General features: G+C 63.6%; 41 protein-coding genes and 1 pseudogene (1 of these 42 running past the window's edge). 22 read left to right on the top strand and 20 right to left on the bottom strand.

Annotated elements, in window-relative coordinates; all coding sequences use genetic code 11:
• Together CQ041_RS21775 and CQ041_RS21780 are read left to right on the top strand one after the other, a co-directional pair.
• Positions 1 to 5,169 (top strand): non-ribosomal peptide synthetase (locus tag CQ041_RS21775; protein WP_146116876.1); only part of this gene is annotated, 5,169 nt, incomplete at its 5' end.
• Complete coding sequence (locus CQ041_RS21780; RefSeq protein ID WP_105523733.1) at positions 5,169 to 9,278, top strand: amino acid adenylation domain-containing protein; 4,110 nt, start codon at positions 5,169 to 5,171, stop codon at positions 9,276 to 9,278. The genes CQ041_RS21775 and CQ041_RS21780, both read left to right, overlap by 1 nt.
• A gap of 19 nt (positions 9,279 to 9,297) precedes the next feature.
• Here the strand turns inward: CQ041_RS21780 and CQ041_RS21785 are convergent, their stop codons facing one another.
• The gene (locus CQ041_RS21785; protein ID WP_256586862.1) at positions 9,298 to 11,727 is read right to left on the bottom strand and encodes a TonB-dependent siderophore receptor; all 2,430 of its coding nucleotides are present in this window, start codon (positions 11,725 to 11,727) and stop codon (positions 9,298 to 9,300) included.
• 112 nt (positions 11,728 to 11,839) lie between these two features.
• Entirely contained in the window at positions 11,840 to 13,492 is a 1,653-nt protein-coding gene (locus tag CQ041_RS21790) for a cyclic peptide export ABC transporter (RefSeq protein ID WP_105523731.1), read from the bottom strand.
• A gap of 201 nt (positions 13,493 to 13,693) precedes the next feature.
• Here CQ041_RS21790 and CQ041_RS21795 point away from each other — a divergent pair, with 201 nt between their 5' ends.
• Positions 13,694 to 14,524, top strand: a complete 831-nt coding sequence (locus tag CQ041_RS21795; protein ID WP_105523730.1) for a N(5)-hydroxyornithine transformylase PvdF — start codon at positions 13,694 to 13,696, stop codon at positions 14,522 to 14,524.
• Positions 14,525 to 14,610: 86 nt separating this feature from the next.
• On the opposite strand, the gene CQ041_RS21800 is transcribed toward CQ041_RS21795, so the two are convergent.
• The 3 genes from CQ041_RS21800 to pvdM are packed head-to-tail and all read right to left on the bottom strand — an operon-like array spanning position 14,611 to position 18,157.
• Entirely contained in the window at positions 14,611 to 15,483 is an 873-nt protein-coding gene (locus tag CQ041_RS21800; protein ID WP_105523729.1) for a formylglycine-generating enzyme family protein, read from the bottom strand.
• Between the two features lie 33 nt (positions 15,484 to 15,516).
• Positions 15,517 to 16,788, bottom strand: a complete 1,272-nt coding sequence (locus tag CQ041_RS21805) for an aminotransferase class V-fold PLP-dependent enzyme (protein ID WP_105523728.1) — start codon at positions 16,786 to 16,788, stop codon at positions 15,517 to 15,519.
• 19 nt (positions 16,789 to 16,807) lie between these two features.
• The gene (gene pvdM, locus CQ041_RS21810) at positions 16,808 to 18,157 is read right to left on the bottom strand and encodes a pyoverdine-tailoring dipeptidase-like protein PvdM (protein ID WP_105523727.1); all 1,350 of its coding nucleotides are present in this window, start codon (positions 18,155 to 18,157) and stop codon (positions 16,808 to 16,810) included.
• 142 nt (positions 18,158 to 18,299) lie between these two features.
• Between pvdM and CQ041_RS21815 the strand changes: the two genes are divergently transcribed.
• The 5 genes from CQ041_RS21815 to CQ041_RS21835 all read left to right on the top strand — a co-directional run bounded on the left by CQ041_RS21815 (position 18,300) and on the right by CQ041_RS21835 (position 24,193).
• The gene (locus CQ041_RS21815) at positions 18,300 to 19,928 is read left to right on the top strand and encodes a PvdJ/PvdD/PvdP-like protein (protein ID WP_105523726.1); all 1,629 of its coding nucleotides are present in this window, start codon (positions 18,300 to 18,302) and stop codon (positions 19,926 to 19,928) included.
• 111 nt (positions 19,929 to 20,039) lie between these two features.
• Entirely contained in the window at positions 20,040 to 20,630 is a 591-nt protein-coding gene (locus tag CQ041_RS21820) for an antibiotic biosynthesis monooxygenase (protein ID WP_105523725.1), read from the top strand.
• Positions 20,627 to 22,465, top strand: a complete 1,839-nt coding sequence (locus CQ041_RS21825; protein WP_105523724.1) for an amidohydrolase — start codon at positions 20,627 to 20,629, stop codon at positions 22,463 to 22,465. The genes CQ041_RS21820 and CQ041_RS21825 overlap by 4 nt, the downstream gene beginning before the upstream one ends.
• Before the next feature lie 30 nt (positions 22,466 to 22,495).
• Positions 22,496 to 23,113, top strand: coding sequence for an isochorismate family cysteine hydrolase YcaC (gene ycaC / locus CQ041_RS21830; protein WP_105523723.1), 618 nt, complete (start codon positions 22,496 to 22,498; stop codon positions 23,111 to 23,113).
• Positions 23,114 to 23,311: 198 nt separating this feature from the next.
• Complete coding sequence (locus CQ041_RS21835) at positions 23,312 to 24,193, top strand: LysR family transcriptional regulator (RefSeq protein ID WP_105523722.1); 882 nt, start codon at positions 23,312 to 23,314, stop codon at positions 24,191 to 24,193.
• Here the strand turns inward: CQ041_RS21835 and CQ041_RS21840 are convergent.
• Complete coding sequence (locus CQ041_RS21840) at positions 24,180 to 25,217, bottom strand: AraC family transcriptional regulator (RefSeq protein ID WP_105523721.1); 1,038 nt, start codon at positions 25,215 to 25,217, stop codon at positions 24,180 to 24,182. The two genes, CQ041_RS21835 and CQ041_RS21840, sit on opposite strands and share 14 nt — an antisense overlap.
• A 1-nt stretch (position 25,218) precedes the next feature.
• Positions 25,219 to 26,133: a diguanylate cyclase domain-containing protein gene (locus CQ041_RS21845; protein WP_105523720.1), complete on the bottom strand. Its 915-nt coding sequence runs from the start codon at positions 26,131 to 26,133 to the stop codon at positions 25,219 to 25,221.
• A gap of 381 nt (positions 26,134 to 26,514) precedes the next feature.
• Between CQ041_RS21845 and CQ041_RS21850 the strand changes: the two genes are divergently transcribed.
• Genes CQ041_RS21850 through CQ041_RS21870 form a run of 5 tightly spaced genes read left to right on the top strand, consistent with a single transcriptional unit; the run spans position 26,515 to position 32,908 of the window.
• Complete coding sequence (locus CQ041_RS21850; RefSeq protein ID WP_105523719.1) at positions 26,515 to 29,028, top strand: TonB-dependent receptor; 2,514 nt, start codon at positions 26,515 to 26,517, stop codon at positions 29,026 to 29,028.
• Positions 29,029 to 29,084: 56 nt separating this feature from the next.
• Positions 29,085 to 30,947, top strand: a complete 1,863-nt coding sequence (locus CQ041_RS21855; protein WP_105523718.1) for a phytase — start codon at positions 29,085 to 29,087, stop codon at positions 30,945 to 30,947.
• Positions 30,948 to 30,994: 47 nt separating this feature from the next.
• A complete protein-coding gene (gene tolQ / locus CQ041_RS21860; RefSeq protein WP_105523717.1) occupies positions 30,995 to 31,687 on the top strand; it encodes a protein TolQ in 693 nt (230 codons plus the stop codon).
• A gap of 13 nt (positions 31,688 to 31,700) precedes the next feature.
• On the top strand, positions 31,701 to 32,147 hold the full coding sequence (tolR, locus tag CQ041_RS21865; RefSeq protein ID WP_105523716.1) for a protein TolR: 447 nt from the start codon (positions 31,701 to 31,703) through the stop codon (positions 32,145 to 32,147).
• The gene (locus CQ041_RS21870; protein ID WP_105523715.1) at positions 32,144 to 32,908 is read left to right on the top strand and encodes an energy transducer TonB; all 765 of its coding nucleotides are present in this window, start codon (positions 32,144 to 32,146) and stop codon (positions 32,906 to 32,908) included. The genes tolR and CQ041_RS21870 overlap by 4 nt, the downstream gene beginning before the upstream one ends.
• 66 nt (positions 32,909 to 32,974) lie before the next feature.
• On the opposite strand, the gene CQ041_RS21875 is transcribed toward CQ041_RS21870, so the two are convergent.
• The 7 genes from CQ041_RS21875 to CQ041_RS21905 all read right to left on the bottom strand — a co-directional run bounded on the left by CQ041_RS21875 (position 32,975) and on the right by CQ041_RS21905 (position 40,547).
• Complete coding sequence (locus tag CQ041_RS21875) at positions 32,975 to 33,919, bottom strand: D-isomer specific 2-hydroxyacid dehydrogenase family protein (RefSeq protein ID WP_105523714.1); 945 nt, start codon at positions 33,917 to 33,919, stop codon at positions 32,975 to 32,977.
• Positions 33,916 to 35,085: an acyl-CoA dehydrogenase family protein gene (locus CQ041_RS21880; protein ID WP_105523713.1), complete on the bottom strand. Its 1,170-nt coding sequence runs from the start codon at positions 35,083 to 35,085 to the stop codon at positions 33,916 to 33,918. The genes CQ041_RS21875 and CQ041_RS21880 overlap by 4 nt, the downstream gene beginning before the upstream one ends.
• Before the next feature lie 31 nt (positions 35,086 to 35,116).
• On the bottom strand, positions 35,117 to 35,800 hold the full coding sequence (locus CQ041_RS21885; protein ID WP_105523712.1) for a peroxiredoxin-like family protein: 684 nt from the start codon (positions 35,798 to 35,800) through the stop codon (positions 35,117 to 35,119).
• Positions 35,797 to 37,143 (bottom strand): LLM class flavin-dependent oxidoreductase, encoded by a 1,347-nt coding sequence (locus tag CQ041_RS21890; protein WP_105523711.1) that lies wholly within the window; start codon positions 37,141 to 37,143, stop codon positions 35,797 to 35,799. The genes CQ041_RS21885 and CQ041_RS21890 overlap by 4 nt, the downstream gene beginning before the upstream one ends.
• A gap of 12 nt (positions 37,144 to 37,155) precedes the next feature.
• The gene (locus CQ041_RS21895; protein ID WP_105523710.1) at positions 37,156 to 38,130 is read right to left on the bottom strand and encodes an ABC transporter substrate-binding protein; all 975 of its coding nucleotides are present in this window, start codon (positions 38,128 to 38,130) and stop codon (positions 37,156 to 37,158) included.
• Between the two features lie 225 nt (positions 38,131 to 38,355).
• Positions 38,356 to 39,939, bottom strand: coding sequence for a rhodanese homology domain-containing protein (locus CQ041_RS21900; protein WP_105523709.1), 1,584 nt, complete (start codon positions 39,937 to 39,939; stop codon positions 38,356 to 38,358).
• Complete coding sequence (locus CQ041_RS21905; RefSeq protein ID WP_105523708.1) at positions 39,936 to 40,547, bottom strand: cysteine dioxygenase; 612 nt, start codon at positions 40,545 to 40,547, stop codon at positions 39,936 to 39,938. Before CQ041_RS21905 ends, CQ041_RS21900 begins: the two co-directional genes overlap by 4 nt.
• A gap of 213 nt (positions 40,548 to 40,760) precedes the next feature.
• Here CQ041_RS21905 and CQ041_RS21910 point away from each other — a divergent pair, with 213 nt between their 5' ends.
• Both CQ041_RS21910 and CQ041_RS21915 read left to right on the top strand, forming a co-directional pair.
• Positions 40,761 to 41,666 carry a LysR family transcriptional regulator gene (locus CQ041_RS21910; RefSeq protein ID WP_105523707.1) on the top strand — a complete coding sequence of 302 codons (906 nt, stop codon included), beginning with the start codon at positions 40,761 to 40,763 and terminating at the stop codon, positions 41,664 to 41,666.
• Between the two features lie 107 nt (positions 41,667 to 41,773).
• Positions 41,774 to 42,568 carry a class II aldolase/adducin family protein gene (locus tag CQ041_RS21915; RefSeq protein WP_105523706.1) on the top strand — a complete coding sequence of 265 codons (795 nt, stop codon included), beginning with the start codon at positions 41,774 to 41,776 and terminating at the stop codon, positions 42,566 to 42,568.
• Positions 42,569 to 43,075: 507 nt separating this feature from the next.
• Here the strand turns inward: CQ041_RS21915 and CQ041_RS21920 are convergent.
• On the bottom strand, positions 43,076 to 44,158 hold the full coding sequence (locus tag CQ041_RS21920) for an LLM class flavin-dependent oxidoreductase (RefSeq protein WP_105523705.1): 1,083 nt from the start codon (positions 44,156 to 44,158) through the stop codon (positions 43,076 to 43,078).
• Between the two features lie 355 nt (positions 44,159 to 44,513).
• Here CQ041_RS21920 and CQ041_RS26930 point away from each other — a divergent pair.
• Positions 44,514 to 44,615, top strand: a pseudogene (locus CQ041_RS26930) (ABC transporter permease); the annotation flags it as partial.
• A 271-nt stretch (positions 44,616 to 44,886) separates the two neighbouring features.
• Positions 44,887 to 46,236, top strand: a complete 1,350-nt coding sequence (locus CQ041_RS21930) for a Fic family protein (RefSeq protein ID WP_105523704.1) — start codon at positions 44,887 to 44,889, stop codon at positions 46,234 to 46,236.
• A gap of 62 nt (positions 46,237 to 46,298) precedes the next feature.
• Here the strand turns inward: CQ041_RS21930 and CQ041_RS21935 are convergent, their stop codons facing one another.
• Both CQ041_RS21935 and CQ041_RS21940 read right to left on the bottom strand, forming a co-directional pair.
• Entirely contained in the window at positions 46,299 to 46,646 is a 348-nt protein-coding gene (locus tag CQ041_RS21935) for a hypothetical protein (protein ID WP_105523703.1), read from the bottom strand.
• Positions 46,647 to 46,791: 145 nt separating this feature from the next.
• A complete protein-coding gene (locus tag CQ041_RS21940) occupies positions 46,792 to 47,514 on the bottom strand; it encodes a pirin family protein (protein ID WP_105523702.1) in 723 nt (240 codons plus the stop codon).
• A 190-nt stretch (positions 47,515 to 47,704) separates the two neighbouring features.
• On the opposite strand from CQ041_RS21940, the gene CQ041_RS21945 reads away from it, so the two are divergent.
• Both CQ041_RS21945 and CQ041_RS21950 read left to right on the top strand, forming a co-directional pair.
• Entirely contained in the window at positions 47,705 to 48,655 is a 951-nt protein-coding gene (locus CQ041_RS21945; RefSeq protein ID WP_105523701.1) for a GlxA family transcriptional regulator, read from the top strand.
• 149 nt (positions 48,656 to 48,804) lie between these two features.
• Complete coding sequence (locus tag CQ041_RS21950; RefSeq protein ID WP_105523786.1) at positions 48,805 to 50,274, top strand: winged helix-turn-helix domain-containing protein; 1,470 nt, start codon at positions 48,805 to 48,807, stop codon at positions 50,272 to 50,274.
• Here the strand turns inward: CQ041_RS21950 and CQ041_RS21955 are convergent.
• Positions 50,221 to 52,992 (bottom strand): winged helix-turn-helix domain-containing protein, encoded by a 2,772-nt coding sequence (locus CQ041_RS21955; RefSeq protein ID WP_105523785.1) that lies wholly within the window; start codon positions 52,990 to 52,992, stop codon positions 50,221 to 50,223. The genes CQ041_RS21950 and CQ041_RS21955 overlap by 54 nt on opposite strands.
• 57 nt (positions 52,993 to 53,049) lie before the next feature.
• Positions 53,050 to 53,448, bottom strand: a complete 399-nt coding sequence (locus tag CQ041_RS21960) for a helix-turn-helix domain-containing protein (RefSeq protein WP_105523700.1) — start codon at positions 53,446 to 53,448, stop codon at positions 53,050 to 53,052.
• A 204-nt stretch (positions 53,449 to 53,652) separates the two neighbouring features.
• Here CQ041_RS21960 and CQ041_RS21965 point away from each other — a divergent pair, with 204 nt between their 5' ends.
• Both CQ041_RS21965 and CQ041_RS21970 read left to right on the top strand, forming a co-directional pair.
• Positions 53,653 to 54,561 carry a LysR family transcriptional regulator gene (locus CQ041_RS21965; RefSeq protein ID WP_105523699.1) on the top strand — a complete coding sequence of 303 codons (909 nt, stop codon included), beginning with the start codon at positions 53,653 to 53,655 and terminating at the stop codon, positions 54,559 to 54,561.
• Positions 54,562 to 54,666: 105 nt separating this feature from the next.
• Positions 54,667 to 55,104, top strand: coding sequence for a carboxymuconolactone decarboxylase family protein (locus CQ041_RS21970; RefSeq protein WP_105523698.1), 438 nt, complete (start codon positions 54,667 to 54,669; stop codon positions 55,102 to 55,104).
• Between the two features lie 20 nt (positions 55,105 to 55,124).
• Here CQ041_RS21970 and CQ041_RS21975 read toward each other — a convergent pair whose 3' ends face one another.
• Positions 55,125 to 57,275 carry a TonB-dependent siderophore receptor gene (locus CQ041_RS21975; RefSeq protein WP_105523697.1) on the bottom strand — a complete coding sequence of 717 codons (2,151 nt, stop codon included), beginning with the start codon at positions 57,273 to 57,275 and terminating at the stop codon, positions 55,125 to 55,127.
• Between the two features lie 274 nt (positions 57,276 to 57,549).
• Here CQ041_RS21975 and CQ041_RS21980 point away from each other — a divergent pair, with 274 nt between their 5' ends.
• Positions 57,550 to 57,671: the 5' end (the start) of an SRPBCC family protein gene (locus tag CQ041_RS21980; protein WP_105523696.1), read on the top strand. The gene runs 289 nt beyond the window's last position; 122 of the gene's 411 nt are visible here — the first part of the coding sequence; it begins with the start codon at positions 57,550 to 57,552; its stop codon lies beyond the right edge, outside the window.

Below are 57,671 nucleotides of genomic sequence, written 5' to 3' on the forward strand. Positions count from 1 at the left end.
GTGGACTACCTCGGCCGTGTCGACCACCAGGTGAAAATCCGTGGTTTCCGTATCGAACTGGGCGAGATCGAAGCGCGTCTGCGTGAGCAGGACAACGTCGGTGAAACCGTCGTCGTGGCTCAGGAAGGCCCAAGTGGCAAGCAACTGGTGGCCTATGTGGTGCCAGCAGCGGCCCAGGTCAACGAGGCCGGGCTACGTGATGCCCTGCGCATTGCGCTCAAGGCACGCCTGCCGGACTACATGGTGCCGGCGCACTTCATGTTCCTCGCGCAGATGCCGCTGACCCCCAACGGCAAGCTCGACCGCCGCAACCTGCCGCAGCCGGATATCAGCCAACTGCAACAGGCCTATGTGGCGCCGCAAAATGCGCTGGAACAGCAGATCGCCGCGATCTGGGCCGATGTGCTGCGCCTGCCGCGCGTGGGCTTGAACGACAACTTCTTCGAGCTGGGTGGCGACTCCATCATCTCGATCCAGGTGGTCAGCCGCGCACGCCAGGCCGGTGTTCGCTTCACCCCCAAAGACCTGTTCCAGCATCAGACCGTGCAGAGCCTGGCCGCCGTCGCCACACTCGGCGGGCAGGGGCTGGTCATCGATCAGGGCTTGGTCAGCGGTGAGGCGTTGTTGCTGCCGATCCATCAATACTTTTTCCAGGAAGATATCGCCGAGCGCCACCACTGGAACCAATCCGTGGTGCTGCGCCCCGGCGTGCGCCTGGATGGCCCGCTGTTGAACACCGCGCTGTTGGCGCTGATCGAGCATCACGACGCACTGCGCCTGCGCTTCAGCCAGGCGTCGGGCAACTGGCAGGCCCGCTATCACGGGGTTGAAGCCATCGACAGCCTGCTCTGGCAAGCCAATGTGGACAGTGTCGACGCCCTCGAACCTCTCGGCCAGCAAGCCCAGCGCAGCCTCGACCTGGGCGCCGGACCCTTGCTGCGCGCGGTGCTGGTGGCGCTGCCGGACGGGACCCAGCGGCTGCTGTTGGTGATCCATCACCTGGTGGTGGACGGCGTGTCGTGGCGGATCCTGCTGGAAGATCTGCAAACCGCCTACACCCAACTGCAGAACGGCCAGGCGATCAAACTGCCGGCCAAGACCAGCTCGACCCACGCGTGGGCCAAGCGCTTGCAGGCCCATGCGCAAAGCCCGGCGCTGCAAGAGGAACTGCGCTTCTGGCAGGCCCAATTGCACGGTGCCGACGCCGACCTGCCGTGTGATAACCCGCACGGGGCGCTGCACAATGCATTGGCCATTTCAGTCAACACCCACCTCGACCCGTCTTTCACCCGTCGGCTGTTGCAGGAGGCACCGGCGGCGTATCGCACCCAGGTCAACGACCTGCTGCTGACCGCCTTGTCCCGCGTCATCACGCGCTGGACGGGCGGCGATTCACTGCTGGTCAAGCTGGAAGGGCATGGGCGTGAAGACCTGTTCGATGACATGGACCTGACCCGCACCGTCGGCTGGTTCACCAGCATGTACCCGCTGGCGCTGCGGCCGGCGGCGAGCCTGGCGGACTCGATCAAGGGCATCAAGGAGCAACTGCGCGCCGTGCCGGACAAAGGCATTGGCTTTGGTGCACTGCGTTACCTGGGGGACGAACAGGCGCAGCGCGTGTTGAGCGGGCTGGCGCAACCGCGCATCACCTTCAACTACCTGGGCCAGTTCGACGGCACCTTTGCCGATGATGCCGAACAGGCGTTCTTTACCCCGACGGGGGAGGAGGCCGGGGCCGAACAGAGCGAGCATGCGCTGTTGGGCAACTGGCTGGAAATCAACGGCCAGGTCTTCGGCGGTGAGCTGACCCTGAGCTGGAGCTTCAGCCGTGAGATGTTCAGCGAAGCGACCGTGCAACGCCTGGCCGATGCCTATGCGCTGGAGCTTGAGCAGTTGATCGAACATTGCTGCCGGTCGGCCCACCAGGGCGTGACGCCGTCGGACTTCCCGCTGGCGGCGCTCACCCAGGCGCAGTTGGACCAGTTTGCGCTGGCAGCCGTTGATGATGTCTACCCATTGGTGCCGTTGCAGCAGGGCATGTTGTTCCATGCCCTGTATGAGCCGCAGGCGGGGGATTACGTGAACCAGATGCGCGTCGACGTCGAAGGCCTGGACGTCCCGCGTTTCCGCGATGCCTGGCAGGCTGCGCTGGACAACCATGACATTCTGCGCACCGGCTTCATCCTGCATGGCAGCCTGGAGCACCCGCTGCAAGTGGTGCATCGCCACGCCCAGTTTCCGTTCATCGAGGTCGAGTGCACAGAAACCGACGGGCAGCCACAGCGCCTGGACCGTCTGGCCGAGACTCAACGCCTGCAGGGTTTCGACCTGGAGCGGCCGCCGCTGATCCGAATCGCCCTGGCCCATACCGGCCCGCAACGCTGCCACCTGATCTACACCAGCCACCATATCCTCATGGACGGCTGGAGCAGTTCCCAATTGCTCGGCGAGGTGCTGGAGCGTTACGCCGGCCACGCGCCGCAGCCGCAGGTCTCGCGTTATCGCGACTTTATCGCCTGGCTGCAAGGCCAGGACAAGACCCTGCGCGAAGCCTTCTGGAAGCCGCAACTGGCCCTGCTGGACGAGCCGACACGCCTGTTCCAGGCGCTGCCTCGCAACCCGGACCGCACGGCGTCGGGCCTGGGCGAGTACGCGCTGGACCTGGATGCTGCACACATGGCGCGCCTCAAGGCCTTTGCCCAGGGTCAGAAAATCACCCTCAACACCCTGGTGCAATCGGCCTGGCTGCTGCTGTTGCAACGCTATACCGGGCAGACCACGGTGGCGTTCGGCGCCACGGTCTCGGGGCGTCCGGCAGACTTGCGCGGTGTGGAACAGCAGGTCGGGTTGTTCATCAACACCTTGCCCGTGGTCGCCACGCCGCGTCCGGAAATGCTCGCGGCGCAGTGGTTGCAGCAGATCCAGCAGCAGAACGTGGCCTTGCGCGAACACGAACACACGCCCTTGTTCGAGCTGCAACGCTGGGCCGGGCTGGGCGGTGAAGCGCTGTTCGACAGCATCCTGGTGTTCGAAAACTACCCGGTGTCCGAGGTGCTGGAGCAGGGCGCCCCGCTGGGCGTGCGCTTTGGCAATGTGAACAGCCGCGAGCAGACCCACTACCCGTTGTCGATTGCCGTCGGCGTCGGCGAGACGCTGAGCCTGCACTACACCTATGACCTGGCCGAGGTGGACGCCCCGACCATCGTGCGCCTCAACCAGCACCTGTTGCACCTGCTGTTGGCGCTGGTGGCGAAGCCTCAGGCGCCGCTGGCGCAATTGACGTTGTTGAGCGAGCCCGAGCACCAGGCGCTGCTGGCCCAAGGCAACGGCGTGGTCAATTCCTTCCCGTTCAGCCCTGTGCAGCAACAGTTCGAGCAGCAGGTGCGACGCACCCCGCAGGCCACCGCCGTGGTCTTCGGCGATCAACGGTTGAGCTTCGACGCGCTGAACCGTCGGGCCAACCGCCTGGCACATGGGTTGATCGCCCAGGGCGTTGGCCCGGACGCCTTGGTGGCCATCGCGATGGAGCGTTCGTTCGACATGCTCGCGGGGCTGCTGGCGATCCTCAAGGCCGGTGGCGCCTACGTGCCGCTGGACGCGGACTACCCGCAGGAACGCCTGGCCTACATGCTCAAGGACAATGGCGTGAAATGGCTGCTGACCCAGTCGCCACAACAGCTGCCGCTGCCCGACGGCGTGCAGTGCCTGAGCCTGCAAGGAGACCCGGCCTGGCTGGCGGCGGGCGACGACAGTGATCCACAGGTGGCCGTGGACGGCGAGAACCTGATGTACGTGATCTACACCTCCGGCACCACCGGCAACCCCAAGGGCGTGGGGGTCACCCACGCGGCGTTGGTCCAGCGCCTGGCGTGGATGCAGGACACCTACCGCTTGCAGGCCGACGACGTGCTGCTGCAAAAGGCCCCGGTGAGTTTCGACGTGTCGGTGTGGGAATGCTTCTGGCCGTTGATCAGCGGCAGCCAACTGGTGATTGCGGCGCCGGGCGAACACCGGGACCCGATGCGCCTGCTGGAGTTGATCCAGGCACATCGCGTGACCACGCTGCACTTCATCCCCTCGTTGCTGCAATTGTTCATGGACACCCCCGGCGTGGCCCAGTGCACCGCTGTGCGGCGCCTGTTCTCCGGTGGCGAAGCGCTGAGCGCCGAGCTGCGCGACCAGATCCTGCGGACCCTGCCCGGCGTGGTGTTGCACAACCGCTACGGGCCGACTGAAACCACGATCAACGCGACGTGGTGGCCGTGCTCCCTGGAGGACGGGGCGCGCTCGCCGATTGGCCAGCCATTGGACAATGGCGTGTGCCGAGTGCTGGACGCCGCGCTCAACCCGGTGCCGGCGGGCGTTGCCGGCGAGTTGTATGTGGGCGGCGAGGGGCTGGCGCGCGGTTATCTCGGGCGCCCAGGCTTGTCGGCCGAGCGCTTCGTCGCTGACCCGTTGGGCGCTGCGGGTGCGCGTCTGTACCGCACCGGCGACCGCGTGCGCTGGTCGGCTGATGGCGCCCTGGAGTACCTGGGCCGCCTGGACCAACAGATCAAGATTCGTGGCTTTCGCGTGGAGCTGGAAGAGATCGGTGCGTTGCTGCTGCAACACGCCGATGTCGCCCAGGCCGAGGTGATCCTGCGCGCCGGCAGTGGCGGCGGCCAGTTGATCGGTTACTACGTTGCCCATCCAACGGCACCGGAGCCCGCCGAGCACGGCCAGGCACTGCGCGATGCGCTGCACGCCCAGTTGCCCGACTACATGGTGCCCAAGCACTTTGTGCGCCTGGTCCGGATGCCGCTGAGCCCCAGCGGCAAACTGGATCGCAAGGCGTTGCCGGAGCCTGAGCAGCAGGTCGCCCAAGGCGAATACCTCGCCCCGCAGAGCGCGCTGGAACAGCAGCTGGCGGCCATCTGGCAGGACGTGCTGGAGGTCGGGCAAGTGGGCTTGAACGACAACTTCTTCGAACGTGGCGGGCATTCGCTGCTGGTGATCAACGTGATGTCGCGCATTCAATTGGAGCTGGGCGTGAAGATCAGCGTGCATGAGCTGTTCCAGCATGCGCAGCTCAAGCAACTGGCGGACCATCTGCACGCGCAGGGCAGTGGCGTCAGCACGGAAAAACTGTCGTTCCTGGATTCGCTCCTCGACGAAATGGAGGAGGTGTAATGGATAGCCAGATGGCCCGCAAAATCATGCAGCGCTTTATCGCGCTGCCGCTTGAACAGCGCAAAGTCTATCTGCAACGGATGCTGCAGGAGGGCGTGTCGCCGGCCAACCTGCCCATTCCCGAGGTGCGGCTTGAGGCCAAGGCCCTGCCGTTGTCCTATGCCCAGGAGCGCCAGTGGTTTCTCTGGCAGTTGGACCCGCAGAGCGCGGCCTACCACATCCCCAGCGCCCTGCGGCTCAAGGGCAGCCTGGACATCGCCGCGTTGCAGCGGAGCTTCGAACACCTGGTCGCTCGGCATGAGAGCCTGCGGACGCGGTTTATTCGTGTCGGCGAGGGCATGCAACAGGAGGTGTTGCCCGCGTACCCGCTGGAATTGATGCCCGAGCCCATTGAAGAAAGCCAGCTGAAGGCGCGGGTCGAGCAGGAGATAGCCCGGCCCTTCGACCTGGAACGCGGCCCGCTGCTGCGCATTCGCCTGTTGCGCCTGGCCGAGCACGACCACGTGCTGGTGCTGGTGCAGCACCACATCATCTCGGACGGCGGCTCGATGCAGGTCATGGTCGAGGAAGTGGTGCAGGGCTATACCGCCCTCAGCCGTGGCCATCAGATCGACCTGCCGGCCTTGCCGATCCAGTACGCGGACTACGCCCTGTGGCAACGCAGCTGGATGGAAGCCGGTGAAAAGGAGCGTCAACTGCACTATTGGCGCGAGTTGCTCGGCGGTAGCCAGCCGGTGCTGGAGCTGCCCCTGGACCGGCCGCGCCCGGCCGTTCAGCGTTTTCGCGGCGCCTCCCTGGACCTGACGCTCGACGGTGCGATGGCGGCCCGGATAAAAGCGCTGGCCCAGCGCGAAGGCGCCACCTCATTCATGCTGCTGCTGGCATCGTTCCAGGCGCTGTTGTATCGCTACAGCGGGCAGCAGGACATCCGTGTCGGCGTACCGACCGCCAATCGCAACCGCGTGGAAACCCAGCGCCTGATCGGCTTCTTCGTCAACACCCAGGTGCTCAAGGCGGATCTGGACGAGGGCACCACTGGGCTGACGCTATTGCGCCAGGCGCGCCAGCGGGTCCTCGAGGCCCAGGCCCATCAGGATTTGCCGTTCGAACAACTGGTGGAAGCGCTGCGCCCGGAGCGCAGCTTGAGCTACAGCCCATTGTTCCAGGTGATGTTCAACCACCAGAACCGGGGCACCGGCAACGCGAGTGAAGCGCAAACATCCAGCCTGGTGCTGGAGGGCCTGGACTGGGAGAGCCGCACCGCGCAGTTTGATCTCAGCTTGAACGTTTCCGAGGAGGCCTCGGGTATCCAGGCGTCATTCGGCTACGCCACCGACCTGTTCGACGCCGCCACCGTCGAGCGCATGGGCCGTCACTGGCAGCGCCTGTTGAGCGGCATGCTGGCGACGCCCGAGGCGTTGATCGACTCGCTGGCGATACTGGACGCCGATGAGCGCGCGCAGCTCGTCGACGATTGGAACGCCACCGCCACCGATTACCCCCTTGAGCAGCCCGTGCACCGTGCTTTTGAAGCCCACGCCGCGCGCAGCCCGGAGCAGCCGGCGCTGGTGTTTGGCACCACGCAACTGAGCTACGCGGCCCTGAACGCCTGCGCCAACCGCCTGGCGCATGCCTTGATCGAGCGCGGCGTGGGCCCGGACAGTTTGGTCGGCGTGGCCATGGAGCGTTCCGTGGAAATGGTTGTCGCGCTCATGGCGGTTCTCAAGGCCGGCGGTGCGTATGTGCCCGTCGACCCGGAATACCCCGCCGAGCGCCAGGCCTACATGCTGGAGGACAGCGGGGTCGGCCTGGTGTTGAGCCAGTCGCACCTGCGCCTGCCGGCCGCCGACAGCCTGCTGCGCATCGACCTGGACCGCGACGACGCCTGGCTGCAGGGCTACAGCGCCGCCAACCCCGACGTCGAACTCAGCGCTGCGAACCTGGCCTATGTGATCTACACCTCCGGTTCCACCGGCAAACCCAAGGGCGCCGGCAACAGCCACGCGGCGCTGGCCAACCGCCTGTGCTGGATGCAACAGGCCTATGCCCTCGACGGCAGCGACACGGTGCTGCAGAAAACCCCGTTCAGTTTCGATGTCTCGGTGTGGGAATTTTTCTGGCCGTTGCTCAGTGGTGCACGGCTGGTGATGGCCGCGCCTGGCGATCACCGTGACCCGGCGAAACTGGTGGAGCTGATCACCCGTGAAGCCGTCACGACGCTGCATTTTGTGCCGTCGATGTTGCAAGCCTTCCTGCAACACAGCCAGGTGAGTCGCTGCGCCAGTCTGCAGCGCATCGTCTGCAGCGGCGAGGCGCTGCCTGTGGACGCGCAGCAACAGGTGTTCGCGAAACTGCCCCAGGCCAACCTCTACAACCTTTACGGCCCCACGGAAGCGGCCATCGACGTGACCCACTGGACCTGCGTCGACGAAGGCAAGGACGCCGTGCCGATCGGCAAACCCATCGCCAACCTCGGCTGCCACATCCTCGACGGCACCCTGGAACCGGTACCGGTAGGCGTATTGGGCGAGCTGTACCTGACCGGCCAAGGGCTGGCGCGGGGTTATCATCGGCGCCCGCTGCTGACGGCCGAACGTTTTGTCGCCAGCCCGTTCGCGCGCGGCGAGCGCATGTACCGGACCGGCGACCTCGCGCGGTATCGGCCGGATGGGGTGATCGAGTACGCCGGGCGCATCGACCATCAGGTCAAGCTGCGTGGCCTGCGCATCGAATTGGGTGAGATCGAGGCGCGCTTGCTGGAGCACCCTGATGTGCGCGAAGCGGCCGTATTGGCCGTGGATGGCACGCACTTGGTCGGCTATGTGGTGCTCGACGACGCGCCGGCGCACTGGCGTGAGAGCCTCGGCGCCCATCTGGCGGCGCAGCTGCCGGCCTTTATGGTGCCGGCCCAGTGGGTGGTGCTGGAGCGCATGCCGCTGAGTCCCAACGGCAAGCTGGAGCGCAAGGCGCTGCCGCGTCCCGACGCCGTCACCCTACAACGCGCGTATGCGCCGCCGCACTCGCCGCTGGAGCGCCAGGTCGCCCAGGTCTGGCAGGACGTGCTCGGTGTCGAATGCGTGGGCCTTGACGATAACTTCTTCGAATTGGGTGGGCATTCGTTGCTGCTGTTGCTGGTCAAGGAACGCCTGGCGACCCAGTGCGGCTTGACGCTCACGGTCAACCAACTGATGACGCGTCCCACCGTCAGGGCGCTGGCCGCCGATGCGCCGCAAGCACCGTCGCTGATCGTCGACCTCAATGGCCATCCGGACGGCCCTGCGTTGTTCCTGTTCCACCCCAGTTTCGGCTCGGCGCATTGCTACAAGGCGCTGGCCATGGCGCTGCGTCAGGACATGCCGGTACGCGGCGTGATCTGCCGCGCGCTGGTCGACCCGCTGGGCGAAGTACCGGCCTGGGAGCGCATGGTCGAAGACTACGGGCAGCAGATCCTCGCCGCTCAGCCGCAGGGGCCGTACTACCTCGGGGGCTGGTCGCTGGGTGGCAACCTGGCGTTGCAGGTGGCCGGTTATCTGGAAGCGCGAGGCGCCGAGGTGGCGTTCGTCGGCTGTATCGACGCGCCGCCGCCGCTGCACGTCACGGCGTTTTGGGCGCGGGAAAAACCGCAGGTTGCCACCGTTGCCGAGAGTCTTGTGGAGCGCCGGGTGGAGCTGCTGACGGTGATGTTTCCCGATGCTGCACAGGCGATTGCACAGGCCTGGGAGGATATCGAGCACTCAGGCACGGCGGCCGATCAACACTGGCCGGCGTTGTGCGAATGGGCAGAGTCGGCCCTCGGCGAGACATTCGCGAGCCTGCGCACCGAGTTGCAGCAGGGCGGCGAGCTGGAGGTGTCGTGGGCGTTGAAACTGACCCTGGACGAACGCTTGAAGGACGCGGCCTACGTGCCCATCGTGGCGCCGGTCAGTTGCTGGTGGGCGGCCCTCAGCAAGACCGAAGCGGATCGCCAGGTGATCCGCACTGCGCTGGAAGCGGGCGTTGGCCATGGGGTTGCGGCCTCGGTGGTGGTGGAGACCAGCCATGACCGGATCGTCGACAACCCTGACTTCGTGGCGTCGTTCGTCGAAGCCCTCAAGGGGGCCCGGCACTAGTGCCGATAGGCGCCTGGGATCAGAAGTCCCAGCGCGTCGTCAGCATCAGGTTGCGCGGGTCGCCGTAGTAGCCGGTGTTGAAGAAGCCGATGTTGGTCAGGTAGGCCTTGTCGAACAGGTTATTGATGTTCAGGGTCGTGGAGAGGTGGTCGGTGAACTGGTATTTGGCCATTGCATCGAACAGCCAGTAGGCGGGCTGATGGATGACTTCGGAGCGTGACAGGCCGGCGTTGTACACCTGGCGCCAGGTGTTGCCTTGCCAGCGCGCGCCGCCGCCGAGGGTCAGGCGGTCCAGGGATCCGGCGAGCCGGTACGAGGTAAAAAAACTCAGTTGGTCCTGGGGCTCCAGGGTCGAGGCTTTTTCACCGTGTTCGTCGCGAATGACTTTGTGGGTATAACCAGCCTGGGCTTGCCAGCCGGGGGCCAGCTCTCCGGACAGCTCGGCTTCCACGCCTTTGGTCTTGGCCTTGATGCCCCGTGAGGCCTCGGTGATCGCCAGGTTGGTAGGGTTGGCGTTGTATTCGGCATCGGCCTCCGCGCGGTTGCTCTCATGCACCTCGAAATAGGCCAGGCTGGTGTTCAGCCCGCCATTGAAGAATTCGCCCTTGATTCCCAGCTCGTAGTTCTTGCCTTCGTCCGGTTCCAGCACCTGGTTGTCGCGGTCGCGGGCGGTCTGCGGGTAAAAGATGGCCGTGTAGTTGGCGTAGGCGGTGAAGCTGTCGTCGAGGTCGTAGGTGACCCCAAGGTAAGGCACCAGCTTCCCGGTTTCGGTGGAGTGGCTGTCACCGGTCAGCCAATAATTGGCCACGCGACTGCCGACGAACACATTCAGGTCATCCGTGAGGTTGAAGCGCGCCGTCGCGTAGCCGGCGGTTTGCCGGGTGGTTTCATCGAACCGGCTGGTGACCGCGCCCCAGTTGGGTTCCGGGAAGTTGCCGTCGAAGTGCCAGAAGTCGATGACGCGCCCATTGACGTGAATCGGTGATTCGTAGTTTTTGCCCACCCAGTGGGAATTCGACGCCGAGGCGCCGACCACCAGTTCGTGTTCCCGGCCGCCCAGATTGAACGGCCCGCTGGCGTAGACATCGCCGGCATCGGCGCGGGTATCGCCGGTGAGTTTGTTGGCGTAGAGCGTCGACAGGCCGGTGGCGGTGAACGGCCCGTTCTGGATGGCCCCGAGCGGCGCGTCATAGCCGCTGAACTGGTGGGTGTATTGGCCCTTGAGCACCCAGCCGTTGGAAAAACCGTGCTCCAGGGTGGCGAATGCGCTTTGGGTGTATTGCTCCCAGCTGCTCCACTTGGCGCCATTGTTGAACGAGCGCTTGACGTGGATGCGGTTGCCGCTGCGATCGAACAACGGGCGGCTGCCGGCCCAGCCCGCGCCGGATGGATTGCTGTTCTGGTAGTCGAAGCCCAGGGTCAGCAGGGTGTCCTCGCTGAGGTCGGCTTCGAGCGAGGCAAAGTACACGTGGGTCTTGCGCTCGTAGCGGTCCATGAACGCGTGCTTGTCCTGGTACGCAGCGACCGCCCGCCCGCGCAGGTTGCCGCTGGGGGTCAGCGGGCCGCTGACGTCGACCTGGGAGCGGTAGTTGTCCCAGCTGCCGGCCCCCAGGTCGAGGCTGGCCCTGAAGTCCCGGGTAGGTTTTTTGCGGATCAGGTTGAGCGTTGCCCCTGGAGCCCCGGCGCCTGCCAACAGGCCCGTGGCCCCCTTGAGCACTTCTACGCGGTCGTAGATCGCCATGTCGCTGAGGGTCTGGCCCGAGGAGTAAGCGGCGTTGCGCAGGGTGGGGATGCCGTCGTACTGGAAGTTCTCGATCAAGAAACCGCGTGCGTAGTAGTCGGTGCGCTCGCTGTCCAGCCGCGACAGGGTGATGCCCGGCGTGTGGCGCATCACATCGTCGATGGAGGTGAGCGCAAAGTCGTCCATGTGCTGGCGGGTGATGACCGAGATCGACTGCGGGGTCTCCCGTGGGGTCAGCACCATCCGTGTGGCGGTGGCGATGGTACCGGGTGTATACGAACCCGAGCCTTCGGTCACCGTGCCTAATTGGTTGGCCGTCACTGACGTAGCGCCCAGCTCCAATGTATCGATACCGCCCGCCGTGACGCTGAGGGCGTTGCCTTCCAGATTGAAGTGAATGCCGCTGCCCTTGAGCAAGATGGCGATGGCCTGAGTGGGGACAAGCTTGCCCTTCACTGCATTGCTGCGTTTGCCTTGCACATCGGCCGGGTTGTAAAGCACTTGCAGGTTGGCCTGGTTGCCGAACGCCTGCAACGCCGTGCCCAACGGCTGCGCGGGAATGTCGATTTCGATCTCCTGGGCCTGCGCGTACCCGGCCACCGGCAGCGAGACTGCCAGGGCCAGCGCGCACGGCTTCAAGTGGAGGCTCAGGGCCTGGCGCATGCACAGCGCCTTGTGCAGGGGACCGAGACCGAGTCGAACAGACATGGAGGCGTTCTCTTGGAGGTTTTTCAGGCAGACAGTCTACAGGTGTTTATTGAGGTGGTTTCTCATTGACACAACTGTAGCCTGGCTGCCGGGTCAAACCGGAGCAGAGAACTTACGCAGGTTCCATTTCGTGCACCACCTTGCCCGCGCGCAGGCGCACGAGTTGGTCGGCGATGTCGAAGTAACGGTCGTCGTGGCTGATGACGATGATGGTCTTGCCCAGGCGCTTGAGGTCCGGCAGCAGCTCGGTGTAGAAGATCCGGCGGAAGGCCGGGTCCTGGTCGGCGGCCCATTCATCGAACACCAGCACCGGGCGTTCTTCCAGCCACGCGTTGACCAGGGCCAGGCGCTTGCGCTGCCCGGTGGACAGGTCGGTGGTGCTGAAGGCGCCGTCCTTGATCGTGACTTTGTGCGCGATCTCCAGGCGGTCCAGGTACTGCGCGGCGCTGTCCAGCGATTGTTGGCCGCCGCCCTGCACCAGGTCGTCGAACAGGTAGTAGTCGGCAAACACCGTGGTGAACAACTGGCGGTAATCGTCGCGGGTGGGGGCGATCACGGCGTCGCCATTGAGGTGGATCTCACCGGATTGCGGCGGGTAAAGCCCCAGCAGCAACTTGATCAGCGTGGTTTTGCCACAGCCGTTCTCGCCGACGATAAACACGATATCGCCTTGCTTGATGCTCAGGTTGATCGGTCCCAGGTGGAACGGCGCGCTGCCTTCCACCGGTGGCGGGCTGTAGCTCACGCCGCGCAGTTCCAGGCTGTGGACCACCGGTTTTGGCGCTTCGCTGTCTTCGAGCAGCAGGTGCGGCTCGGGGGACGAGAAACGCTCGGACAGTTCGGCGATCCGCGAGAAGGCGATCTGCGCTCGGCTGACAATCGGCAGCGCGGTCACCACGTGCTCCAGCGGCCCTTTCATGTACAGCAATACCAGGACGAAACCGGTGATCACCGCCGGGTCGGGGTTGGGGTTGTACGCCTGGAACGCCAGGGCCAGGCCAATCACCACGAAGAACAGCATCGAGCCGAAGGTCTTGGCGACGATGAAGATGTTCACCGAGCGCACCTGGATATCGCTGATGCGGTCGGCGGTGGCCTGGATGCGGTGGGTGTTCATGCGGTAGCGGCGCGGCCGGTGCATGCGCAGCTCCTTGGCGCCGGAGGCGATGGCGCTGTAGTAACGCTGCAGCTCGTCTTCCTGGTCGCGGGCCGCTTCGAAGCCCTTGATACCGGCTGACCGGGCCACGTACTGCACGGACGTGCCGATCACGATGGCCACGACCATCATCAGGAACATCGGCACGGACAGGTATGCCAGGTAGCCAAGGCAACCCAGGGTGACCGTGGAAGCGATGGCCAGTGGGGTGAAGGAAAAGGAAAAGTCGCTGATGGTGTCGACGTCGTGTGTCAGCACCGGGATCAGTTTGTGGGTGCGGTAGCGCTCGATTTGCTCGATGGGTGCCGACAGCACTTTTTCGCCGAGTTCCTTGCGCAGCGCGGCAATGATGCGCTGGCCCACATAGTTGGTGCCGATGTCCGACACGATGGAGCTGATCAACGCGAGCACGCACAGGGCGGCAAAGGTCAGGATCACACCCTGGGTCATGCCGGTGGAGGAGTGCAGGGCCTTGTTGATGGTCGCCAGCAACAAGGTGATCGCCAGGCCGCCGGCCATGCCCAGGGTGACGGAGATCGTCATGATGGTGCGAAAGGGCCTGAGCAATGCGAGCAGGCCTTTGAAGGCGCCGCGCTTGGGGTCGGTCATAAATACTTCCCGGAAAGTGAATGAAACGGGGGCTGGGCACACAGACCCTTACCCATGACAAACGAAGCACCGGCGCAGCGATTTAGCGCGGTGTGCCCAGCGGCGTCGGTGGCGGATAAATTGCGCGGCGCCTGGTTCGTTCTTGTGGTGTAGGCGCACGCGTATGGGCGCGTGCCGGAGCTATCCAGTGAGAGCGAGACAATGACGAAAAAAAACCTGGTGTACGTGTGGTCGCTGCGCAATGCCGCCGCCGACAAGGCGGGGCAGCCGGTGGCCTACAAGGACCATGAGCGCTACATGATGTCGGTGCTGGAATCCCTCGCGGGCGCGCTCAACGACACGCCGCTGGGCGAGGTCTACAACCTGGTGGGCGTGGTGTATGACGATGACGCGCAGAACCCGCGCGACCAGCAGTTGGTGGCCGACTATGGATTTGCCTACACGCCCGGCCGCCAGTGGCTGTACCCGGCCGATCTGCGGGTGCAGGGGCGCCTGGTCAATGAGCTGCTGCTGAGTGTGCCGTCGACCTATCGGCGCCTGCCACGCGGCAGTGCGGAACATCGTGCCGGTAAGCAGGATTTCGAACGCCGCCTGCACGATACGCTGGTGGAATTGAAGGCCGACATCGTGGTGCTCGACGGCCTGCTGGTGATCCTCGATGAACTGGTGCGCCCGGGTGCGCCGTTTGCGCGACGTATCATGAACATCCACCCCGGCATCACCCGCATCGAATCGCCCTACGAGCGCCGCGGCGCCTACGCCACCTGGAACGCCCTCTACGGCGCCCGCGGCCAAACCGTGGTGGACTGGGCCACCAAGGCCACCGTCCCCTCCGAACCGCTGTACCTGACTGGCGCGTCGTTCCACTACGTGGACAACGGCATCGATTCCGGCGAAGTGTTCCACGACGTGCTCAAGACCGAGATCGCAGCCGACGACACCATCCTCGAGTTGCGCTGGAACAACTTCAACAACAGCCTGTTCCCGGCGCTGCATGAAGGCCTGGCCTTACTGGCCCAGAAGGGCCTCTAAAGCGCACACGATTCAAGTGTAGGAGCAGGTTAGCCCGCTCCTGCACTGGATAGCGGCTGTGTTGAAAATAGGGGGTTCCTGCGTCTTCAGAGGTCGCGCACCACACGGAATCCTATCCAGTCCCCGCGCGTCTGCGGGTAGATGGTGTTGCGGTTGCCCGAGCGTGAGAACACGGGTGCTTCGCCCCAGTCGTTGCCCCGGATCATGTAGCCCTTGCAGTCGGGCTCTGCCCACGCGCTGCCGTCGGCAGGTGCACCGTGGTAGTTCGGGTGTTCGCAGTCGGCGACTCGCTCGTAGACGTTGCCGTGCATGTCGTACATGCCAAACGCATTCGGCGGGTAGCTGCCCACTGGGGATGAGTAGCTGTAGCCATCGGCCGGGCCGTAGGTGTTGGCATGCTGGGCGATGCTGTAGCCCTTGCCCTCGTCGAACGGGAACGGAAACGGCCCGGTGGAGCCGGCGCGTGCGGCGTATTCGCGTTGGGATTCGCTGACCATGTGGTACTGCTGGCCAGTCTTTTTCGACAGCCAGGCCACGTACTGCTTGATGTCATCCATGTCCATGCACACTGCCGGCTGGCGCGAGCCCTGGGGGTAGCGGGGCTTGCTGGCGATGCATTCGCGGCCGGGGCGGGTGTCGCCGTTGGCGATCTTTACCCCGGCCTGGCGCACGTAGCTGTCCCACTCGCCAGCGGTGATGTGGAAGCGGCTCATGGCAAACGGCTTGGCGAAGGTCACATCGTGCATCGGACCTTCATCGGGCTCGCGGCCCACTTCATCGTCCGGCGTGCCCATGGTGAAGGTGCCAGCGGGCAACACCACCATTTCCGGGCAGTCCTTGCAGTCCTTGAACACCTTGCCCGGTTGCGGCGCGGCCGCCTGGGCCAGGCCGGGCAACAGCGCGCCGCACAGGACGGTCAGGGCCAGGGTGCTAAGGGGTCTTAACGGAGATGGATTCATCGGAGCCTCGCGTTCAAAAGGAAAAAAGGGGCGTCATGCCTGCTGACCCAGCAGCGTCATGAAGCGCTGGATTTCATCGGAAGAATTGAGCAGGCCTGGGGCTGTGCGGATCACCGGACCGGCATCGCGCTCGACCGCATCGATCACCACGCGGTTTTTGAGCATGTAGGCGGCGACGGCGTCGCTCTGCCGACCCTTGACCCGGAAGAACGTGAAGCCAGCGGACAACGCCGCGCTGCGCGGGGTGACGAGTTCGATGTCGGCGCGGGCCAGTAACTGGTCTTTCAACTCGGTATTGAGCTGATGGATGCGCGCCTGCACCTGCGCCTTGCCCAATTGCAGGTGCAGCTTGAACGCTTCGTCCACCGCCCAGCGATGCTCGAAGGCGTGGTAGCCACCCGGGGTCATGGTGGTGGCGAAGTCCTTGTCTTCGGAGAAGGTCGGCACCATCGGCGTGACGTAGCGGTTCTCGGCGTCGCGGGCACAGACCAGCCCGGTGCCGCGCGGGCCGAACATCCACTTGTGGGTCCCGGCGATAAAAAAGTCGCAGCGCATGTCCGGAAAATCGAGGTTTTCCACACCGAACCCGTGTACGCCGTCCACCACGTAGAGGATGCGGTCCTTGTCATCACGGTTGCGGTTGTGCTCGGCCACCAGCGTGCCGATCTCGCCGATGGGCAGCTTCACGCCGCTGCCCGATTGCACCCAGGTCATGCCGAGTACGCGGGTATTGGGGCGGATGTTCTGCTGGATGTTGCCCAGCACCTCATCGGCGGACACCCGGTTGGCGCGCTGAAACAGCGGGATACGGCGCACCTGGGTGCCTTGCTTGCGCACCCGAAAATCCAGCACGTTCTGGGTGGCGTAATGCTCATGCACCGTCGTCAGGATCTCCTGGTCCGGCCGTACCTGGATGCCGCCATAGATCATCGCCAGGCCTTCGGAGGTGCTGCCGGTCAGCGCGATCTGCGGCGCGGTGGCCTTGAGGTAGCGACCTGCCCATTCGCGCACCTGGCCTTCGCGCTTCCAGGTTTCCTGCAGGTCCCAGTCCATGGCCAGGCCGGGGTTGCGGTCGATCTGCGCGCGGTAGCGTTCGATGGCATCGCGCACCGGCTTGGGGTGCGAGGCCACGAGGAAGTTGGAAAAATGCAGGTAGTTCGGGTCTTGGTTGAACAGTTGCTTGAGCCCCGTCCATGGGTCGTTCGTGACAGTGGCGGCGCTGGCCTGGGGCAACAGGCTGGCGCCCAGGGGCAGGCTGGCGGCCAATACCCCGGCCTGCTTGAGAAAGGTACGGCGGTCGGTCATGGACAGGCTTCGCAGATGATTAACGGTTGGCCAAGGGCTTGGCGGATTGTTGTACCTGATCCCACACCCGCAGGAAGTTGCCTCCCCACAGCTTGGCGATATCAGCCTCGGAGTAGCCGCGCTGGATCAGTTCGGCGGTGACGTTGCGGATCTCGCCCACATTGTTCCAGCCCGTCACGCCGCCGCCGTCGTTGAAGTCCGACGACAGGCCGACATGGTCGATGCCGATCTTGCGCACGGTGTAGTCGATGGCGTCGCCCAGGTCCTTGAGGGTGGCCTTGGGTTCTTCATCGAGAATCGCGTACAGCGCGCTGGCGTACTCGCCGAACCGATGCTCGGGCCAGGCGGCAATGATCGGGTCGCCTGGCATCAGCGCCACCGCCTGGTTCGGCAGCGGCGGCAAGTCGAAGCGGGCACGCAGGGTGTTGAGTTTGTCCTGGGTCGGCTGGCTGAGCGGGCGCAGGTACGCGGAGAACCCCACGATCTGCACCACGCCACCGCTGCGCTTGATCAGTTGCAGTTCCTTGTCGCTGAGGTTGCGCGGGATATCCACCGCCGCCCGAGGCGCCGAGTGGGACGCCACCATCGGCGTGCGGCTCAACTGCGCCACTTGCTCCAGGGCCTTGGTGGACATCTGCGACACATCGATGATCACCCCCAGGTCGTTGAGACGCTGCACCGCCTGCTTGCCGATGTCCGACAGCCCGTCGAGGGCATCCACCGAATCATTGAAAAACGGCAGCGGCCGCGACGAGTCCGACCAGGCATTGTTGCCCACATAGCTGAAACCGAACATGCGCATGCCGCGTGCGGCCCACAGGTCCAGCTGGTTCAGGTCGTTGCCCAGGGGGTAGGCGTTGAGCATGCTGATGAAAATCGCGAACTTTCCCTCGCCATGCAGGCGCCGGAAATCCTCCGGGGTGTAGGCGATGGCGACTTGGTTGGGATAGTCGCGGACCATGGCGCTGATGATCTTGAAGCGCACTTCCTGTTCGTGGCGCGCGGCCTCGACAAAACCTTCGGTGGGCTTGTGGGGGGCGTTGGGCCCGTTCCAGATTTCCGGCCAGCCGAATATCGTCAGCGCAGCGCCGGACAAACGCCCGCGTGCGGCCTTGGCCAGGTCGAACTGGCCTTCGCCATCCTTGTCGACTTCATTGCCGGCGGTGCCAAAGTCCACGGGCACGGTGATATGGCTGTCGAACGACAACAACCGGTCCTGCATCTCGTTGGCCTGCTTGATCACCGCCAGCGGGTAGCCGGCGTTGCCCTTGAACCAGTGATTCCAGACCAGGAAGCCGGCCCCGGCGCCGATGGCCAGTGCCAGGGGCAGGCCGATGTACAGCGCCTTTTTCGAACGTGGTTTCGTCATTGCCATCTCAGTCAGTTGAGGCCTTCGCTATCAGGGAAGAACGAGCGATGGGCGGGGAAATTTAGGTGGCGCGGGCGGCCCGGTAAATTTCCCCGGCGGGCAAACGTTCTAGCTCTGATAAAGCCGTTTCCTAAGGTAGACAATGACCATCTCTCGACGTGGGTTCATCGCAGGCCTGGCGCTGACGGGCGCTGCGGTGCCGGCCGCTTTCTATGCCCATCGCGAGCTGACGCGCGAAGAAGAATTCCCCATCACCCCCGGCGAAGCCACGGTGGACCTGGCCGACACCGCCGGCCAACAACTGGCCAACGCCTTGCGCGGCGTGTGGAGCCTGCGCCTGGAAGGCCGCGATGCCGGCTTGAAAGGCCTGCCGCTGCAAGGTCTGGAGCTGCTGCTGGACATCGCCCCCCGTGGTCGTGGCCTGCGCGGCTACCTGGACACCGCCGCCAACCTGCGCACCGACGGCGAACCGCGCTACCGCGTGCTCGGCGACCTGCTGACCGGGGAGGGCGCCGTGCTCTACTGGCGGTTGGTCGACCGCGACTCGGCCCATGGCATACCCGCCTATGAATTCAAGATGACCCTCGATGAGGTCTGGGGTGCCTTTGCCAACGCCGGCAGCGGCACCCTCAGCGGGCAGATTTTCGAGCTGGACCGGCCTCTGGCGTTGGTCGAGCGCGACAACCGGGTGATCGCTCACAAACAGCTGTTCCCCGAAGCCCGCCAGCGCATCGGCCTCGCCCCGACCCTGCTGGCCCGGCTGATCGCCCCTGAGCACCGCCTGTTCCACCAGCTCTGGCACGCCACCCGTGACCAGTGGCATACACTTTCCGAAGATAAACGCGACGCCCTGCGCGGTATCGGCTGGCAACCTGGCCCTCGGGGCCTTGAGCGTGACGCCCGGGGCAAGCACAAGGACCGCAACGGCTCGGGCATCGACTTTTTCTTCATGCACCGCCACATGCTCGGCACGGCGCGCGCCCTGCAGGATCTGCCGTCGTGGCCGGCGTTTCCCGAACCGCAACCGGCACTGGAGCGTGATCGTCTGGGCTTCGTGCGCTACTTCGACAACCACGACGGCTTTGCCCTGCCTCCTACCTGGTCGGCGGCGGACGACAGCGAATACACCCAGTGGGTCAGCGACATCAAGGCCGCCGAGACCTACCACAGCAACTTCCAGGTCTGGGAATCGCAATACCGCGACCCGCGCTACCTCGCCCGCAAGACCCTCGGCCAGCTCGGCTCGGAAATGGAGCTGGGCCTGCATGACTGGCTGCACATGCGCTGGGCTTCGGTGCCACGCGACCCCTCCAACGGTGTCCCCGTGCCCCTGGCCCGCGACCCCTCGGACTTTGCGCCACGCTGGTTTGCCGCCGAAAACGACTTTCTCGGTGACCCGTTCTCCTCCCACGTCAACCCGGTGTTCTGGCACTTCCATGGCTGGATCGACGACCGCATCGAAGACTGGTACCGCGCCCACGAACGCTTCAATCCCGGCGAAGTCACCCGGCTGGACGTCAACGGCGTGGCCTGGTTTGCGCCTGGCCGTTGGGTCGAGGTCGGCGACCCTTGGCTGGGGCCCGACACCCATGGCTGCAGCACCACCCCGGGTTTGCAGCTGGGCAAGTCGATGGAAATGGACCCGGAGACCATGAAGCTGGCGTTGCGCATCACCTTTGTCGCAGACGAGGGCCTGTTGCAGGGCCTGTTCAAGCGCGTGCCAAAGCGGCCCTGGTATGCGCGGCATTTGAAGGTGAAGGGGCGGGCTTGAAAGCCCCCGTAACATGTCTGGCCCGATACACAGCACGTACATCCAATTTTCCCCACCCCCACGCCGGCAAACTCCCCTCATCGCTGAAATTCTAAGGCAGAGGGACATAGCATGGACCCAGCAACACAGACGGGGCCCGACGAAGTCGTCACCCTGGTGGTCAAACACCTGATCAAAAAGGGCAGTGAGGCCGACTACGAAGCCTGGTTGCGGCGCATCGTGCGCATTGCCGGCGGCCGGCCTGGGCACTTGGGTGTCGATGTGGTGCGCAGCAAACAGGGCGGTCTGGCACTGTTCACCTGCGTGTTGCGCTACCGCTCCACCGACGATCTGCAAACCTGGCTCGATTCTTCCGAGCGCCAAACCCTCATCGCCGAAGCCGCGCCCATGCTGGCCGACGGCGACAAGACCGAGATCGGTGCGGTCAACGAATTCTGGTTTTCGCCGCTGGCTGAAGGCGTCGCCCCGCCGCCGCGCTGGAAGCAGGCGGTGGTGTCGCTGTGCGTGATCCTCCCGCTGACGCTGCTGATCCCGATCATCTGGGGCCCGGTCCTGCGCCTGCACCCGTTCCTGTCCAACTACGTGGTCGGCACCTTCCTGGTCACCGTGACTATTGTTGTGCTGGTGGTCTATCTGATGATGCCGGCGGCCACCCGCCTGTTCGCTCCCTGGCTTGAAGCCTCTGTAAAGGAAACCCTATGAACGCCGATCTGATTCTGTTCAATGGCCAATTCCACACTGTGGACCGTGAAAACCCGCGCGCAACCGCGGTCGCCATCAGCCAGGGGCGCTTCGTCGCCGTGGGCACCGACGGTGAAGCCATGGCCCTGCGCGGCAGTGGTACCCAAGTCATCGACCTCAAGGGTCGCACGGTCATCCCCGGCCTCAACGACTCACACCTGCACCTGATCCGTGGCGGCCTGAACTACAACCTGGAACTGCGCTGGGAAGGCGTGCCATCCCTGGCTGATGCCTTGCGCATGCTCAAGGACCAGGCCGACCGTACCCCCACGCCGCAATGGGTGCGCGTGGTGGGTGGCTGGAACGAATTCCAGTTCGCCGAAAAGCGCATGCCCACCCTGGAAGAGCTGAACCAGGCCGCACCCGACACCCCGGTGTTCGTGCTGCACCTGTACGACCGCGCCTTGCTCAACCGCGCCGCCCTGCGCGTGGCCGGCTACACCAAGGACACCCCGAACCCGCCGGGTGGCGAGATCGTGCGTGACAGCAACGGCAACCCTACCGGCATGCTGGTGGCCCGTCCTAACGCGATGATTCTGTATTCGACCCTGGCCAAGGGCCCGAAACTGCCGTTGGAATACCAGGTCAACTCCACCCGCCAGTTCATGCGTGAACTCAATCGCCTGGGCCTCACCAGCGCCATCGATGCCGGCGGTGGTTTTCAGAACTACCCCGATGACTACGCAGTGATCGAGCAGTTGGCCAAGGAAGAACAGTTGACGGTGCGCATCGCCTACAACCTGTTCACCCAGAAGCCCAAGGAAGAGCTCAGCGACTTCCAGAACTGGACCGGCAGCGTCAAGCTGCACCAGGGCGATGACTTCCTGCGTCACAACGGCGCCGGCGAAATGCTGGTGTTCTCGGCCGCCGACTTCGAGGACTTCCTCGAGCCACGTCCGGACCTGCCGTTGACCATGGAGCAGGAGCTGGAGCCGGTGGTCCGCCACCTGGTGGAGCAACGCTGGCCGTTCCGCCTGCACGCCACCTATGACGAGTCGATCTCGCGCATGCTGGACGTGTTCGAGAAGGTCAACCGCGACATCCCGTTCAATGGCCTGCCGTGGTTCTTCGACCACGCCGAAACCATCACCCCGAAAAACATCGAACGCGTTCGCGCCCTCGGCGGCGGCATTGCGATCCAGGACCGCATGGCGTTCCAGGGTGAATACTTCGTCGAGCGTTACGGCGCCAAGGCTGCTGAAGCCACACCGCCGATCAAGCGCATGCTGGCCGAAGGCGTGCCGGTGGGCGCGGGCACCGACGCCACTCGCGTGTCCAGCTACAACCCTTGGACATCGCTGTACTGGATGGTCAGCGGTCGCACCGTCGGCGGCCTGGAGCTGCACGCCGAAGGCCTGCCGCGCCTCACCGCGCTGGAACTGTTCACCCACGGCAGCGCCTGGTTCTCGTCCGAGCAGGGCAAGAAAGGCCAGATCAAGGTCGGTCAACTGGCCGACGTCGCCGCACTCTCGGCCGATTTCTTCAGCGTCGATGAAGAAGCCATCAAGTGGATCGAATCGGTATTGACGGTGGTCGGCGGCAAGGTGGTCTACGGCGCCGGCGACTTCGAAGATTACGCACCGCCACGCGTACCGGTGCTGCCGGACTGGTCGCCGGTGGTCAAGGTGCCGGGTCACTGGCGTCCGAGCTCGCCACTGCAGGCTCAGGTGCACCAGTGCAGCGGCCCGTGCGGCGTGCATTCCCACAGCCACGAAAAAGCGCGCCTATCCAGCGTGCCGGTCAGCGACTTCCAGGGTTTCTGGGGTGCGTTCGGCTGCTCGTGCTTCGCGTTCTGATTACCCATACCCCCGTTAGGAGATATTCCCATGGCTTACAACCGTTTGAACAAAGATGACGCTGTCGTACTGTTGGTCGATCACCAGACTGGCCTGATCTCCCTGGTACAAGACTTCTCGCCGAACGAGTTCAAGAACAACGTGCTGGCCCTGGCCGACGTCGCCAAGTTCTTCAACCTGCCGACCATCCTGACCACCAGCTTTGAAGCCGGCCCTAACGGCCCGCTGGTGCCAGAGCTGAAAGAACTGTTCCCGGACGCGCCGTACATTGCCCGCCCTGGCCAGATCAACGCCTGGGACAACGAAGATTTCGTCAAGGCTGTCAAGGCTACCGGCCGCAAGCAGATCATCATTGCGGGTGTCGTGACCGACGTGTGCGTAGCGTTCCCGACCCTGTGCGCCCTGGCTGAAGGTTTCGAAGTGTTCGTGGTGACCGACGCTTCCGGCACCTTCAACGAAACCGTCCAGCAAGCGGCCTGGTCGCGCATGACCGCTGCCGGTGCACAACTGGTGAACTGGTTCTCCGTTGCCTGCGAGCTGCAGGTTGACTGGCGCAACGACATGGAAGGCCTGGCCAACCTGCTGTCGCCACGCATCCCGAACTACCGCAACCTGATGAACAGCTACTCGGCCTTCACTGCCAAGTAACCTGCTCTCAAGGTAATTGGTGATCCCATGTGGGAGGGGGCTCGCCCCCGATGGCGGTGGGTCAGTCACAGATGTTTTGGCTGACCCACCGCCATCGGGGGCGAGCCCCCTCCCACATTTGCTTAGATCCCCATATTGGGTTTGTGGTGTTGCGACATACCCGTTATAAAGCCATCAAATGTCCACCGAGAAGCGACAATGAACCCCTTCGAAGACATGCGCCTGTTTTGCCAGGTCATGGAATCCGGCAGTTTCACCGCCGCCGCCGAACAGCTGGGTCTGTCCAAGCAGTTCGTCAGCCGCCGCCTGATCCAGCTGGAAGACCGCCTCGGCGTGCGCCTGCTCAACCGTTCCACCCGCCGACTGGACGTTACCCCACTTGGCCAGAGTTATTACGAATCCGCGCTGCGCCTGCTCAGTGAAGTCGAGCAGGTGGAGCAGGGCATCGCCGGCCAGAACAGCGAGCCGCGTGGCACCATCCGCCTCAGCGCGCCATTGTCGTTTGCGATAGCCCACCTGGGCTGCCTGTTGCCGCTGTTCCTGCAGCGCCATCCGGACGTCGCGGTCGAGGTCGACTTGAGCGACCGCCCCGTGGACCTGATCGGCGAAGGCTACGACCTGGTGCTGCGCATCGGCACCCTGGAAGACTCCACCCTGATTGCCCGCCGCATCGCCAGCATTCCCCGCGTGTATTGCGCCAGCCCCGAGTACCTGGCGCTGCGCGGCACGCCGCAGCAGCCCGAGGAACTCGCCCAGCACGATTGCCTGCCTTACGGCCACAGCCGCCAGGTGCAGTGGCGCTTCAAGGGCAAGGTGCAGGCGCTGAACGTGTGCGGGCGCATGCGGGTGAACAACGGCGACTTGCTGCGCGACACGGCCATCGCCGGCTTTGGCGTGACCTACCTGCCAACCTTCATTGTCGGCGACGCACTCAAGGACGGTCGCCTGGTGACGGTCCTCGACGAGTTCGCGCCCGAAGACCTGACCCTCTCCGCGGTCTACCCCCAGCACCGGCAAAGCTCACGGCCGGTGCAGGCGCTGGTGGAGTTCCTGCGCGAGCGCCTGGCTAGCGGCTGTTGAACAACTGGCGGATCAGGTTTGGCGTGCTGCCAGTCCAGCGTTTGAACGAGCGGCGAAAGTTCGCCGCGTCGTTGAAGTTCAAGTACGCCGCCACTTCCTCATTGCTGTAGCCCTTGACCTGATACAGGTGCAACGCCACCTGTTTGCGCACCCGGTCAACCTGCTGCTGAAAACCGGTGTCATGCTTGTGCAGCTTGCGCTTGAGGGTCGCCGGGCTCATGGCAAACGCCAGCGCGGCCTGCTCCAGGCTCGGCGGCTGGCGCACCTGTTCGCGCAGATAGTCGTAGAGGCAGTCGAGAAAACTGCCGGCAAACCCCAACTGCTCGATCTGCTCGCGGGCCTGCTGGCGGGCCACTTGCCCCGCGGTGGCCGACGCACCGGGCCAGGCACGGGCGAGGTACTCGCGGGGGATGCTGAGCCTGTCCAGCGGGCGGCCGAAGCGTGTTTCTTCGCCCAGGTGCACCCAGTACTGCTCGACGTAGCGCGGCTCTTCATGGCTGAAACTGGCGGTCCACGGCAGGCGCTCGCCACTCAGCCATTGGCTCATGGCGACCAGTGAGGTCATGCCGGCTTCCAGCAGGAAACGCCAATGTTCGCCCGCGCCGCAGCTGTCCAGCCAGTAAAGGTAGGCGTGGTGCTCGTCCAGCTCCAGCTGCAGGCTGACCAGCGGGCTGAGCAGCACCTGTTGCTGGATCAGGATCTCCAGCGCCTGGTGCAGGTTCTGCGCATGGCCCAACGCATGGCTGGCGGCGCCGTAATAGCCGGGTAGCAGGCGTTGGCCGAACAGGAAGCTGCTGTCGTCGGCGTCGAGCAGCTTGCGACTGTTGCCAATCAAGCCGAGAAACTGTTGCGGGCTCAACCGCGCGGTGCCGGCCAGGATGTCCTCATGGAACAGCCCGGTGCCGCGCAGCAGGCGATGGCTGTCGATGTCCCGGGACAGGGCCAGGTCGATCAGCGTGGCGGGTTGGAAGTGACCGGGGATGAAGCGGCTGTCGGCTTCATACCAGTTGGTTTTCACGGCCATCTCAGGCACTTTTCGCAAGCGGCTGCTTGGCCCGCGCCAGCGCCAGGTTAAGGCGCTTGAGCAGCTCATGTGGCGGTTCGTCCAAGGCCATCACCACCGCTGTGGTCGCCGCCAATTGCAGGCGTTCGCCTTGCTGGCGGGTCTTGTGGGCCAGTCCGCGCACGGCCTGTTGCATTTCCAGCGCAATGACCTGGGCCTGACGTTCGCCGGTGTTGGGCAGCAGCACCACGAAGCGGTCGCCGGCCAGGCGGCAGAGCAGGTCCTGGCGGCGCAGGTTGAGCAGCAGCAAGTGGCTGAGGGCCTGCAACACCGCGTCGCCTTCGGCATGCCCGTAGGCCTGGTTGATGGCGGCGAAGTTGTCCAGGTCCAGGGCCAGCAGCGACAGCGGTTGCTGCTGGTCGCGGCTGTCCTGCAGGCTGTCGGCCAGTTGGCGCTTGAGGTAGTCGGCGCCGGCCAGCGGGGTGAGTTTGTCGAACTGGCGGTGCTCGCGGAACAGCCGCTCGCGTTTCTCCATCTGCGCACTGATCGCCAATTGCTCGCGGTGCCAGTGGTAGATGCCGATGGTCAGCAGGATCATGCCCACCGGCATCGGCCCGGACTCGAGCCAGTGGTCCCAGGTGATGCTGTCAGGGAGGCGGATGAACTCGTCGAGGCTGTCGATCCACCACGAGAAGAAGATGCATGACAGGCCCAGCGCCAGGTAGTTGGTGACGCGTCCGGCGGGGCGACTCTTGAGCACCAGGCCAAGCCAGACCAGGGCGAGGAGGGCGGAACCGCCCTCGCCGAAGATGTCCAGCCATACCCATTCGCTGACGCTTTTCAGGTCGCCACAGGCCAGGTGCAGGATCAGCCCGAGGTTGGCGGCAATCAGCAGCGCAGTGAGCTTCCAACGGTGGGGTTTGAGCACGGAAAACATGGGCCGGCGTCCTTGGATGATTCGGTTGTGGGCGCCAGCACAGCAGATGGATGTGACGGTTGCGTGACGGTGGGGGAGGGTCGAATCAGCTCATCCGTCCAGGCACTGAAAATCAAAAATATGTGAGGGTGCTTGCCCCTGATAGCGCTGTGTCAGTGGAAAATCAGGTGACTGACCCACCGTCATCGGGGACAAGCCTCGTCCCACAGTTGATCTTCACAGGTCATATCAGCTCATTTCACCTCGAATCCGGGCTTGGAGCCCTTGTTTACAGGCCTTCGCGCCAAGCCCTGTCACAGAACCGTCATCCCCCGCACCTAGCTTGCCCTCCCAGTTGCCGGGCCTCTTGCCTGGCGCCAACGGATTCTTGGGGAGGATTGCATGTACAAGCGCAGCGGGCTCGTCAGCTTCACGCTTACCGCCTTGGCCCTGGCGATTGCCAGTGAGCGGCTAAGTGCGGCCGAGGTGGCCAATACCGAGCACGTCGAAGTGGTCGGCCAGGCGGCTGCCATCGACCAGGCGTTGAAGGAACAACGCTCCTCCGACAGCATCAAGAGCGTCGTGCATGCCGACGGCGTGGCCCAGTTGCCGGATGAAAACGTCGCCGAAGCGGTGCAGCGCCTGCCGGGTATCAGCGTGGAGCGTGACCAGGGCGAAGGGCGCTTTGTCAGCGTGCGTGGCCTGGGCCCGGACCTGAACAGCGTGACCATCAACGGCACGCTGGTGCCGGCGCCGGAGAGCGCCCGTCGCGCCGTGGCGCTCGATGTGTTGCCCTCTGAGCTGGTGCAGTCGCTGTCGGTGATCAAGACCCTGACGCCGGACATGGACGCCAACTCCCTCGGCGGCACTGTCGACGTGCAGAGCCTGTCGGCCTTCGACCACAAGGGCCTGTTCTACACCGGCAGCTCCGAAGCCAGCTACGACAAGAACACACGCCAAACCAGCCCGAAATTCTCCGGCGCCGCCAGCAACCGCTTCAGCCTCGGCGACGGCATCGACAACTTCGGCGTGGCCGCAGCGCTGAGCTGGCAAAAGCGCGACTTCGGCTCCGACAACGTCGAGACCGGCGGCGCCTGGGATTTCGCCAACGGTGCGCGGCTCAACGAGTTCGAACAGCGCGACTACGACATCAGCCGCGAACGCGCCGGCGGCGGGCTGAACTTCGACTACAAGCCCGACGACCTCAGCAGCTACTACCTGCGCACCCTCTACAGCCGCTACAAGGACACCGAGACGCGCAACTCCACCAGCATCGAGTTCGCCGACCCCCTCGCGCCAGGGCAACTGGGCGACGCTGAAGTCAGCCGCAAGCTCAAGAGCCGCGCCGAGACCCAGGAAATCCAATCCTACGTGTTTGGCGGCGAGCGCATGCTCGGCCTGTGGACCCTCAGCGGCCAGGCCGGCTACAGCCAGTCCAGCGAAGACAGCCCGGGGCATATCGCCGGCGCCACCTTCGACGGCGGCGACCTGGCGAACAGCGGCTATTACGACAACGACAAGCCGCGCCCGATCATCGGCGCCGGCTTCTACGACGCCCGCAACTTCAGCCTCGACAAGGTCGACTGGGAAAAACAGAACACCCAGGACACCGAGAAAAACCTGCGCCTGGACCTGGCCCGCGACTACGACCTGAGCGGCTATGCCTCGCAGTTCAAGTTCGGCGGCAAGATCAGCCGACGCGACAAGACCAACGACCTGGAAGCCTGGGTCTACGAAGACTTCGACACCTTGGGCTTCAGCGCCGACCAGCTCAATCTCACCCAGTTCCAGAAGGGCAGCGTCGACTACCGCCTGGGCAATTACGGGCCCGGCATCAGCGCCAGCGGTATCAAGCAATTGATCGGCGGGCTCAACACGGCGGATTTCTACGACGAGACCGAATCGCGGGTCAACGACTACACCATCCGTGAAGACATCAACGCCGGTTACTTCATGAACACCATCGATATCGACGACTGGCGCTTTATCGCCGGCTTGCGCTACGAAGGCACCGAGTTCGAAGCCAAGGGCACTGGTGCCACCGATGGGGTGTTCACCGACAGCCACACCCAACGCCGCTACCACCACTGGTTGCCGGGCCTGCATGCGCGCTATCAGATCGACAAGAACACCCAGGTGCGTGCGGCCTGGACCAAATCCGTGGTGCGCCCGACTTTCGGCCAACTGGCACCGGGCTTCGTGATCGACGATGACGAAGCCACGTTCGGCAACCCGGACCTCAAGCCCCTGGAGTCGAGCAACCTGGACCTGGGCATCGAACACTTCATGGGTCGCGCCGGTACCGTGTCGGCGTTCGTGTTCTACAAGGACATCAAGAACTTCGTCTACAACACCGACCTGGCCGGCACCGGTGCCTGGACCAACTTCGCCGAGGCTCACACCTACGACAACGGCGACAGCGCCAAGCTCTATGGCCTGGAGCTGGCCTATTCGCAGAAGTTCGACTGGCTGCCCGCGCCATGGAATGGCCTGCTGGTCGGTGCCAACACCACCTTCAGCCGCTCCAGCGCGGACATCGAAGGCTTCGACAGCGCCAGCGGCACCCAACGCAAGCGCAACATCAGCCTGCCGAACCAGTCGGACACCGTCGGCAACCTGATGCTCGGCTGGGAAGACGACACGCTCAGCCTGCGCCTGTCTGCCAATTACAAGTCGGCCTACCTGTATGAGCTGGCCTCGATCAACGACAAGGCCCATGACCTGCACGTCGATGCGCAGACCTTCGTCGATTTCAGCGCGCGGTACTCGCTGACCAAGAACCTGCAAGTCAGCTTCGAGGCGCAGAACCTCACGGACGAGTCGTACTTCGTCTACACCGGCCACCGCAGCTACAACGGCCAGTACGAAGAATACGGCCCCACCTACAAGCTCGGCCTGACCTTCACCCACTTCTAAGCACCACGCCAGCGCCCACAGCTGATCTTCACTGTATTTGAAGGATTTGTTTGTTCATGAGAATTTCCAAGCTGTATTTGCTGATGGCCCTCGCAACCTGCAGCCATGCGATGGCCGCCGACCTGGCCCTTACTCCATGGGCACCGAGCTTGAACGCCGAGGCCATGGTTTTCCTGAACCCTACCGAGCGCCTCACCGCCAGTACCCGCGACGGCCTGCAACTGGTGGACGCCAAAGGCACCGAGCTGGCTCGTTACAACGGCAACTTCAGCAGCCTCGACACCCGCGCTGCCGGCACCCAGACCCTGGTGGCCAGCCTCGACAACGACCGCCAGCAAGCGCTGCTGATCAGCCTCGACACCGCCACCAAGACCTTCGGCAAACCGCTTTACCTGCCAACCCGCGACTATGCCGTCAACGGCCTGTGCCTGTACCGCGACTCGGCCGCCAACCTGTTTGTGTTCCTGGTGGGTGAGGAGGGCAAGGGTGAGCAATGGCTGGTGGGCAACGCTACCACGCTGCTGAGCGAGCCCCAGCGTGTACGCGGCTTGCCGTTGCCGCCGTCGGCACAGTTCTGTCAGGTGGATGACGGCGCCAACCGCCTGGTGGTGAATGAAGAAAACGTCGGCTGGTGGGCCTACCCGGCGCATCCGGAAGCCGATGTGCAGCGCACCCCGGTGGCGCTGTTCGACGACCCGAAACGCGAGGCCGGTGCCATGGCGCTGGTGCCGGGTGGAGTCGTCGCGCTTGACCCGAAGACCGCGCACTTGCATCTGTTCCAGCAACAGGGCGAACGTTGGGTCGAGCAGCCCAGCCTGAGCCTGCCCGGCCTGAAAGAGCCGGAACAACTGAGCCTCAACGGCCGGCAACTGCTGGTACGTGACGACGACAGCGGCACGCTCTACCAGGGCACGCTCAACTGGCAGGCCACGCCGGTGCCGGTCGACGCGGTGATCCCGGAAGTCGCCGCCGTGCGCCAGACCGATCCGGTCGGGCGCCAGGGCGATGCCGCGGATGACCCGGCGATCTGGATTCACCCCGAGCAACCGTCCAAAAGCCGCGTACTGGGCACCAACAAAAAGCAGGGCCTGCTGGCCTATGACCTCGACGGCAAGCTGTTGCAAGAACTGGCAGTCGGACGCCTGAACAACGTCGACGTGCGCCCGAATTTCAAACTCGGCGCGCAGACCGTCGACCTCGCTGTTGCCAGCAACCGCGATCACAACAGCCTGAGCCTGTTCAGCATCGACCGCGCCACCGGCGAGTTGCGCGAGGCCGGTGAGGTGCCGACGCCGCTCAAGGCGATCTATGGCATCTGCCTGTTCCAGCCCGCCAGCGGCGAGATCTATGCAATCGCCAACGACAAGGACGGCACCTTCCTGCAATACCGCCTCAGCGCTGCGGATGGTCGCGTTCAGGGCGACCTGGTGCGCCAGTTCAAGGTCGACAGCCAGCCCGAAGGCTGCGTCGCCGATGACCAGCGCCAGCGCCTGTTTATCGGCGAGGAAGACGTCGGCGTGTGGGCGGTGGATGCCCGCGCCGATCAGCCGGCCACGCTCACGAGCGTGATCAAGGTGGGCCCCCAGTTGCATGCGGACGTCGAGGGGCTTGCGTTGTACCAGAGCGATAAACGCGACTACCTGGTGATTTCCAGCCAAGGCAATGACAGCTACCTGGTGGTGGATGCCGAGCCGCCGTTCGCCCCCCACGGTGCGTTCCGTGTCGGCCTGAACGCCGCCGCCGGCATCGATGGTGCGTCGGAAACCGATGGCCTGGAAGTGACTGCGATCAACCTCGGCGGGCCCTGGAGCCAGGGCATGCTGGTGGTTCAGGACGGGCGCAAGCGCATGCCCGAGCAGGCGCAGAACTTCAAGTTCGTGCCCTGGGCTGATGTGACCCGCGCGCTGAAGTTGCCGTGACCTGTCATCAACCGGTCATGACTTTTTAATCGAATAGGAGCTCAACCATGCACGCGACGATGGAACACATGACGATCTGGGGCCTGATCACGGACGCCAGCCTGCTGGTCAAGGCCGTGATGATCACCTTGCTGCTGGCCTCGCTGGTCAGCTGGTACCTGATCATCCAGCGCGGCACGGTGCTGCGCCGGCTGGAGCGCCAGGCGAATGACTTTGTGCAGCGCTTTCGCAGCGCACCGGACTTGCAGCCGCTGTACCGCGACACTGTGCAGGCGGGCGAGGGCGGCATTGCGCTGATCTTCATTGCCGGGGTGCAGGAATACCAGCACCTGTACAACCACGACCCAGCGGTGCTTGAAGGGGTGGAGCGGGCGTTGCAGGTGGCGATCACCGAGCAGGAGATCGAGTTGGAAAAGGGCCTGCAATTTCTCGCGACCGTGGGCTCGGTCAGCCCGTACATCGGCCTGTTTGGCACCGTGTGGGGCATCATGAATTCGTTCATCGGCCTGTCCCAGGTGCAGCAGGCCACGCTGTCCACCGTGGCGCCGGGCATTGCCGAGGCGTTGATCGCCACGGCCATCGGCCTGTTCGCGGCCATCCCGGCGGTGATCGCGTACAACCGTTTTGCTGCCCGTGGCCAGACCTTGCTCACGCGCTATTACGCCTTCGGCAATGAACTGCAAGTGCGCCTGCATCGCAGCCTGCGGGGCACGCCGATCAACTTGGCCGTGGCCGCGTGAAAGGAGCAAGACGATGCTGACCAGGCCGCAACGCAAGCACGGGCCCAAGGCCGAGATGAACGTGGTGCCTTACATCGACGTGATGCTGGTGCTGCTGGTGATCTTCATGGTCACCGCACCGATGCTGACCCAGGGCGTGAAGATCGAATTGCCCAAGGTCGCCGCCGAGGCGCTGGCCACCGACACGCGCCAGCAGATCCTCACGCTGTCGGTGAAGGCCGACGGCGGTTACTACTGGAACCTCGGCGGCGAACTCGATACCCGTCACCAGACCGACAGCGCCGTCAGCCTAGATGAAATGGGCGCCAAGGTCATGCAGGTGGCGGCGGCCCGCAGCGACACCCAGGTGTACATCCGCGCCGACGACAACGCCGGCTATGGACGGGTGGTCGCGGCCATGGCGGTATTGCAGAAGGGTGGTGTGAGCAACCTGGGGCTGGTGACCGAGGCCCCACAATGACGGCGATGATCATGCACAGTCCAGCGCTGGTATTGGCGCCTCGGGAAGCCTCCGGGGTCTGGAGAAACAGCGTCGCCGCCAGCCTGGCGGTGACCCTGCATGTGGGCGTGCTGGCGGCGTTGATGCTGGGGTGGTCGACGGAACAACCACCGGTCGAGGTGCCTCGGGTGATGCACACCCAGTTGGTGATCCTGCCGCCAGCGCCGGCCCCCGTGCCGGAACCCGTGGCGGTTGCAGCGCCGCCGGAGCCGGTCAGCGTTCCGGTGCCGCCCAAACCTGTGGTCGACCCACAGATCCAGGCGCAAAAACTGGAGAAAGCCGCCTTGGCCCGCAAGCGCGTCGAGGAAAGGAAAGCCGAGCAGCAACAGGAGCGTCTGGCCACCGAGCAACGCAACCGTGAGCTGGAACAACAACGCCAGGCCGCTGCCCAATCCGCTCGCCCGGCCACACCGGCACCGGCACCTGCGCCCGCGCCCGCACCGGCCTTCGACAGCCGCCAGTACCAACCCTTGAGCAAGGAAGCCCCGGACTACCCCGAGCGCGCACTGGACAAAAACATCGAAGGCGATTGCTCAGTGGAATACACCGTCAACACCCAAGGCCGTGTGGAGAACCCCAGGGTGCTGGACGGTTGTCATCCGTTGTTCATGCGGCCTTCATTGGCGGCGGCGAATACCTTTCGCTATCAGCCGCGTGTGGTCGATGGCAAACCCGTGCCCGTCCCGGCAGTGCGCAACACCTTCCACTACCGCATCAAATGAATACGTTCAGCCAACACAAAACCCGTGTGGGAGGGGGGAAGCCCCCTCCCACATTTTGATCTCGCGTCAGGCGTTAGCGAGGTTCACGAGCTCGGTTCCGGAAACGTAGCGCTCCAGGTTTGCCAAAAACGCATCGGCTATCTCATTCTTGCTATTGGTCGAAATCGCCGACGTATGCGGCGACAACCGCACCCGTGGATGCGTATACAAGGGGTGCCCATCCGGCAACGGCTCCGGCTCGGTCACGTCCAGCGAAGCCAGGCCGATTTGCCCGTTATCCAGCGCCTCCAGCAACGCCTCCTGGTCCAACAACCCACCCCGCGCGATGTTGATCAGATGCAGCCCCGGTTTGGCGCTGCCCAGCACATCCCGATTGATAAGGTTGCGCGTGGCGTCGGTGAGCGGCGCGGCCACCACCAAGTGATCGGCGCGGGCGAACAGGTCATGGATGTCCTTGGCCGCCTCCACTCCCGCGCTGAACGGTGCCTGGCTTTGACGCAATGCAATCACCTTGATGCCCAATGCCAACGCCTTGTGCGCCAGGCTTTCACCAATCGCGCCAAAGCCCAGGATGCCCAGCGTGGTGCCCTTGAGGGGCCGCAGTGGGGTGAAATTCCATTGCGCGTCTTTCACCCAGATTTCCGGCAGGTGCTTGGACGCGGCAAAGATCGCGGCCAAGGCAAACTCGGCGAGGTTGTCGGCGGCGCTGCCACGGGAGGTGGTCACCGGCGGGCCGTCGAACAACCATGATGGGTAGAAGTCGATGCCTGAAGACACCAGGTGCACCCACTGCGTACCGTAGGGCCAGCCGGGTGGCGGGGTGTCCGGGGCGGTGTAGCCGCGCACGTTGATCGGGCGCGCCAGCAGGATATTCGCCTGCGGCGGCAGGTCGCTCGGTACCCCGGCGGGTACGCCGACCACCTGGGCGCCGGGATAGCGTGAGGCGAGTCGCTCGCGGATTACGTCGTTGAAATCTTCGTCCAGCTGGCTGGCGATAATCACCTGGGTCATGTGCGTTCCTTCTCACGTTGGGTGAAGACAGCCTTGCCGACGCCTTGCAACACGGCGTCGTTCTGCGGGGTATGCACGCGGCTGCACAGCACGTCGCGGTAGTGCCGTTGCAGCGGATTGAGTCGCGACAGGCCGGGGTTGCCAGAGGCTTCGATGGCCAGTTCCACGGCACGGATCGCGTTGTTGGTCACCAGGTATTTGAGCTGCGCGGCGTTGGCCGCCGGGGTGTGGCCATCGGCGGCGGCGTCCAGCAGGCTGCGGTTGGCAAACAGCAGGGTGTCGATATGGCCGATGGTTTCCTGAAAGCGCGGCAAGGTCGACAGCGCCGCGCCGAGGTTGGATGGCCTGCGTTCTTCCAGCCAGTTCACCAGCCAGTCCCGGGCGGCCTGGGCCACGGCGTCGTAGACCGAGGACAGCAACACTGCCATCCACAGGAACCCCTCGGGGTCCAGTTCTGCCGACGGCGCGCTCCAGGGGCTGACGCTGACGGCGTGATCCAGCGGCACCAGCACGTTGTCGAGCACCACTTCATGGCTGCAGGTGGCGCGCATGCCCAGGTGGTCCCAGGTATCGATGATGGTCACGCCGGGACTGTCCTTGGGCACCAGCCAGGCGCCCACCAGCGGGTCGGCGTCGTCGCTGCGGGCCCAGACGCTGAACCAGCTCAGGCCGTGGCTGCCGGTGGAGTAGATCTTGCGGCCGCTGATGCGCCAGCCCTCGGCGGTGCGCACGGCGGTCGTCGCCGGCAGGCCGCCACGGGCCGGGGTGCCGAGGTCAGGCTCGACGCGCAGCGCGTTGATCAATGCGCCATTGCGCACGGCGTCTTCGGCCACCCGGGTACGCAGGTGCGCGGGCCAGCTCTTGCTGTCTTGCAGGCGTGTGTGTTGCAGGTATTGCATCACCAGGATCAGTGCGGTGGAAGGTTCACCCTTGGCGATCGCGCTGATGGCCTTGCGCGCCTGGGGCAGGCTGGCACCGCCACCGCCGAGGGACTTGGGCACGGTGAGGGCGACCAGGCCGTGGTCGTGCAGCCGCTTGAAATTGGCATGGGGGAAGGCGCCGCTCTCGTCGTAGAGGTGCGCGGTGCTGGCCAGCTCAGTGGTGAGGCGTTCGAGCAGCGCTTCGAAGTTGGCGACGTCCACAGAGCGCAGAGACGGTTGGGTCATAAAGATGTACTCGGTCAAAAATGGGGGAGGGTTAGATGGCCAGGCGTACTGCCTGTTGGCCCAGCAACTGCTCCACCGCCTTCAACACCGGATCAGCTTCCGTGCGCACCAACCAATCCGGGCTCACCTGCACAAACGCCACCGTGCCGTCCTTGGCAATCACCACCACCGTCGGTTGCGGCAACTCCCAGGTGCCGGTGCCAGTGGTCTCGCCAATGCTGTTGCCCTTGGCCAATGCGGCGTTGCGCGACGCCTCGTCAAAGCTGTAGAGAATCCCCAGGCGCCGCCCGAGGTTGTTGTCCTTGTCGCTGGCCACCAGCAGTTGCAGGTTATGGCGGGTCTTGATGTCGGCAAGCCGTTCCGGCACTTGCGGGCTCACCGCCACCAGCGGCACGCCACGTTCGCGCAGGCGCGGGTAGAGCTGGCGCTCGTAATAGGGCAGAGCGATGTTGCACGCCGCGCAGCCCGCAAAGCGGAAGAAAATCAACACTGCAGGGCCGTCGGCCAGCAGCAGCTCGCGGTTGAGTTCGCCGCCTTCCACGTTGAGCAGGGTAAATGGGTCCAGCTCATCGCCGACCTGCACGTAGTCATCCGGCCGCGCTTCATCGACCAGGCGCTGGCGCTGGTCGATATTGACCTGCAGCGACTCCGGCGCCCAGGTGGCCACGCGCTCGGCGTGCAGGTCCGCCAGTTGACGGTTCAGGGACTCACTCATGCCAGCGCCTCCTGCCGGTGTTCAACCTCGGCGACGCTGTAGCGGTTGGCCGGCACGTCCAGGCCCAGGTTGTCGCGCAGGGTCTGGCCACTGTATTCGCTGCGGAACACGCCGCGTTGCTGCAATACCGGCACTACCAGTTCGGTGAAATATTGCAGGCCGTCCGGCAAGACCGAGTTGACGATGAAACCATCGCTGGCGCCGGTTTCGAACCAGGTCTGGATCGCATCGGCGACCTGTTCAGGGGTGCCGACAAAATCACGTTTTGGCCGCGAGAACCGCAGCGCGACTTCGCGCAGGGTCAGGCCTTCCTCCTTGGCCAGTTGCTTGATGCGGTCGGAGCCGCCGCGCTGGCTATTGGAACCGAGGTCGCCGAGGTCCGGGAAGGGCGCGTCCAGCGGGTACTGGCTGAAATCGTGATCGTTGAACGGGCGACCGAGGGCGACGATCGCATCTTCCACGGTGACCAAGTCGACAGCCTGCTGGTAGCGGCTTTCCACCTCGGCTTCATCGCGCCCGACAATCGGGCGGATGCCCGGCAGGATCGACAGGTCGTCCGGGTTGCGGCCAAAGCCCTTGGCGCGCCGTTTCAAGTCCGTGGCGTAGGCCTGGCCTTCCTCGATGCTCTCCACATGCACAAAGATGGCGTCGGAGTGTTCGGCGGCAAAGTTGCGCCCATCTTCGGAGGTGCCCGCCTGGAAAATCACCGGTTGGCCCTGGCGTGAGCGGGCGATGTTCAGCGGGCCTTTCACCGAGAAAAACTCGCCCTTGTGGTTCAGCGCGTGCAGCTTGCTTGGGGTGAAGAACTCACCGGTGTGCTTGTTGTAGGCAAAGGCGTCGTCTTCCCAGGAATCCCACAGGCCCTTGACCGCGTTCACGTGCTCCTTGGCGATGCGATAGCGCACGGCATGCGGCGGATGCTCGGCCTTGCCGAAGTTGTCGGCGGTGCCGCTGAGCCACGAGGTAACGACGTTCCAACCGGCTCGGCCGCCGCTGATGTGGTCCAGGGACGCGAACTGGCGCGCCACCTGGTAGGGCTCGGTGTAGCTGACGGTCACCGTGGCCACGAGGCCGATATTCGTGGTGATCGCAGCCAGGGCCGACAGGATCGTCAGCGGCTCGAAACGGTTGAGGTAGTGCGGGCTGGACTTGGCGTGGATATGCAGGCTGTCGGCAATGAAGACGAAGTCGAATTTCGCGGCTTCGGCCAATTCAGTCTGCTGCTTGTAGAACTTGAAGTCCGTGCTGGCGTTGGGCTGGGCCTGCGGGTGGCGCCATTCGCCCCAACCGTGACCGACTCCATGGACCATGGCGCCCAGCTTCAATTGACGTGGCTTGCTCATGTTCTGCTCCTTTTAGCGCGAGGCTTGATTGAGGGGGGCGCGCTTGGCGTTAAAGCTCTTGTCAAAGCCTTGGGACACATCGATGTGCCGGGTCAGCAGGCCTTCTTTTTGGTAGATGTCGGCGGTCGCTTGCAGGCCGCTGATCACTGAGTCGTCGATCGCCACCGGGGTCAGGCGGGTGTCCTTGGCCACGGCCTCGTGCACGGCCAGAGGCAGGCCAGTGATCTTGGCTTGCGCGGCGGCGTATTCGTTGGGGTGCACGTTGGCCCAGGCGTAGGCACGGTCCAGGCGTGCGACGAAGTCATCGAGCTGCGCGCGCTTGTCGGCGATGGCTTGGCTGGTGGCTGCCAGGTACAGGTGATTGCTCAGCAACTTATTGCCACTGATCAGCACACGGGCCTGGCTTTGCGAGGTGACCACGGTGGTGTAGGGGTCCCAGGTGGCCCAGGCGTCGGCGGAGCCGTTGTCCAGCACCAGCCGTGATTCGCTGGGCAGCAGGAAGATGAACTGCACGTCCTGGGTGGTCAGCCCGGCGGTGGCGAGGGCCTTGATCGCCAGGTAGTGGCCGATGGAGCCGCGACCGGTGACGATCTTCTTGCCCTTGAGGTCGGCGACGGTCTTGATCGGCGAATCCTTGTTCACCAGCAGGGCGGTGGTGTTGCGTCCTTCGGCGTGGATGATGCTCACCACCTTGAGCGACGCACCGGCGCCGAGGGCGAATACGTAGGGCGCGTCCCCCAGGGCACCAATGTCCACGGCCCCGGCGTTCAGCGCTTCGCCCAGCGGCGAGGCGGACGGGAATTCCGACCATTGGATTTCATACGGCACATGTTTGGTCTCGCCGGCGACTTCCAGCAGCGCCTTGATCGTCGATTTCTGGTTGGCCACCCGCAGCGGTTGCAGGTCGGCGGCGTGGGCGGTGCCGATCAGCCCGAGGGCGAGGGCGGTGCCCAGGAGCAGGCGTTTGAACGGGGTGCTAAAGACCATGGGATGCAGGCTCCAGGCAGATCAGGAAAGGGTTCGCTTACCTCCGCCTGGAGAAGGGGTCGGTGTGTGGGTTAACGTTATTCCCATAAAAACCTGCTGTGAAGTTCTTTTTGGTTATATGGTAATTATTAAAAACATTTATTATCTTTTGTTTGATTATTCTCTAATTGCATTTGGTGCGACGCTGCGGGCCAGGGCGAAGATGCGATGCTCCAGGCAGGGGGATCAGATCACGTAGAAACCGTGGGTGCCGTCGCGGGCCAGTTGGTCGACCAGGCCGAATTCCCAATCCAGGTAAGCCTGCATGGCTTCCTTGGGGTTGTCGGTACCTTCGTATGGCCGGCGATAGCGATCGATACGCGGCGAGGCCAAATGGGTGTCGCCTTCTTCCAGCGGCAGTTGGGCGTTGATCCAGCCGGCGGTTCCGTCTTGCAGCAGGAACACCTGCTTGCCGGTGATGGCTTCCACTTCCGCCACTGCCAGACGCGCCAGCTGGCTGCTGCCGCAGGTCAGCACATATCGCTCGGCGGCAGGTGCCTTGGCCAGTGCTTGCGGCAACTGCGCACGCAGCGCCCACCAGGCGCCGGGGATATGCCGTTTGACGTAGTTGGCGCTCGCGGTGAAGTCCAGCACCAGGGTATCGCCATGGCCGAGCCAGTCGGCGAGGGTGTGAGGGCTGATCAGCTCGGCTTGTGGCGGCGCCGGGACCGGGGCGACCCAGGCGCCTTTTTCACTGAACTGCGCCGGTTGCAGGTCGTCCAGTACATGCACGTCCCAGCCCAGTTGGGCCAGCCAGGACGCCGACATATTGGCGCGCACACCGTCGTCGTCGGCCAGTACCAGGCGCGCGCCGCGCACACTGGCGACATGGTCGGTTTCCTGCACCAGTTGCCCACCCGGTGTGGAGCGTGCGCCGGGCAGGTGGCCGGCTTCGAATTCTTCCGGGGTGCGCACATCGAACAGGTAGGTGGTGCGGTTCACCTCCTGCTGCCAGCCTTGCAGGTCGGCCAGGCTGGCACGGCCGACGCGGGCTTTATCGGCGACCCGGCGCGCGTCTGCTGCAGCGATTTGGCGATGTTCCTCCGAGGTCGGCGCGAAGCGGCGCGACTGACCGTGGGCGAGTTTCTGCCCGGCCAGCGTCCAGCCGATGGTGCCGTTGCGCAGGGCCGATACCGGGTTGGCCACACCGGCATTGATCAGCGACTGGGTGCCGATGATGCTGCGGGTGCGCCCGGCGCAGTTGACGATGATGCGCGTGGCCGGGTCCGGCGCCAGTTCACGGGCGCGCAGCACCAGTTCGGCGCCCGGTACGCTGATGCCGGTGGGGATGCTCATGGTCTGGTATTCGTCGAAGCGGCGGGCGTCGAGCACCACCACGTCGGCTTGGTTGTCGAGCAGGGCCTGGACTTCTTCGGCGGCCAGGGAAGGGGTATGACGCTCGCTTTCTACCAGTTCGCCAAAGGCTTTGCTCGGCACGTTTACGTCAATAAACAGTTCACCACCGGCCTTGCGCCAACCGTCCAGGCCTTCCTCGAGCAACGCGACGCGGGTATAGCCCAGCGCAACCAGGCGCTCGGCGGCGCGGGCGGCGAGGCCTTCGCCATGGTCGTAGACGGTGACCTCGGTGTCGCGGCGTGGTATGCGCGAATACACCTCCAATTCCAGCTTGGACAGCGGGATATTGGCGGCGAACAACGGGTGGGATTCGGCAAAAGGCGCCTCCTCGCGCACGTCTACAAGCGCGACTTCTTGATGGTCCAACAGGGCCTGGCGAATCTGGGTAAAGCTGCGGGTCGATACGGTGCTCATAGGGCAGGGCTCTTTTCTTTGGACAAATCCCAGATATTCGGGAGGAAGGCGTTGGAGTAACCGGAGATAAACAGTTTCTCGCTGCCGTCGGGTTGGTACACGGCGCGGCGCACGGCACCGATATTGGCGCCGTACACATGAATGCTGATGGACACTTGGTCGCTGTGGACGTTGCTGACCTGGTGAATGTCGCCGACCTTGGGTGATACCGCTTCTACCTGGCCCGGCCGCAGCTCAATCGGCTTGCCTTCGGCGACGAGGCTGCCATCCGGCGCACGCTCGAAGCCCTGGGAAAACTCCGCGCCGCGCAGCATGCCGATCAGCCCCCACACGCGGTGATCGTGAATCGGCGTGCTTTGCCCCGGCCCCCACACAAAGCTGACGATGCTGAAGCGTTCGCGCGAATCGGCGTGCAGCAGGAATTGCTGGTAGCGCTCGGGGTTGGGTTGGGCGAATTCGTCGGGCAGCCAGTCATCATGGCTGACCAGTTGCGCCAGCAGCTTGCCGCCACGGTGCAACAGGTCGCCTTCGCGTGGATTGCCGTCGATCAATTCCGCCAGGGCGCCAATAAAGGCTCTGAGTCTTTCGGGGTGTCGGGCCTGGGTCATGGCAATTCCATCAGTGCGTGTCGTTAAGCTTATCTAAGCATAATGTTTATAGTTAATATGCTATTTTTTAATGATTAGCTTATAGCTGAAGGTAATTTAGAACCGGTCCGACTAGGGTTAGACGTTATCGATCACAGCGCGGGCTATCCAGACGGCATTCCTGCAACTATGCTTCACGCACATCTTAATGACTGTTCTCTATGTGCGGCCCAAATGAAAATTGACGATATCGATGCCTTTGTCGAAGTGATTCGTTGCCAGTCCATCAGCCACGCCGCCGAGTCGCTGCAACTGACCCAGCCGGCCATCACCCGTCGCGTGCAGAACTTCGAGCAGGCGTTGGGGGTGGAGCTGTTCGACCGCAACACCAAGCCCCTCAAACCCACCTTGATCGGCACCCGTGTGTATGAGCAGTGCCGGTTGATCCTGCGCGAGATGGATGCGCTGCGCGAACTGGTGGCCACCGACGCACCGCCCACCGGCCTGTTGCGCCTGGGCGTGCCGCAGACCATCGGCGACGTCGTGCTGCTGGACGCCCTCAAGCACCTGCGCACCGAATACGCCGACTTGCGTGCCCAGGTCGCCACCGGCTGGGGCAGCCAACTGGTGGGCAAGATCGAACGCGGCGAGCTGGACGCGGCGGCGGCATTGTTCCCGGCGGGCAAGATCTTCCCGGACAACATCATTGGCGAGTCCATCGGCAAGATGGAGCTGGTGGTGGTGTGCGCCAAGGCACAGTTGCCGAAAAAGCCGTGCAAGCTGGCGGAGGTGTACCAGAACGGCTGGATCCTGAACCCGGATGGCTGCGGTTTCCGTGCCGGGTTGCAGCGCACGCTGTCCGATCAGGGCCTGGCGTTGCGGGTGAACCTGGAGACCTTTGGCACCGAGTTGCAGTTGGGCTTGGTGGCGGATGGTTTGGGGCTTGGGCTGGTACCGCGTCCGTTGCTGGAGCGCAGCGCCCATCGTGAGCAATTGGCGGTGATGCCGCTGAAAGACTTCAAACCGGTGATGGACTTGTGGCTGATCTACCCACACTTTTTGGGCAATTTGCAGGGGCCGGTGGATGCGTTTGGTAAATTGGTCGCTGCTTCATTGCACAAAATCAGAGAGGCCGCCTGATATGAAAAAAAATAATAATTAGCTTAGATTAAAATGTGCTTTTTATTATTTTTTTGCATCCCCTAGGCTTGCCTGGAAGTCCTTAAGGCCATCCAGGAAGTTTTGCCATGAGCAGCGTCACCTCGATTTCCAGTGTTTCTAACAATGTTCGCCAGCGCGTCACTCCGGAAGAATGGGAGGTGCGCGTCAAACTGGCCGCCGCGTATCGCCTGGCGGCCTTGTATAAGTGGACAGATCACATCTACACCCACTTCTCCGCCCGTGTTCCGGGGCCGGAGGAGCATTTCCTTATCAACGCCTTTGGCCTGCTGTTTGATGAAATCAGCGCATCCAACCTGGTCAAGGTCGACCTCGACGGCACCATTGTCGACGACCCGACTGGCCTGGGTATCAACTACGCCGGCTACGTGATCCACAGCGCCATCCACGGTGCGCGCCACGACTTGCAAGCCGTGTTGCACACCCACACCCGTGATGGAATTGCGGTGTCGGCGCAGAAGGACGGCCTGTTGCCGATCTCCCAGCATTCCATCGGTTTCTCCGGGCGCGTGGCGTATCACGGCTATGAAGGCATTGCGCTGGACCTGGACGAGCGCGAGCGACTGGTGGCCGACCTGGGCGACAAGAGTGTGATGATCCTGCGTAACCATGGGCTGTTGACGGCCGGCATCAGCGTTGAACATGCGTTTCAGCAACTGCAGCAACTGGAGCGCGCGTGCAACATCCAGGTCGCGGCGCAGGCGGCGGGGAATGCGGAATTGATCTTCCCGCCCCAAGAGGTGGTCGACAAGGTTGAACAGCAAGCCAAGGCGCATTCCAGCGGTGAGGGCCCAGGTGTGGCGCGGCATTGGAACGCACTGGTGCGGCAGTTGGAGCGCACCGATACCGACTACAAAAACTGATCTCAAATTCTGTAGAGATCAAAAGGTGGGAGGGAGCTTGCTCCCGATGGCGGTGGGTCAGTCAAATCATTGGTGACTGACAGCCAGCTATCGGGGGCAAGCCCCCTCCCACAGTGGGTTTGATGATGTGCTGGATCACGCGACCTGTTTGGCCTGTTCGCGCTCAAGAATCAACGCGGCAGTGGAATGCGCTGGTGCGGCAGTGTGAGATCAAAAGGTGGGAGGGAGCTTGCTCCCGATAGCGGTGGGTCAGCCAATTCATTGGTGACTGACACCCAGCTATCGGGGGCAAGCCCCCTACCACAGTGGGTTTGATGGTGTGCTGGATGACGCGACCTGTTTGGCCTGTTCGCGCTCAAGAATCAACGCGGCAGTGGAATGCGCTGGTGCGGCAGTGTGAGATCTAAAGGTGGGAGGGAGCTTGCTCCCGATAGCGGTGGGTCAGTCAATTCATTGGTGACTGACACCCAGCTATCGGGGGCAAGCCCCCTCCCACAGTGGGTTTGATCACGCCACCTGTTTGGCCTGTTCACGCTCGGCGATGAGTTGGCGGGTGAGAGGGATCAGGCGCTTGCCGTAATCGATGGCGTCGTTGAGCGGGTCAAACCCACGGATCAAGAACGTGGTGATGCCCAGATCGTAGTAGTCCACCAGCGCTTCGGCGACCTGCTCGGCGGTGCCTACCAGCGAGGTGGAGTTGCCTTGGGCGCCGAGCAGCCCGGCAATGCCGGTCCACAAACGTTTGTCCAGGCGCGAGCCTTGTGCCGCCGCAGCGAGCAACCGGCGCGAGCCTTCGTTCGGCGGTTCGCGACGGACAAAACCGTTTTTCTCCGCCAGCGCCGTGGCCTGCTGCAGGATGCTGTCGGCCCGCGCCCACGCCCGTTCTTCGGTTTCGGCCAGGATCGGTCGCAGCGACAGGCTGAAGCGAATCGTGCGCCCATGCTTGGCCGCTTCCGCGCGTACCTGGGTCACGATTTCGCGCACTTGCTCGTAGGTCTCGCCCCACAGCGCATACACATCAGCGTGCTTGCCGGCCACCTCGATGGCCGCCGCCGACGAGCCGCCGAAGTACAGCGGGATGTGCGGCTGCTGCGGCGATTTCACCAGCGAGTGCGCGCCTTCGACCTGGTAGTAGGTGCCGGCAAAATCGAACGGCTGTTCGCTGGTCCACTCCTGGCGCACCACGCTCAAGTATTCGTCAGTGCGCGCGTAGCGTTCGTCCTTGCCGATGTGGCTGCCGTCGGCGCGCAGTTCGCGGTCATCGCCGCCGGTGATGATATGCACCGCGGTGCGCCCACCGTTGAACACGTCCAGGGTGGCGAACTGGCGTGCGGCCAAGGTCGGTTGGGCAAAACCGGGACGGTGGGCGATCAGAAATTGCAGCTTCTGGGTGACGCTCGCGGCATGGGAGGCGATCAGCGTGCTGTCCGGGCTATTGGAATGAAAGGCCACCAGGGCGCGGTCGAAACCGGCTTCTTCGTGGGCACGGGCCACGGTTTCGACGTAGTCCGGTTGCAGGGTAGGGCCGCTGCGCGGGTGGATCTCGGAAGCGTGGTGGCCACCGATATAGCCGATGAATTCGATGCTCATGGTCAGTCCTTGTCGAGTAGGGGATCAGCACCTCCGCCGGGCAGGGGGTCGGTTATTCGCGTCCAAGGTAGGGGCAGGGGCGAGGCCTGTAAAATGCCGTTTGGTTCTAACCTAATTATTAAAAAGTAGAATCATTATCTATTTTCTATATCAGAAATTTGCATTTTGTATGCATTAGGTTATTCCTGAAAAGACTTTAACGACGGTTTTTTATGCGATTAGCATGGGCTGCAGTCTGAATAAGGAAGCTCCCCCGATGACCGAGACGCTTTCCATCAACAAGCTCGTCGTACCCCCATGCACAGCACGCCAATGGCTTACTCCGGAGGCCGTGCTGCGGTTGATCAGTCCCCCGGTGTCCCTGCAACGCGCCTTGTTCGGCTTGAGCATCGGCGTGAGCATGGGTGTGGTGGCGGCGTTGATCAGCGGTTTGTCGCGGCGCGGCGAGGCGATCTTACTGGCCGACCGCGTGATTGTGCTGGCCGATGGCAAGATCGCCGATCAACTGAATATCGACTTGCCCCGTGCACGCGACACTGGCCAGGGTGGTTTCCAGGCGATTCGTGCACGTTTGTTGAATCTGCTTGGGGTAGACGTGGACGCCCCAGCGACGAAGCCGGCCGCGTTCGGGGTGAAACGCTTTGCGCATGGCTGAAACAAGACCCGGCTTGACAGGCTGAGGCCGGCGCGCAACGATCAACTCAATTTACAGAAATTGAGTTTCAGTCATGGCCAAGGTACAGAAACCCACCGACTTCAATGTCTTGCTCGAGCAATATGGCATGCAGGTCTTTGAACTGGCGCGTACCTTCAAGGCGGTGGATGACAAGGGTCGTTACCTGCATTGGGACGAGTTTCGTCGGTATCCCTCCCATGGCATCAGCAAAGAGGCTGCATGGGCGGCAATCAAGTTGTCTCGGGCGTGTGGCAGTCAGACGCTTGAGTTACGCAGTGAATGCGCAAGTCCGTTCTCGCTCTACCTGACTGAGTTTTGCGCCGCGGCCATCCATGGCGTGGAACAAATGACCTCGCGCCTGGGCGGGGCGGCCGCGTCTTCACCCCAATACCGGGACAATGCCAAGTACCTGGTTGATTCACTGATGATGGAGGAGGCTATCTCCAGCGCTCAATTAGAGGGCGCTTCGACGACCCGCAAGATCGCCAAGGACATGCTGGCCAAGGAGCGTACGCCGCAAAATGATGATGAGCGGATGATCCTCAACAACTACCAACTGATGAAGCACGCAAAATACGCCAAGGCCGACAACCTTAGTGTTGCGTTGATCTGCGAGTTCCAGGCAATCGCCACTGCTGGTGTTGAAGAAGCGAGCGCCCAGCCGGGGCATATCAGGGACGGCGACGATATTTTCGTCGGTGGCCCGGGTAACGACGTGGTACACCAGCCACCCAAGGCGTCGCTGCTGGTCCCCAGGCTTGAAGCGCTTTGCCGCTTTGCCAATGAACATCATGATGGACAGGACGGTCGGGCGTTCATTCATCCGCTGGTCAAGGCGATCATCCTGCATTTCATGCTGGGGTATGAGCACCCCTTTCGCGACGGCAATGGGCGAACGGCGCGCTGCCTGTTCTACTGGTTCATGCTCAGATGCGGTTATTGGCCGTTCGAGTACATCTCCATCAGCACGTTGCTCAAGCAGGCGCCCATGCAATATGGACGTTCCTATGTACAGACGGAAACCGATGGGTTCGACCTGACCTATTTTGTGATCTATCAACTGCGGGTGATTGAGCGGGCCATCAAGGATTTCATGCAGCACTTCGAAAATATGCGCCTGGAAGCGTTCGAACTGACGGCATGGGTGCAGAGGCTTGAATTGAAGGGAGGGCTGAATTACCGGCAGAGCCATCTTCTGAAAAAGGTGCTCCAACATCCGGGGCGAATTTTTACGCCCAAGGAACTCACCCATGACTATGACGTTTCTGAGAACACTGCCCGTACGGACCTTGAACGCCTGGTCGGGATGAAGGTGCTGATGAAAGTGCAGGAGGGCAAGAGCTTTCTGTACATCGCCAGGGACGATGGGCGGGACAATCTTAAAAAGGCTACGTTGCGCTGATCACGGGCGAAAAAAAACCGGCTGATCAGGCCGGTTTGGGGTGTCCCGCAAGCAGTGCGGGGTTATACGCGGTTTTCCAGCAGGCGATCCGCACCGCCTTCGGCAACGCGACGTTCCAGCAGACGATCCGAGCCACCTTCGGCAACGCGACGCTCCAGCAGACGATCCGAGCCACCTTCGGCAACACGACGTTCCAGCAGACGATCCGAACCACCTTCAGCTACACGACGTTCCAGCAGACGATCCGCACCACCTTCGGCAACGCGACGTTCCAGCAGGCGTTCAGCGCCACCTTCGGCGACACGGTTGCCTTGCAGGCGTTCTGCACCGCCTTCAGCGAAAGCAGGTTGGGTGAATGCACTGACAGCGAGTACTGAGAAAGCGAGGCTAAGCAAAGTTTGGCGTTTCATGAGGGTGTGCTCCGAGTGTTTTAAGTAGGTGTTGCCGGGTATGGGTTTGATGTTACGCGTTGCATTTTTTAAGAGAACTTCATTGCGCTGATGGTGACTATCGATGCCAGCGATGGCCCGTTGGCAGGGGCCATCGCAGGGCCGGTCATGGCATCTGCGGCAGGTCGTTGGGGCGCAGGTCGAACACCAGCACTTCGGCGTCTTCGCCCTGGCTGACATGGATCTGGCGCTCATCGCGAATTCGCGCCCCGTCGCCTTCCTGCAGGCGCTGGCCGTTGATCTCGACGCTGCCCCGGGCCACATGGATGTACACGTGACGGTCCGGTGCCAGCTCAAGGGTGGCGGCTTCCGCACCGTTGAACAGGCCGGCATGCACACGGGCGTCCTGACGTACGCTGAGGGAACCGTCGGCGCCGTCCGGCGAGATGATCAACTGCAGGCGACCACGTTTCTGCGCCTCGCTGAAGTGCTCCTGCTGGTAGCGCGGTTCGGCACCGGACACGGCGGGCACGATCCAGATTTGCAGGAAGTGCACGCCACGCGTCTGGCTGTGGTTGAACTCGCTGTGGGCCACGCCGCTGCCGGCGCTCATCAGTTGTACGTCACCGGGGCGGATCACCGAACCGGTGCCCAGGGTGTCTTTGTGTTCCAGGGCGCCTTCGAGCACATAGGAGAAAATCTCCATGTCACGGTGCGGGTGCTGGCCAAAGCCTTTGCCGGCGGCGACGCGGTCATCGTTGATCACCAGCAAGTCGGAAAAACCTTGTTCCTTCGGGTTCCAGTAGTTGGCGAACGAGAAGGTGTGGAACGACTTCAACCAACCGTGATTGGCGGCGCCGCGTTCGGAAGCTTTGCGAAGGGTCAGCATGGTCTTGTCCTCAAGTGAGCGTTGGCTGCGAGATGCAGTGCGCTTGCGTTGAGAAGAAGGTTAATGGTTACTGCGATATTCATTAAGAAGCTGTAATCTGAATAACTGTCTCTTTGAGATTGACAGTAAAAGTCATGTCATAATGCGTGCCTGATCTTCTGCAATTCTTCACACGATGGACGTTCATCCTATGAAAACCGTGGCCATGGCGCTGTTCCCGGACTTCCTGCTGCTTGACATGGCCGGGCCGCTCGAAGTGTTTTCGATTGCCAACCGCTTCCTGCCGGCGGCGCAGCATTACCAGATCATCACCATCGGCACCGAGCCCGGTGCCTTGCGCGCCTCCAATGGCATTGACGTGCAGACCGACCTGTTGCTGGACGAAGCCCACGACGCCTATGACGTATTGCTGGTGCCGGGCGGACCAGGGGCCTATAACGAATGCCACCCGGCGCTGTTGCCCTGGCTCAAGGCCGTCGCCCCTCGGGCTCGGCGCTACGGCTCGATCTGCACCGGCGCCTTCGTGCTGGGTCACGCCGGGTTGCTGGATGGCCACCGAGTGACCACGCACTGGCACTACACTGAGCGGTTGATCAAGGCGTTTCCCAAGGCTATCGTCGAGACCGATCGCATCTACTTGCAGGACGGTCGCTTGTTGACCTCGGGCGGGGTCACTGCCGGGATCGACCTGGCACTGTCGATTGTCGCTCAGGACCACGGCAAGGAAGTCGCGGTGGAAGTGGCCAAGGTGCTGCTGGTGGTGATGAAGCGCCAGGGCGGCCAGGCGCAGTTCAGCCCGATGACGGGGGCGGTAGGCACCCAGGAAACTGCGATCACGCGTGTGCAGAAGCACGTGCTGGCGCATCTTGAACAGACGTTCACCATCGAGTCGATGGCCGAGCTTGCGGGCATGAGCGCCCGCCATTTTGCGCGGGTGTTTGCCAAGGACGTGCAGATGACGCCCATGGCGTTCCTGCAGGGTGCACGCATCGACCGCGCCCGCCATCTGCTGGAAACCACCGACCTGCCGCTCAAGACCGTGGCGTTCCACGCCGGCTTTGGCAGCGTGCGCTACATGCGCTTCCTGTTCAGTGAAAAACTCGGCCTGAACCCGACTCAATACCGACAGCAGTTCAGTTAACGACATAATGTCCGTCTCGCGCACCCGATTGTCCGTGTCGCTCCCTGTGCCAGCATTGCCCTGTCACGACTAGCTGGCAAGATAGCCACAAGCCCACGGAAAAGGATGCGCAAACGCCCAAGGCCGGGTGTTTCAGCGCTATGACAGACATGCATAACCCTCAGGCGATTGACGCTGATGGCACGGTGCGCTTCGGCGCCTATGTCTTTCACCGGCAACAGCGGCTGCTCAGCAAGGCTGGCTGGCCGGTGCCCCTGGGTGGACGTGCGCTGGATATCCTCACCGTGCTGCTGGAAATCCCCGGACAATTCATCAGCAAAGCCACGTTGATCGAACGGGTCTGGCCCAGCAGTGTGGTGGAAGAAAACAACCTGCGCGTACACATCGCCGCGCTGCGCCGTGCCCTCAGCGGGCGGCGCTATATCCTCAACGATCCCCACCGTGGTTACAGTTTCGCCGCCGCGGTTCATGGCCTTGCGCCGGCGACCTTGCCCCGGCACAACCTGGCGGCGCGACTGAGCCCGGTAATCGGCTGCGATGAACTGCTGGGCGGGTTGGTGCGGCGCTTGTCCGGCCAGAACCTGATGACCCTCACCGGTTGCCCTGGCGTTGGCAAAAGCACGCTGGCCCTGGCCCTGGCCGAACGGGTGCTGCCGCGCTACTGCGACGGCGTGTGGTGGGTGGACCTGGCGACCGTACAGGCACCGCTGGCAATGCTGCGCCATGTGAGTGCCGCCTTGGAACTCCCACCCGCGGGTAGCGCCCTGGAGTTGGCCAGCCAGCTGACTGCCCGCCAATCCCTGTTGATTCTCGATGGCGCCGACTTGTTGCTCGGTGCCTGCCGCCACCTCGTGCGCGTGCTGCGCGACACGGCCCCAGGCGTCACCGTGCTGGTGACCAGCCGCGAACCCCTGCAGATGCCCGGCGAGTGGCTGCTGCGTGTGCCGCGCATGGCGGTGCCTGGGCTGGCGGCGTTGGGCAGTGTCGAGCAGGCGCTGGCCTATCCGGCGGTGCAACTGTTCGCCGCGCGGGTGCGCGCGGGCCAGCAGGGTTTTGTCTTGCGGCCCCAGGACCTGGTGCCGCTGCGGGACATCTGCCGGCGCCTGGATGGCATTCCCCTGGCCCTGGAACTGGCCGCCGCCCAAGTCGATGCCTTGGGCGTGCGCGGCCTGCAAACCCAGCTGAGCCAAGGGTTGCAGGTGCTGACCCGAGGTCGACGTACGGCGGTGGAGCGCCATCAGTCGCTGGCGGCTGCGCTGGACTGGTCATACGAGCGACTAAGCCTGCCGGAGCGTTGGCTGTACCTGCAAATGGGCTTGTTCAAGATGGGCGTGAGCCTGCCGGCGCTGAGCGGGCTGGTCGCCGGTACCGAGCTTGAGCACGCCGACCTGGCGTACCTGCTGGCGCGCCTGGTGGGATTGTCCCTGCTGGGGACCGAACCTGGCCCGGGCCTGCCACGCTACCGCCTGCTCAACTGCGTGCGCAGCCATGCGCTGGCGCAACTGCGCGATCCGGCGCAGGTGGCGCGTTTGCAGGCGGGTTATGGGCATTACCTGGGGCCGTTTTCAGGCCGGCCGTTTGTCCTGCAACTGGTCGAGCAGGCCGCGTGCGTCGACTAGGTCTCGAGTGGCAAACCCTTCGGTGAATCGGCTGTAGATCGCGCCCAGCAGGTCCCTGGCGCTCTGCCCCCGACCTTGTGTTTGCCACAGCCGCGCCAGCGAGGTGGCGCAGCGCAGCTCCCAGGCCAGCGCGCCTTGCTGGTGCGCCAAGCCGAGCGATTCGAGCAACAGCGCCTCGGCCTGGCGTTCGTCCTGCGCATGCAGGCAGGCGTGCGCCCGTACCCGCAGCAACTCAGGCGCACACCAACCGGCTTCACCATTGCGTGCCCGCGCGAACCAAGTGTCGTCGAGCTCGACGGCACCCAGCGTAATCAGAATATCCTTGGCCAGGCCCAAGCCCTCCAAACCGTTGTCTTGCGGCTCGCCCGCGTAGTGCCCGGCCCAGGTCTGAAACAGCTGTGCGCAATGTTTGTGAGCATGCTGCTGCAACAAGGCTTGCATCGAGTCGGCCGCGGGTGTGTCGCCGTTGTAGCGGGCGATCACCACGCCGGCCAGCGCCAGGGTGTAGCAGATAGAGGTGCCGTGCTGGATTTGCAGCGCCAGTTCCAGGGCCTGGCTCGCAATGCTTGAGGCCCGCTCGGGATAGCCTTGTAACCAGAGGATGCGGGCAAGTACGGTCAGCGAGGCGACGCTCTGGTCATATTGCACGCCAAAGCCTTGGGTGAACCGATTGAGGTGGCTGCTGTGGGCCATGCGCTGGATCACCTGCTCGGCGTTGCGCAAGGCCAGGGCCTGGTGGCCGGCGTAGTGCTGGGCCAGTACGCGCAGGCGCTGGGCGCTGAAGTCCGGCAGCGGCTCGGTGCGCGGGTCGAGGATATCGAACTGCACGCTTTGCGCCAGGGCTTCGCGATAGTGTCCGGCGCAGAGGTTCACCGCCATGTGCCCGGAGACCGCCCGCAACTGGCCCGCCAGATCCTGCTGCTGTTCGGCCAGTTGCCGGGCGCTGACGAACGCGGCAATTGTCTGCGGCGCGCCGCCCTGGGCATGGTAGGACAGGCTGCCCAGGGCCAGTTGCAGCTGCATGTTCAACTGCTGGCAGTGCGTGCCTGAATGCTGCATCACCGCGAGCGCCTTGCCCACATACAACCCGTGCTCGCGCAGCAGCGACAGCTCTTGCCACAGTGGCATCGCACTGACCGTCAGGCGCACGCCGATGGGGTGTACGCCCTGGTCGCCGAGGCCCCAGTCGAGGGCGGCGCGGATGTCTTCACGCAACGGTGCATAGCGGTCGATCCACGGCTGGGTCGCCGTGACGTCCCACTCCAGCTGCGCCTGGTTCATCAGCGCCAGGCAGCGCTCGGCGTGGCGCTCGCGGGTCGCGTCAAGCTCGTCGGCGGCGCCGAGTTTTTCCAGGGCGTAGGTGCGCGTGATATCCAGCAGGCGATAGACCATCTCGTCATCGCCGGCCTCGACGTTGAGCAATGACTTGGCCACCAATTGGGTGATCGAGCCGAGTACTTCAGTCGGTGCAATCTGCTCCCCGGCAATCACGGCTGCCGCGCTGGCCAGGCTGAAGCCACCCCGGAACACGGCCAGACGGCGCAGGCAAATCTGCTCGCATTCGGTGAGCAGGTCGAAGCTCCAGTCCAGGGTGGCCCGCAGGGTCTGGTGGCGGGGCAGGGCGCTGTTGCGGCCGCGGGTGAGCAGGCGGAAATTGTCCTCCATCTGCACCAGCAGGCCCGGCAGACCAAAGCGTTCGATCTGTGCCGCCACCAGCTCGATCGCCAGGGGGATACCGTCCAGGCGCTGGCAGATATCGATCGCCAGTGGTAGCTCGGCGTCGCTCAGTTCAAAGCTGTCCTGCTGGGACATGGCCCGCTCGACCAACAATTGCAGGGCCGGATAACCCAGGGCCTGGGCACGGTTGCCGGTGGCGGGCGGGCAGGCCAGCGGTTCGAGGCGCTGCACGTATTCGCCTTCGGCACGCAGAGCCTCGCGGCTGGTGGCCAGGATGTGCAATTTGGGTGCGTGGCGCAGCAGGGTTTCACTGATCAGCGCGATGTCGTCCAGCAGGTGTTCGCAGTTGTCGATCACCAGCAGCAACTGACGCTCTTGCAGGCTGCGCGCGAAGGTCGCCAGCGGCTCGGGCTCGGCGTACTTGAGCTCCAGCAGGGCGGCGAGGTTGGGCAGAATCAACGACGGCGTGCTGAGCGGCGCGAGGTCCAGCAGGCGGATGCCGTCGCGGTAATGGCCGATCAGCAGTTCCGCCACGCGCAGGGCCACGGTGGTCTTGCCGATGCCGCCGGCACCGGTGAGGGTGATGAAGCGTTGCGCGGGCAATTGCTGCACCAGGCTGTCGATCAGGGCCTGGCGGCCGATCATCCGGGTACGCCGCAGGGGCAGGTTGTGGCCCTGGCTGTGGGGGGTACCGTCGGTAGTCAGGGTCATCGGTTCGATGCTCAAAGGTGCGACAAAACTGTAGCCGCGCTGGGCCACGGTGACGATATAACGCTGCCCGGCCTGGCCATCGCCAAGGGCCTTGCGCAACGCCGCCATGTGCACCCGCAGGTTGCCGTCCTCTACCACGCTTTTGGGCCAGACCCGGGCGATCAGTTCCTGCTTGCTCACCACGTTGCCGGCCTGCTCCAGCAGGATCAGCAGAATGTCCACTGCGCGCCGGCCCAGACGCAACGGGCGGCCGGCTTCGAGCACCAGGCGCTGCTGCGGATGAATCCGGTAGGGGCCGAAATGCACGGCCTGATCGCTGAGGTCACTCATGGTTGCCCAGGTTTCGGGAAAAGGTCGGGCAAGCATATTCCAGGACGGTACAGACCACTAGGCTGCAATCACTTGGGGTTTTTCGCGTAATTGGTGATTTCGCCAGGTCATCGGGTTGACGCCTTCGCTGCGGGTGAACATGTGGCAGAAGTGCGCCTGGTCGCAGAAACCGCATTCCAGGCTGATTTGCGTGAGGCTCAGGGCGGAACTGGTGATCAATTCCTTAGCCCGCTCGATGCGTTGTTGGCGGATCCATTCCTGGGGCGACAGCCCGGTGCTGCATTTGAACGCCCGGGAAAAATGACTGCGCGACAGCGCACAGGCCTGCGCCAGGTCGGCGATGGCCAGGCTTTCGCCGAGGTTGGCTTGAATCAGTTGCTTGGCGATACGCTCGCGCCGGGGGCATAGGCCACCGGTAGCGGATAAACGGGGAGCATATTGCTCGAGTCGGGCCATGACAAATATCCGCAGTCGATGGGAGCGTTCCCGGTGGATGGATGCAGTGTAGACGGCCATCATTTTGTTGCCGGACCGCCCGGCTGACGAGTTAATCGTTGTTAATTTCGCCAGGTGCAGTCGTCGAAAAGACAGCACAGGTGTGCAATCTCTGCGGCCTTTCCCATGCTTATCTGTGAGCTTGCCAACCGTTTGGATATCGCTATGAACCGCAACGACCTGCGTCGCGTCGACATGAACCTGTTGGTGATTTTCGAAGCGCTGATGTTCGAGAAGAACCTGACCCGGGTCGCCGAAAAACTCTTCATGGGTCAACCGGCGGTGAGTGCGGCATTGGGACGTCTGCGCGATCTGTTCGACGACCCGTTGCTGTTGCGCAACGGGCGGGGCATGGAGCCCACGCCACGTGCCGTGGCGATACTCAAGGAGTTGCAACCGGCCATGGACATCATTTCAGGCGCGGTCAGCCGCGCAAAGGATTTCGACCCCTCCACCAGCTGTGCGGTGTTCCGCATCGGCCTGTCCGACGATGCCGAGTTCGGCCTGTTTCCGCCGTTGCTCAGCCAATTGCGCGAAGAGGCACCGGGGATCGTGGTGGTGGTGCGTCGCGCCAATTACCTGTTGATGTCGTCCTTGCTGGCCAGCGGCGAGATCACCGTAGGGGTGAGCTACACCACCGAACTGCCGGCGAATGCCAAGCGCAAGAAGCTGCGCGATATTCCCTGCAAGGTGCTGCGCGGGGACGACGGCGATGCGCCGTTGACCCTGGACGACTACTGCGAGCGGCCGCATGCGATGGTGTCGTTCTCGGGCGACTTGAGCGGCAATATCGACCTCGACCTGGCCCGCATCGGCCGCGCGCGCCGCGTGGTGCTGGCGGTGCCGCAATTCAGCGGGTTGCGGGCATTGCTGGCGGGTACGCAGATCATTGCGACGGTACCGGATTACGCCGCCTGCGCGTTGACGGAGGGTACGTCGATACGTGCCGAAGACCCGCCCTTTGCGATCGATGCGGCGGAGCTGTCGATGGTGTGGAGCGGGGTGCATGACAACGACCCGGCGGAGCGCTGGTTGCGCGGGCGGATTGCCGAGCATATGTCGCGAGTGCTCTGAAGGGTGGGGGGATTGGTCACCTGATCTTCCCCTGAATTGGCTATTTCTACAGAACCGCTCGGTGACTACTCTAGCCACCAATTCCTACCGTTCTGGAGCATTACCATGCAAACCCGTACCGATTTCTACACCGCCTCCCCAGACGCCATGAAAGCCATGCTCGCCCTTGAAGCCGCCGTCGGCAAACTGTCAATCGAGCTGCCATTGCTGGAGCTGGTGCGCTTGCGCGTCTCGCAGATCAACGGCTGTGCTTTCTGCCTGGACATGCACACCGCCGATGCCCGCAAGGGTGGCGAAACCGAGCGCCGTCTGTACACCGTGTCGGCCTGGCGTGAAACGCCGTTCTTCACCCCGCGTGAGCGTGCCGCGCTGGCCTGGGCTGAGAGCCTGACCCTGATCAGCCAGACCCACGCACCGGATGAGGATTTCAACGCCTTGGCCGCCGAGTTCAGCGCTCAGGAACAGATCGACCTGAGCGTGGCCATTGCCACCATCAACAGCTGGAACCGCCTGGCGGTGGGCTTTCGCAAGATGCCGAAATAACCCCTGTGTCTATAGGCACGTCAGAAGTTGACGGAGGCGCTTAAGCGCGCCGTCAACGGCGCGCCCTGGAACAAATAGTCATCGCCCATGTATTCGCCCACGTCGCGCCAGTAGCGCTGGTCGAACAGGTTGTCGACGCTGAGGCGAAACACCGTTTCGTAGCCGTCCACCTTCGTGGTGTAGCGGCTGCCCACATTCACCACCGCGTAATCGCCCACCTCCACGGTGCCGGTACGGTTGGCGTACTTCTTGGCGCTGTACTGCACGCCGCCCAGCACCGCCAGGCCGTTCACCCACGGCAACGCATAGTCGGCGTATACACTGGCGCGCAGCGTGGGCACGTTGATCGCCTGGTGGCCTTCATACTCCGCCGTACCGCTGCCCGTCACCCGTGCGCGGATCGCCGCAACGCTGGTGGCGATCTGCAAACGTTCGGTGGCCCAGCCATTGGCCGACAGTTCCACCCCGGTGTTCTTCTGCTCACCCTGCTGCACGTAGTTGAACTGGCCCGTGCCATCCGGCTTGGCGTACTGGTACGCCTGGCGGGTCTGGAACACGGCGGCGGCAAAGCTGATGCGGCGCCAGTCGTACTTCACCCCGGCTTCGATTTGCCGTGAGGTGGTCGGCTCCAGGGTTTCGCCGTCGTTGTTGGCGGTCCATGGCGCTTCGCCTCCCAGGGACAGGCCTTTGCTGTAGCTGGTGTACAACGACACATTGTCCACCGGCTTGTAGATCAATGCTGCATTGGGCAGGAATTGATATTTCTGGGTGTGGCGTTGCTGATTGCCGTCTTGATCGAAGGCTTTTTCATCCAGGCGCACTTCGCGGCCGCCGAGGACGGCTTGCCACTGCTCGTTGAAGCGGATGCGGTCGGTGACGAACAAGCCGTACTGGCGGCTGTCGAGGCGCCGGTGCTTGTCGTTCAACGGCACGTCGGTGGGGGTGAAGGTTGGGGCGTCGACGTTGATGTTGGAACTGCCGATGTATTCGTTCACCGACTTGCGCTTGTCGACCACCCGGCGGAAGGCGCTGGTGCCGAAAGTCAGCTCATGGCCCACGCCGGCGGTGTCGAACAGCCCGGTCATGGCGGCTTGCAGTTCGTCATCGCGGCGCGTGTCGTCGGGGCTGCGGTAGTCGTAGACGTCATAGTCACCGGTGGGGCCGAAGCTGGCGGTGCCGCAATCGGTGACGTAGAAGCAGCCGTAGGCGAAGGCACTGTAGTCGTCGATCACCACCTTGCTGCGCGCCGCGCTGACGTTGCCTTTCCACTGGTCGCTGAAGCGATACTCGAACATGCCGTTGAGGTTCAGCGAATCAATGCCGACCTGCTTCGAACCACTCTGGTGGCCCAGCAGTTTTTTCGGCGAGGCATCGTGGGGCACTTCGGTACCACCGAGCAATTGGTAGCCGGGTACCGAGCGCTGCTGTTTATTCTGGTATTCAGCGTCCAGTTGCAGCACGGCGTCGGGGCTGATGTTCCAGTCGAAGGCCAGGGACAGGAAATCGCGTTGGCCGTTGGCGTGCTCGACGTAGGCATTCAAATCTTCATGGGCGACGTTGGCACGCAGCCCGAATTGCTGTTCGCTGCCAAACCAGCCGCCGACGTCGGTGGCGATGTAGCCGCTGCCGCAGTCGTCTGTGGAAACGGTCACCGAGCGCACATCTTCCGGGCGCTTGGTCACGTAGTTGATCACGCCGCTGGGCTCGGAAATGCCGCTTTGCAGACCGGCCAGGCCCTTGAGCAATTCCACCTGCTGCTTGTTCTCCAGCGCCACGTTCTGCTCGCCGGTGATGGTGCGCCCGTTGATCTTGTAGCTGCTCGCTGCATTCAGCGAGAAGCCGCGCACCACAAAGTTCTCGTAGTAGCCGATGGGCGCATAGCTGTCGCCCACCGAGGCGTCGTTGCGCAGGACTTCACTGAGCAGACGCGCTTGCTGGTCCTTGATCAGTGCGGCGTTAAGTACCGTGATCGAGGCCGGAGTGTCCAGCAACGCGGCCTCGCCCAAGCCCCCCACCGAGGCGGTGTCGCTGCGATAGCCGGACTCGTCCTGGCCCTGGATCTTCACCTCGGGCAGTTCCAGTTCAGCGGCAAAACTGCTGCCGATACCGCCGCTGAGCAGCAAGCCGAGGGCGAAACGTGAGGTGACGACGGGACGAAAACGCAAAACCATGGGGGCAGGCCTTAAAGCGCAGGGCGGGGGGCGCATAAGCTAGGCATAAGTGCGCACTTTTACAAGTTTGCGAGAATGATTCGCGGCTTGGGACGGTACGTCTCAGCCTGCACGCCGATTTAATCACGCCTCGACAGCAATACTGATGTGACTGATGCACCGCTATCGGGGGGCAAGCCCCCGCCCACATTGGTACCGGTTGCAGGAATGATGCATTGATGTGCAATGCGTGGCAGGCTGGGCGAAGTTTGTTTACGACATCTGGAGAGTTAACGTGCCTACAGCATCCGCAGTAATCGAAATCCCGGTATCCGCTGACAAGGTCTGGGCATTGGTCGGCGGCTTCAACGACTTGCCCAAATGGCTGCCGCTGATCGTCAAGAGCGAGCCCGGCGA

The sequence above is a fragment of the Pseudomonas sp. MYb60 genome (assembly GCF_002979555.1).
Lineage (GTDB): Bacteria > Pseudomonadota > Gammaproteobacteria > Pseudomonadales > Pseudomonadaceae > Aquipseudomonas.

Bases quoted from the DNA above. Each gene is read 5' to 3' on its own strand.
- CQ041_RS21855 (WP_105523718.1), top strand. From the start codon at position 29,085: ATGAGAATTTCCAAGCTGTATTTGCTGATGGCCCTCGCAACCTGCAGC.
- CQ041_RS21885 (WP_105523712.1), bottom strand. From the start codon at position 35,800: ATGAGTGAGTCCCTGAACCGTCAACTGGCGGACCTGCACGCCGAGCGC.
- CQ041_RS21970 (WP_105523698.1), top strand. From the start codon at position 54,667: ATGCAAACCCGTACCGATTTCTACACCGCCTCCCCAGACGCCATGAAA.
- CQ041_RS21955 (WP_105523785.1), bottom strand. From the start codon at position 52,992: ATGAGTGACCTCAGCGATCAGGCCGTGCATTTCGGCCCCTACCGGATT.
- CQ041_RS21845 (WP_105523720.1), bottom strand. From the start codon at position 26,133: ATGTTTTCCGTGCTCAAACCCCACCGTTGGAAGCTCACTGCGCTGCTG.
- pvdM (WP_105523727.1), bottom strand. From the start codon at position 18,157: ATGACGAAACCACGTTCGAAAAAGGCGCTGTACATCGGCCTGCCCCTG.
- CQ041_RS21780 (WP_105523733.1), top strand. From the start codon at position 5,169: ATGGATAGCCAGATGGCCCGCAAAATCATGCAGCGCTTTATCGCGCTG.
- CQ041_RS21915 (WP_105523706.1), top strand. From the start codon at position 41,774: ATGAGCAGCGTCACCTCGATTTCCAGTGTTTCTAACAATGTTCGCCAG.
- CQ041_RS21965 (WP_105523699.1), top strand. From the start codon at position 53,653: ATGAACCGCAACGACCTGCGTCGCGTCGACATGAACCTGTTGGTGATT.
- CQ041_RS21945 (WP_105523701.1), top strand. From the start codon at position 47,705: ATGAAAACCGTGGCCATGGCGCTGTTCCCGGACTTCCTGCTGCTTGAC.
- CQ041_RS21950 (WP_105523786.1), top strand. From the start codon at position 48,805: ATGCATAACCCTCAGGCGATTGACGCTGATGGCACGGTGCGCTTCGGC.
- CQ041_RS21805 (WP_105523728.1), bottom strand. From the start codon at position 16,788: ATGACCGACCGCCGTACCTTTCTCAAGCAGGCCGGGGTATTGGCCGCC.
- CQ041_RS21785 (WP_256586862.1), bottom strand. From the start codon at position 11,727: ATGTCTGTTCGACTCGGTCTCGGTCCCCTGCACAAGGCGCTGTGCATG.
- CQ041_RS21975 (WP_105523697.1), bottom strand. From the start codon at position 57,275: ATGGTTTTGCGTTTTCGTCCCGTCGTCACCTCACGTTTCGCCCTCGGC.
- CQ041_RS21790 (WP_105523731.1), bottom strand. From the start codon at position 13,492: ATGACCGACCCCAAGCGCGGCGCCTTCAAAGGCCTGCTCGCATTGCTC.
- CQ041_RS21850 (WP_105523719.1), top strand. From the start codon at position 26,515: ATGTACAAGCGCAGCGGGCTCGTCAGCTTCACGCTTACCGCCTTGGCC.
- tolR (WP_105523716.1), top strand. From the start codon at position 31,701: ATGCTGACCAGGCCGCAACGCAAGCACGGGCCCAAGGCCGAGATGAAC.
- CQ041_RS21795 (WP_105523730.1), top strand. From the start codon at position 13,694: ATGACGAAAAAAAACCTGGTGTACGTGTGGTCGCTGCGCAATGCCGCC.
- CQ041_RS21920 (WP_105523705.1), bottom strand. From the start codon at position 44,158: ATGAGCATCGAATTCATCGGCTATATCGGTGGCCACCACGCTTCCGAG.
- tolQ (WP_105523717.1), top strand. From the start codon at position 30,995: ATGCACGCGACGATGGAACACATGACGATCTGGGGCCTGATCACGGAC.
- CQ041_RS21930 (WP_105523704.1), top strand. From the start codon at position 44,887: ATGGCCAAGGTACAGAAACCCACCGACTTCAATGTCTTGCTCGAGCAA.
- CQ041_RS21800 (WP_105523729.1), bottom strand. From the start codon at position 15,483: ATGAATCCATCTCCGTTAAGACCCCTTAGCACCCTGGCCCTGACCGTC.
- CQ041_RS21820 (WP_105523725.1), top strand. From the start codon at position 20,040: ATGGACCCAGCAACACAGACGGGGCCCGACGAAGTCGTCACCCTGGTG.
- CQ041_RS21840 (WP_105523721.1), bottom strand. From the start codon at position 25,217: ATGGCCGTGAAAACCAACTGGTATGAAGCCGACAGCCGCTTCATCCCC.
- CQ041_RS21960 (WP_105523700.1), bottom strand. From the start codon at position 53,448: ATGGCCCGACTCGAGCAATATGCTCCCCGTTTATCCGCTACCGGTGGC.
- CQ041_RS21880 (WP_105523713.1), bottom strand. From the start codon at position 35,085: ATGACCCAACCGTCTCTGCGCTCTGTGGACGTCGCCAACTTCGAAGCG.
- CQ041_RS21815 (WP_105523726.1), top strand. From the start codon at position 18,300: ATGACCATCTCTCGACGTGGGTTCATCGCAGGCCTGGCGCTGACGGGC.
- CQ041_RS21940 (WP_105523702.1), bottom strand. From the start codon at position 47,514: ATGCTGACCCTTCGCAAAGCTTCCGAACGCGGCGCCGCCAATCACGGT.
- CQ041_RS21910 (WP_105523707.1), top strand. From the start codon at position 40,761: ATGAAAATTGACGATATCGATGCCTTTGTCGAAGTGATTCGTTGCCAG.
- CQ041_RS21935 (WP_105523703.1), bottom strand. From the start codon at position 46,646: ATGAAACGCCAAACTTTGCTTAGCCTCGCTTTCTCAGTACTCGCTGTC.
- CQ041_RS21875 (WP_105523714.1), bottom strand. From the start codon at position 33,919: ATGACCCAGGTGATTATCGCCAGCCAGCTGGACGAAGATTTCAACGAC.
- ycaC (WP_105523723.1), top strand. From the start codon at position 22,496: ATGGCTTACAACCGTTTGAACAAAGATGACGCTGTCGTACTGTTGGTC.
- CQ041_RS21825 (WP_105523724.1), top strand. From the start codon at position 20,627: ATGAACGCCGATCTGATTCTGTTCAATGGCCAATTCCACACTGTGGAC.
- CQ041_RS21870 (WP_105523715.1), top strand. From the start codon at position 32,144: ATGACGGCGATGATCATGCACAGTCCAGCGCTGGTATTGGCGCCTCGG.
- CQ041_RS21905 (WP_105523708.1), bottom strand. From the start codon at position 40,547: ATGACCCAGGCCCGACACCCCGAAAGACTCAGAGCCTTTATTGGCGCC.
- CQ041_RS21835 (WP_105523722.1), top strand. From the start codon at position 23,312: ATGAACCCCTTCGAAGACATGCGCCTGTTTTGCCAGGTCATGGAATCC.
- CQ041_RS21895 (WP_105523710.1), bottom strand. From the start codon at position 38,130: ATGGTCTTTAGCACCCCGTTCAAACGCCTGCTCCTGGGCACCGCCCTC.
- CQ041_RS21900 (WP_105523709.1), bottom strand. From the start codon at position 39,939: ATGAGCACCGTATCGACCCGCAGCTTTACCCAGATTCGCCAGGCCCTG.
- CQ041_RS21890 (WP_105523711.1), bottom strand. From the start codon at position 37,143: ATGAGCAAGCCACGTCAATTGAAGCTGGGCGCCATGGTCCATGGAGTC.